Origin of the sequence: Streptomyces sp. NPDC048416 (assembly GCF_043200435.1) — a bacterium.
Taxonomy (GTDB): Bacteria; Actinomycetota; Actinomycetes; order Streptomycetales; family Streptomycetaceae; genus Streptomyces.
Map to the genome: position 1 here is coordinate 113,943 of NZ_JBICXU010000015.1, position 51,572 is coordinate 165,514.

The 51,572-nt window shown below is 70.5% G+C and carries 36 protein-coding genes; 23 read left to right on the forward strand and 13 right to left on the reverse strand.

Annotation, left to right across the window (positions count from 1 at the left end; all coding sequences use genetic code 11):
• The first annotated feature begins 149 nt into the window (after positions 1-149).
• The 5 genes from ACGFW5_RS20445 to ACGFW5_RS20465 are packed head-to-tail and all read left to right on the forward strand — an operon-like array spanning position 150 to position 4,450.
• Entirely contained in the window at positions 150-1,004 is an 855-nt protein-coding gene (locus ACGFW5_RS20445; RefSeq protein ID WP_393835672.1) for an STAS domain-containing protein, read from the forward strand.
• Positions 1,001-1,438, forward strand: coding sequence for an STAS domain-containing protein (locus tag ACGFW5_RS20450; RefSeq protein ID WP_393835673.1), 438 nt, complete (start codon positions 1,001-1,003; stop codon positions 1,436-1,438). The genes ACGFW5_RS20445 and ACGFW5_RS20450 overlap by 4 nt, the downstream gene beginning before the upstream one ends.
• Entirely contained in the window at positions 1,435-1,848 is a 414-nt protein-coding gene (locus ACGFW5_RS20455; protein WP_393835674.1) for an anti-sigma regulatory factor, read from the forward strand. Before ACGFW5_RS20450 ends, ACGFW5_RS20455 begins: the two co-directional genes overlap by 4 nt.
• Positions 1,836-3,101 carry an ATP-binding protein gene (locus tag ACGFW5_RS20460; RefSeq protein ID WP_393835675.1) on the forward strand — a complete coding sequence of 422 codons (1,266 nt, stop codon included), beginning with the start codon at positions 1,836-1,838 and terminating at the stop codon, positions 3,099-3,101. The genes ACGFW5_RS20455 and ACGFW5_RS20460 overlap by 13 nt, the downstream gene beginning before the upstream one ends.
• Positions 3,098-4,450: a PP2C family protein-serine/threonine phosphatase gene (locus ACGFW5_RS20465; RefSeq protein WP_393835676.1), complete on the forward strand. Its 1,353-nt coding sequence runs from the start codon at positions 3,098-3,100 to the stop codon at positions 4,448-4,450. Before ACGFW5_RS20460 ends, ACGFW5_RS20465 begins: the two co-directional genes overlap by 4 nt.
• A gap of 102 nt (positions 4,451-4,552) precedes the next feature.
• On the opposite strand, the gene ACGFW5_RS20470 is transcribed toward ACGFW5_RS20465, so the two are convergent.
• The 3 genes from ACGFW5_RS20470 to ACGFW5_RS20480 all read right to left on the reverse strand — a co-directional run bounded on the left by ACGFW5_RS20470 (position 4,553) and on the right by ACGFW5_RS20480 (position 6,608).
• Complete coding sequence (locus ACGFW5_RS20470) at positions 4,553-5,266, reverse strand: class I SAM-dependent methyltransferase (protein ID WP_393835677.1); 714 nt, start codon at positions 5,264-5,266, stop codon at positions 4,553-4,555.
• A gap of 193 nt (positions 5,267-5,459) precedes the next feature.
• Positions 5,460-5,636, reverse strand: a complete 177-nt coding sequence (locus ACGFW5_RS20475; RefSeq protein ID WP_393835678.1) for a hypothetical protein — start codon at positions 5,634-5,636, stop codon at positions 5,460-5,462.
• A gap of 441 nt (positions 5,637-6,077) precedes the next feature.
• Positions 6,078-6,608, reverse strand: coding sequence for a GNAT family N-acetyltransferase (locus ACGFW5_RS20480; RefSeq protein ID WP_393835679.1), 531 nt, complete (start codon positions 6,606-6,608; stop codon positions 6,078-6,080).
• 320 nt (positions 6,609-6,928) lie between these two features.
• Here ACGFW5_RS20480 and ACGFW5_RS20485 point away from each other — a divergent pair, with 320 nt between their 5' ends.
• Positions 6,929-7,378 (forward strand): SRPBCC family protein, encoded by a 450-nt coding sequence (locus tag ACGFW5_RS20485; RefSeq protein ID WP_393835680.1) that lies wholly within the window; start codon positions 6,929-6,931, stop codon positions 7,376-7,378.
• 423 nt (positions 7,379-7,801) lie between these two features.
• On the opposite strand, the gene ACGFW5_RS20490 is transcribed toward ACGFW5_RS20485, so the two are convergent.
• From ACGFW5_RS20490 to ACGFW5_RS20525, 8 genes are all read right to left on the reverse strand, one after another.
• Complete coding sequence (locus ACGFW5_RS20490) at positions 7,802-8,173, reverse strand: MerR family transcriptional regulator (protein WP_393835681.1); 372 nt, start codon at positions 8,171-8,173, stop codon at positions 7,802-7,804.
• Positions 8,174-8,199: 26 nt separating this feature from the next.
• Positions 8,200-8,967 carry an SDR family NAD(P)-dependent oxidoreductase gene (locus tag ACGFW5_RS20495; protein WP_393835682.1) on the reverse strand — a complete coding sequence of 256 codons (768 nt, stop codon included), beginning with the start codon at positions 8,965-8,967 and terminating at the stop codon, positions 8,200-8,202.
• Positions 8,968-9,223: 256 nt separating this feature from the next.
• Positions 9,224-9,463: a hypothetical protein gene (locus tag ACGFW5_RS20500; RefSeq protein ID WP_393835683.1), complete on the reverse strand. Its 240-nt coding sequence runs from the start codon at positions 9,461-9,463 to the stop codon at positions 9,224-9,226.
• A 347-nt stretch (positions 9,464-9,810) separates the two neighbouring features.
• Positions 9,811-9,993, reverse strand: a complete 183-nt coding sequence (locus ACGFW5_RS20505) for a Tn3 family transposase (RefSeq protein ID WP_393835684.1) — start codon at positions 9,991-9,993, stop codon at positions 9,811-9,813.
• 221 nt (positions 9,994-10,214) lie between these two features.
• A complete protein-coding gene (locus ACGFW5_RS20510; RefSeq protein ID WP_393835685.1) occupies positions 10,215-11,144 on the reverse strand; it encodes an aldo/keto reductase family oxidoreductase in 930 nt (309 codons plus the stop codon).
• Positions 11,145-11,358: 214 nt separating this feature from the next.
• The gene (locus ACGFW5_RS20515; RefSeq protein ID WP_393835686.1) at positions 11,359-13,056 is read right to left on the reverse strand and encodes a pyruvate, phosphate dikinase; all 1,698 of its coding nucleotides are present in this window, start codon (positions 13,054-13,056) and stop codon (positions 11,359-11,361) included.
• Positions 13,057-13,152: 96 nt separating this feature from the next.
• Positions 13,153-13,785: a transcriptional regulator gene (locus ACGFW5_RS20520; protein WP_393835687.1), complete on the reverse strand. Its 633-nt coding sequence runs from the start codon at positions 13,783-13,785 to the stop codon at positions 13,153-13,155.
• Positions 13,782-14,942, reverse strand: coding sequence for a TetR/AcrR family transcriptional regulator (locus ACGFW5_RS20525; RefSeq protein WP_393835688.1), 1,161 nt, complete (start codon positions 14,940-14,942; stop codon positions 13,782-13,784). Before ACGFW5_RS20525 ends, ACGFW5_RS20520 begins: the two co-directional genes overlap by 4 nt.
• A 305-nt stretch (positions 14,943-15,247) precedes the next feature.
• Here ACGFW5_RS20525 and ACGFW5_RS20530 point away from each other — a divergent pair, with 305 nt between their 5' ends.
• Together ACGFW5_RS20530 and ACGFW5_RS20535 are read left to right on the forward strand one after the other, a co-directional pair.
• Positions 15,248-15,535 (forward strand): hypothetical protein, encoded by a 288-nt coding sequence (locus tag ACGFW5_RS20530; RefSeq protein ID WP_393835689.1) that lies wholly within the window; start codon positions 15,248-15,250, stop codon positions 15,533-15,535.
• 658 nt (positions 15,536-16,193) lie between these two features.
• Entirely contained in the window at positions 16,194-17,204 is a 1,011-nt protein-coding gene (locus ACGFW5_RS20535) for a streptomycin biosynthesis protein (RefSeq protein ID WP_393835690.1), read from the forward strand.
• Between the two features lie 219 nt (positions 17,205-17,423).
• Here ACGFW5_RS20535 and ACGFW5_RS20540 read toward each other — a convergent pair whose 3' ends face one another.
• Positions 17,424-18,227, reverse strand: a complete 804-nt coding sequence (locus ACGFW5_RS20540) for an alpha/beta fold hydrolase (protein WP_393835691.1) — start codon at positions 18,225-18,227, stop codon at positions 17,424-17,426.
• Positions 18,228-18,499: 272 nt separating this feature from the next.
• On the opposite strand from ACGFW5_RS20540, the gene ACGFW5_RS20545 reads away from it, so the two are divergent.
• From ACGFW5_RS20545 to ACGFW5_RS20605, 13 genes are all read left to right on the forward strand, one after another.
• A complete protein-coding gene (locus ACGFW5_RS20545; protein WP_393835712.1) occupies positions 18,500-19,567 on the forward strand; it encodes a cytochrome P450 in 1,068 nt (355 codons plus the stop codon).
• A gap of 149 nt (positions 19,568-19,716) precedes the next feature.
• Positions 19,717-35,079, forward strand: coding sequence for an SDR family NAD(P)-dependent oxidoreductase (locus ACGFW5_RS20550; protein ID WP_393835692.1), 15,363 nt, complete (start codon positions 19,717-19,719; stop codon positions 35,077-35,079).
• Positions 35,069-35,827, forward strand: coding sequence for a thioesterase II family protein (locus ACGFW5_RS20555; protein WP_393835693.1), 759 nt, complete (start codon positions 35,069-35,071; stop codon positions 35,825-35,827). Before ACGFW5_RS20550 ends, ACGFW5_RS20555 begins: the two co-directional genes overlap by 11 nt.
• Before the next feature lie 52 nt (positions 35,828-35,879).
• Positions 35,880-36,116 carry an MbtH family protein gene (locus tag ACGFW5_RS20560; RefSeq protein ID WP_393835694.1) on the forward strand — a complete coding sequence of 79 codons (237 nt, stop codon included), beginning with the start codon at positions 35,880-35,882 and terminating at the stop codon, positions 36,114-36,116.
• A complete protein-coding gene (locus tag ACGFW5_RS20565; protein ID WP_393835695.1) occupies positions 36,113-37,261 on the forward strand; it encodes a histidinol-phosphate transaminase in 1,149 nt (382 codons plus the stop codon). The genes ACGFW5_RS20560 and ACGFW5_RS20565 overlap by 4 nt, the downstream gene beginning before the upstream one ends.
• A gap of 133 nt (positions 37,262-37,394) precedes the next feature.
• Positions 37,395-37,892 carry a DNA-binding protein gene (locus tag ACGFW5_RS20570; protein ID WP_393835696.1) on the forward strand — a complete coding sequence of 166 codons (498 nt, stop codon included), beginning with the start codon at positions 37,395-37,397 and terminating at the stop codon, positions 37,890-37,892.
• A 2-nt stretch (positions 37,893-37,894) separates the two neighbouring features.
• The gene (locus tag ACGFW5_RS20575) at positions 37,895-38,905 is read left to right on the forward strand and encodes an ATP-binding cassette domain-containing protein (protein WP_393835697.1); all 1,011 of its coding nucleotides are present in this window, start codon (positions 37,895-37,897) and stop codon (positions 38,903-38,905) included.
• A complete protein-coding gene (locus ACGFW5_RS20580; RefSeq protein ID WP_393835698.1) occupies positions 38,902-39,735 on the forward strand; it encodes an ABC transporter permease in 834 nt (277 codons plus the stop codon). Before ACGFW5_RS20575 ends, ACGFW5_RS20580 begins: the two co-directional genes overlap by 4 nt.
• 132 nt (positions 39,736-39,867) lie before the next feature.
• A complete protein-coding gene (locus ACGFW5_RS20585) occupies positions 39,868-41,076 on the forward strand; it encodes a cytochrome P450 (RefSeq protein WP_393835699.1) in 1,209 nt (402 codons plus the stop codon).
• Between the two features lie 474 nt (positions 41,077-41,550).
• Complete coding sequence (locus ACGFW5_RS20590; RefSeq protein ID WP_393835700.1) at positions 41,551-42,801, forward strand: nitric oxide synthase oxygenase; 1,251 nt, start codon at positions 41,551-41,553, stop codon at positions 42,799-42,801.
• A complete protein-coding gene (locus ACGFW5_RS20595; protein ID WP_393835701.1) occupies positions 42,779-43,963 on the forward strand; it encodes a cytochrome P450 in 1,185 nt (394 codons plus the stop codon). Before ACGFW5_RS20590 ends, ACGFW5_RS20595 begins: the two co-directional genes overlap by 23 nt.
• A 21-nt stretch (positions 43,964-43,984) precedes the next feature.
• The gene (locus ACGFW5_RS20600; protein WP_393835702.1) at positions 43,985-45,190 is read left to right on the forward strand and encodes a tryptophan dimethylallyltransferase family protein; all 1,206 of its coding nucleotides are present in this window, start codon (positions 43,985-43,987) and stop codon (positions 45,188-45,190) included.
• Between the two features lie 186 nt (positions 45,191-45,376).
• Entirely contained in the window at positions 45,377-45,763 is a 387-nt protein-coding gene (locus ACGFW5_RS20605; RefSeq protein WP_393835703.1) for a hypothetical protein, read from the forward strand.
• 155 nt (positions 45,764-45,918) lie between these two features.
• Here the strand turns inward: ACGFW5_RS20605 and ACGFW5_RS20610 are convergent, their stop codons facing one another.
• Positions 45,919-46,809: a TIGR03621 family F420-dependent LLM class oxidoreductase gene (locus ACGFW5_RS20610; RefSeq protein WP_393835704.1), complete on the reverse strand. Its 891-nt coding sequence runs from the start codon at positions 46,807-46,809 to the stop codon at positions 45,919-45,921.
• Between the two features lie 214 nt (positions 46,810-47,023).
• Between ACGFW5_RS20610 and ACGFW5_RS20615 the strand changes: the two genes are divergently transcribed.
• Together ACGFW5_RS20615 and ACGFW5_RS20620 are read left to right on the forward strand one after the other, a co-directional pair.
• Positions 47,024-48,223, forward strand: a complete 1,200-nt coding sequence (locus ACGFW5_RS20615; RefSeq protein WP_393835705.1) for a cytochrome P450 — start codon at positions 47,024-47,026, stop codon at positions 48,221-48,223.
• Between the two features lie 128 nt (positions 48,224-48,351).
• The coding region (locus tag ACGFW5_RS20620) for an amino acid adenylation domain-containing protein (RefSeq protein ID WP_393835706.1) at positions 48,352-51,572 on the forward strand (3,221 nt) is incomplete at its 3' end.

The following is a 51,572-nucleotide window of genomic DNA, read 5'->3' on the forward strand; positions in this document are numbered from 1 at the left end:
ACCGCGAGCCACCCGGGGGCCCGCGCCCCGTGGCGACGCTCAGCCCTGTTCCCGAGTTCCGGAGTCCTGACCGGTCGACGCGTAGCCCCGGCTGCGATGCCTTAAGGTTCCGAAGGGACCTCTCGGTCCTCCTATGAGGGGTGGGCGCTGTGGCTGACGGGAACGTTTCGGATCGTCTGATCGGCCTGTTGACGGTCCGAGGCGAGGACTTGGGCGCCGAGTGGGCGGACAAGGTCACGGTGTCGCTCGGTGGCAGGGTGAGCCGGGCCGAGGTCCAACGTGAACTGCAGGAGCTGTACACGGCGTTGGTGGCCGCGCTCGGTGAAGGCAGCCTTGACGGGCGCGGTGAGGCGTTCGGCGAGGTCCGCGCGCTGTTGACCGAGCTCTCGCGGACGCGGGCCCGGCAGGGCTTCAGCCCAACCGAGACCGCGGTGAGCGTCTTCGCTCTCAAGGAGGTCCTTGAGCCGACTCTCACGGGTGTCGACAACGACGTTCAGGCGTATGTGAAGTTCGCCTCGCTGATCGACTCCCTCGGCCTGTTCACGATCGAGGTCTACACGCGTACCCGCGAGGAGTTGATCGCGGCGCAGGCCGAGCAGCTGATGGAGCTGTCCACTCCGGTGGTGAAGCTGTGGGACGGCGTGATCGGTGTGCCGCTGGTCGGCACCCTGGACTCCGCGCGGACCATGGTCGTGATGGAGAAGATGCTCCAGGCGCTGATCGACACCGGCTCCGAGCAGGCCATCATCGACATCACCGGCGTTCCCGCGGTGGACACGGAGGTGGCGCAGCATCTGCTGAAGACGGTGGTGGCCGCCCGGCTCATGGGCGCCGAGTGCACCATCTCGGGGATCCGGCCGCAGATCGCCCAGACGATCGTGTCCCTGGGCATCGACTTCGGTGACATCGTCACCAAGGCGAGTTTGGCCGACGCCCTGCGTCATGCGCTGCGGCGCTCCGGCGTCACGGTGTCGCGCACGGCGCCGCAGGCGGCCGGCCGGTGAGCGAGCAGGTTCCGGTTCTGCGGATCGGTCAGGTCCTGCTGGTGTCCATCCAGACGGATCTGGACGACCAGGCAGTGATGCTGCTACAGGACGATCTCGCCGCCGCGGTGGTGGAGTCCGGCGCGCACGGCGTCGTCATCGACATCACTGCCGTGGAGATCGTCGACTCCTTCGTCGGGCGAATGCTCTCCACCATCGCGTCCATCTCCCGTCTGCTCGACGCGCAGACCGTGGTGGTCGGCATGCGGCCCGCGGTCGCCATCACGCTCGTCGAACTCGGCCTTTCGCTGGGCGGGGTGAGGACCGCGCTGAGCCTTGACAAGGGTCTGAAAATGCTGGAACGGGCCCGGGCCGCCGCCCTGGGCACGGACGCTTCGGCGTCGACCGGCGGCGAAGGCGAGGGCGTGACGCCCGCCGCTGCGGCCGGGCTGTGAACGGCCCTGGTCGCGACCCCCAAGTCCTCGACATCACGGCCAACGCGGGGGTCGTACAGGCTCGTCAGCTGGTGCGCACCCTGGCACAGGAGTGCCGTCTCTCCCTGGTCGAGCAGACGAAGCTGATCACCGCGGCCAGCGAACTGGCGCGCAACACCCTCATCTACGGGGGCGGCGGCACCATGATCGCCGCCCTGGTCCAGGACCACGGCCGGCGGGGTGTGCGGCTGACGTTCACCGACCGGGGCCCGGGCATCGCGGACGTGGAGCTGGCCATGACGGACGGCTGGACCTCGGGCAGCGGCATGGGCCTGGGTCTTTCCGGATCCAAGCGTCTCGTCGACGATTTCGTCCTGGACACCGTGCCAGGACAGGGCACGACGGTCGTCATCACCAAGTGGGGCCGGTGATCACCGCGAGCGGGGCACTGCTGCTGGACTGTGAGGACGTCGCCTGGTTCCGCGACCGGTCCGAGGCAGCCCGGGGCGCCGCGGCCGCGCTGGGGCGGCGTATCGGACTGAGCGCGCACCGCACCGCCGAACTGGTGCTCGCGGTCACCGAACTCACCAGCAACATCACCAAGTACACCGCCGACGGCTCCATGTTGCTGCGTGTCGTGCGCAACCGGGACGTCGCGGGCGTCGAGGTCGTCGTCGTCGACGGAGGGCCCGGGATGGCAGACGTCCCGCAGGCCCTCCAGGACGGAACCTCGTCCACCGGCACCCTGGGCATCGGCCTCGGCGCGGTGCAGCGGCTCGCGGACACCTTCGACATCCATTCGGTGCCCGGACTCGGGACCCTTCAGCTGGCCCGTTTCTGGCCGCGGCCCCTGCATCCCTCCGTGACCGGCGAACCCGCAGTCGGCGGCATCACACGGCCCATAGGCGGCGAGGAGGTGTGCGGCGACGCCTGGGCAGCGCGCACCGGGCCCGGCGGCGATACGGCGTACAGCGAACCTGGGGACGAGCGGAACGGCCCGGCGGAAGAATCCAGGACCGCACCGGACTGGGCAGCCCTGACCGCGGCCGGACCATCCTTCGAGCAGCGGCGCACCGCACGGCCCGTGCCGGCGCGTGCCGTGCCGCCGCACGCGCCGGCCCGTACCGCGCCATCGGAACCCAAGCGACGTTCCGCGCTCGTCCGTGGCGCGGCCGCCGGCCCCCGCGAAGGCATACTCGTGATGTCCTGTGACGGGCTCGGCCACGGTCCGATGGCCGCTCTCGCCTCGCAGGCGGCCGTGAAGGCCTTCCGTACCGGGATGGGACGCACACCGGAGCAGGTGGTCGAGGAGGTGCACCGCGCCCTGCGCGGAACCCGCGGCGCGGCCCTGGCCGTCGCCCGGCTGGAACCCGACGGGCGGGTCCTGTTCTGCGGCATCGGGAACATCACCGCGGCCGTCGTCGGCGACGGCACCCGGGCGAACCTGCTGTCCCACCCCGGGATCGTCGGCCACCAGATGCGCCAACTCCGCACGTACGAACATCACTTGCCCGCCCTGGGCGCCCTGGTGATGCACTCGGACGGGCTCAGCGACCGGTGGACCTCCGCCGATCTCGATCCCGTACTCCATCATCCTCCGACCCTCATCGCCGCCGCGCTGCTGCGTCTTGCCGGAACCCGCAGGGACGACGCCAGCGCGGTGGTTGCCAGGAGATCGCGGTGAACTCCCACGTGCCGGCTCCTCGCGCCGAGGACCGCACGCGCGTGATGGGTACACAGGTCAGCACCGAGCAGGACGTCTTCGCGCTGCGCCGCCACGCCAAGGACATCGCCCGAGCCGTCGGCCTCGACGCCCGTGAACAGGTCCGCCTCGCCACCGCCCTGAGCGAGTTGGGACGCGACCTGCTGCGTCCCACCGCGCTGACCGTCACCTTCCGCGTGGCGCGTGAACCGGCCACCCTCCAAGCGTCGCTGTACTGGCCGGACGACCGCGCACCCAGCGGCGAATCGCTGGACGCCGTCACCCGCCTTCTGCCGCACACCCGCTACGAGCCGGCACCGCAAGGGCCGACGGTCCCCGCGCGCGGCGGCCGCATAGACATCACCTGCCCCATCCCCCTGTCCACGGCACGCTACTTGGACGCGGGGGACGTCAGGGCCCTCGTCGAGGCGGACGCTCCCACGAGCGCGCTCGACGACCTGCGCGCCCAGACCCAGGACCTGCTCGCCGCGCTCGAAGAGACCCGTGCCCAACGCGACGAACTGGAACGCCTCAACGACGAACTCACCGAGACCAACGCCGGTGTCATGGCCCTGTACGCGGAACTCACCGTCGAGCACAAGGACGTCGTGGAACGCTTCGGCCAGGAACACGAACTCGCGATGACCCTCCAGCGCACCTTCCTGCCGGCCACCCTGCCCCAGACCCCCGGCATCGAACTCGCCGTACGCTACCTCTCCGCCGCCACCACGGCCGAGATCGGCGGCGACTTCTACGAGGCCGTCCACACCCCGCACGGACTGCTCCTGGCCGTCGGCGACGTCGTGGGCCATTCCCTGCAAGCAGCCGTCGTCATGGGGCAGCTGCGCCACGCCCTGCGTGCCTACGCCGTTCTGGGCCAACCACCGCACACGCTGCTCCAGAACCTCGAACACCTGATGGCGCTGCACCAGCCCGGCTGGACCACGAGCCTGTGCATCGCGCTGATCGAACCCGGCAACGCCCGCCTGCACATCGCCAACGCCGGACACCTTCCGCCGCTGCTCCTGCCACCGGGCGGCCCGGCCCGCTACCTGCGCGAACACGGCCCCATTCTCGGCCTCGGCCTGCCCCACCCGCCCGCCGTGGTGCACCCGATCGAGCCGGGCAGCCAACTCCTGCTGGTCACCGACGGGCTCATCGAGACCCGCGACGCCGACATCTACACCCGCCTGGACACGCTCAGCAGCATCGCGGCGGCCGGCCCCGACGAGCCCGAGGCCCTGTGCACGAAACTCGCCGGGGAATTCGCGGTCGAGCCGGACGACGACATCATCATCTTCGTCGCACGCATCCGACCACCTTCCGAGTAGACCCGGGCCAGGACCACCGCCGCTGTCGAGCCGCCGCGCGGTGGCCGTGCCGCTCCTCGACGTCGTGAGTGTGGACGTGAGAGCGAGCGTCCTGCCGAGGGACTATCGGTCGGCGGTGGCGTCCGGTACCCGGTCTCGTCGGCAGTGCAGGAAGAGGTGGGGTTCCGGTGCTGCGCCGGGGTGGGCCGGGGTGAACATCAGGCTCTGCTCGGCCCGCACGGTGAGGCCCGCCTCGGTGACCATGGCGACGAAGGCGTCACGATCGAAGCTCGTCGCGCGTACTGGCTGCTCCATGAAGAGGACTTCGACCCCTTCGACGTCCACGGGAACGGTCGCCAGAGCCATATGACCACCGGGCTTCAGCGCGCGGACGAGCCGGGTCACGAGCTGGGTCTGCTCCGCGCGGGACATCTGCAACAGAGAGAAGTAGACGCACACGGCGTCGAATGCCCCGTCCTCGAACGCAACCGCGCGGATGTCCGCGCACCGGAACTCGGCTTCGGGTACCTGCCGGGAGGCGATGTCGACCATGACGGGGGAGACGTCGATGCCGAGCACATCGTGCCCGGCGGCGGACAGCGTCTTGGCGGTGGGACGACCTGTCCCGCTGCCCACGTCCAGCACCCGGCTTCCGGGGGCCAGCTCGTCGAGCAGCCGCCGCAACGACGCGTGGTGTGCCTCGGAAGCGGCAAACGCCTCTTCGTAGGCGAGCCCCAATACGTCGAACACCGCCTGAGCGGGCTGGTGCGGGCTGCGATGTTCGTCGGTCACGCGGGCTCCTCGGGTGCGTCGCTCATGCCTTTCGGTCCCGTACATGCTGCCTCGTCTCAGCTCTCCGGGGCAGGGGGCAGGGGCCGGGGGTGGGAAGCCGTGGCCCATCGGGGACAGGGGCGGGGGCAGGGGGAGCGTGCGAAGGACTGCGCTGACGTGGTCGGCCGGACCGATGCCGGCCCCGGACCGTGTGGTCCGGGGCGCAGCCCGGTGCCGACCCGGCGTTCTCCGACCGTGTTCAGCGGGCGTGGCGGCGACTGGTTTGCTGCTCGGGAACCGTGCCTAGACGCCTGACGCGCGAGCGGTTGCGCCGAAGGATGGACGGGTTGCGGCGCGCGGGTGCTGCCGGCGCCAGTGCGAGCAGCAGCAAAGGAGCGAGGACCGCGACGAGAATGAGCACGGAAACGAGGATCATGTTCCTTCCTTCCGTCGACAGCTGACGACCTATCACTACCGCTTGTAACCAAAAATGCGGTTTCCAACACAGTTCGTGTCCACTACCGCCTGAACGTCGCCGTCAGTGGCGGCGACGGCATGTCGTCCCGCACCGGGTGCGGCTCGCATGGCGAGGCGCCGATGTGGTGTCACCGCAACCGCTGGAGACGGGCCCGCAGGACGCTGCCCGGTCGAACGCGGCCGGGGGACGGCGACGCGATCAACTCAGCCAGATGGACGTTGAGTTGGCGTCCCCTCCGATGCATCCACCACTCCTTGGGGGCCGCCTTCGTGGGCCGAGCCCTGGTGGGCCTGACGGCAGGAGGAGGTGAGGTCCGCGCCCGTGAAGGCGGGAGGGGCGCGACCCGGCGAGACGTAACCCGTCGTCCCCGACTGAGGACTGGCCGTGCCGGCCCGAGCATCAGGGCCTGAGCAGTCCGCCCACCCACCAGTCGTGCGGGTTGCCATCGTTGGCTATGCCGCGATTGCGTAGGGTCCCTTCGACGGTGAAGCCAAGTTTCTCGGCGACCGCACGCGAGCCGGTGTTGCCGACCATGGCCCACCATTCGATGCGGTGGACGTCGAGGGTGGCCCAGCCCCAGTCGCACAGGGCGCGAGCGGCCTCTACCGAGTACCCGCGCCCGCGCTGTTCCGTGACCGCCCAGTAACCCAGCTCCCAGACGCCGCGGCTGACGAAGGTCAGGCAGTACGAGCCGACCAGAGCGCCGGTGTCCTTGCGGAACGCGCCGAGGGAGTAGTCCTTGTCCTCGGCCCACTGGGCGGGCAGTTTCTCGCCGAGCAGCTGCTGGGCGTCCGCACGTCGGTACGGCACCGGCACCGGCGTATAGAACTGAATGTCCTTGTCCTGGCAGGCTTCGTACACCGCATCCACGTCGGCAGATGTGAAGGCCCGCAGCACCAGACGGTCGGTCTCAAGCGTCACTGGATCCATCGCGGCAGTATGACCACCACCGACATGCGGCAACCACCGAGTTTCCGGGCCGAGCACCACCGTTCAGCGCCGGCGTGATGCGGTTCGCTCGCCGACACCAGCGCGGCCCGCTTGCCGTCGGCGTCGCCACGACACCGGATACCGCAGCGTGAAGCCGGTTCCGGTCGAACGGCGTCTCCTGGCACCTGCTGCGTGTGCAGGTGATCGCGCCGCATTCGCTACTGGGTGTATTGGGCGGGGCCAGGGTGGGCAGGCGGGGGAAACGACGCTTCTGGTCGGACGCTTCCGTCCGGCCTGCCGACTGAGGGAAAGGACTTGTTGTGTCGAAGGTTGAAGAGTCCATCGAGGTCGAGGTCCCCGTACGCACCGCGTATGACCAGTGGACCCAGTTCGAGTCGTTTCCGCAGTTCATGGATGGTGTGGAGCGCATCGAGCAGCGAACGGACAGGACGATGCACTGGGTGACGAAGGTGGGTGGCGTCACCAAGGAGTTCGAGGCCGAGATCACCGAGCAGATCCCCGACGAGCGGGTTGCCTGGACCACCCTGGACGGTGAGGTCAAGCAGGCAGGTGTGGTCACCTTCCACCGCCTCAGCGACATGAAGACCAAGGTCATGCTGCAACTCGATTACGAGCCCGAGGGCATCAAGGAGAATGTCGGGGACAAGCTCGGGGTGGTCAAGCGGCAGATCACCGGAGACCTGAAGCGGTTCAAGGAGTTCATCGAGGACCGTGGCCGCGAGACCGGCGCCTGGCGGGGCGCAGTCTGAGCCCTCGCCGTTCCGAACGGCGGGTGAGCACGACTGCTCCGAATCGGTCGAGGCCCGGCGTCGCCGTCAGGAGTGTGAAGGACAAGCTCCGGCACGTCCCTTCAGCGTGGAGCAGGTTCGAGCCGCTGATACCGGGCGATCGGGGACGCGGACGGCGGTGGTCGGGCCACCGCTGTCCGCCCCGAAGCCATCGGGCGGAAGGACCGAAGCCATCAGGTGGATGGACCGAAGACCGGCGCGCGATCGGCCCCGGGCCACACGCAACCTCGCGCGCACCCTCATCGAGGGGTGCAGAACGGGCGGCCTCACGTAATCGTGAGTCGCGTACTCCTCGGCCGATGAGGGCTTGTGGCCACCGTGAGTGGCCGTGGGGAGTCTGGCGGCGACTCCAGGTTCCCCCGGCTCCTGCGACGAGGCGGGCGTTCAGGCCACTGGGCGGGCCCGGTCACCGGTTGCCTGTCGCAACGCGGCTTTCAGCCGGTCGCGAGCCTCGGTCTGGGCAGCGATCCGTTCATTGAGGACCGCCAGCCGTTCCAACGCGACCCGCAGGCCCTTGTCCGAGGGCGGCGCGGCGGCCACATCGCCGTCCAGGCACGGCAGGAACACCTGCACGTCGTCCAGGGTGAGCCCGGCGGCCAGCAGGTAACGGATATTACGGACCCGCACCACTGCCCGCTCGTCGTAGACGCGGTAGCCGTTGGAGGCCCGCTGCGAGGAGATCAGTCCGGCCTGCTCATAATGCCGCAGCGCACGGGCAGTTGTCCCAGTCGCCCCGGCCAGCTCACCGATCCGCATCCATCTCACCTCCCGGGCCACTCCTATCACGCCACGACCGCTCCGCCGTCGACGGGGAGTACCACTCCGGTGACGAACGACGCGGCCGGTGCGGCGAGCTGGGTGACTGCCCAGGCCACCTCCTCGGGACGGCCGATCCGGGCCAGTGGGGTATGCGCCAGCTGCCACTCGCGCACCGCTGCCATGCGCTCCGGTGTCAGGCCCTGGTGCTCGCCGATGGGGGTGTCGATCGCGCCGGGGGCGACCGCCACCACCCGGATCCCGCGGGGTGCCAGTTCGACCGCCCAGCTGCGGGTCAGCAGTTCTAGAGCGGTCTTGGTAGCCGCATAGACCGAGCTGCCGGGCCAGCCCCGCTGCCCCACCGACGTACTGACATTGACGATCACCCCGCCCGACTTCTCCAGGAGCGGCAGCGCGGCCTGAGCCAGCAGGATGGGCGCGACGAGGTTGGTGGCGAGCTGAGCCGTGATCATCTCCGGCGTCAGCGTGCCGAGGACGCCGCTGCGCACGATGCCCGCGTTGTTGACCAGCACGTCCAGCCGGCCGTGTGTCTCCAGCACGGCTTGGATGATCCGATCCGGCTCGCCCTCGGCGGTGATGTCGGCGGCCAGCGGCGTGATCCGGTCGTGCCCGGCGGCGGTCTCCTGGAGGGGTTCGGCCCGCCGCCCGATCGCGACCACGTGGGCGCCCTCAGCGGCGAAGGCGTGGGCGGTGGCCCGGCCGATCCCGGTGCCGGCTCCGGTGACGACGACGACCCTGCTGCTGTGCGGTGCGGTGCTGTTCATGCCGGTCATCGTGCAACCCTGCCGCCAGCGGCAAGGTCAAGCAGCGACTGACGGGCGGTAGTCATCGCCAGTAGTCACCGGGGGCATAGAGGAGGACGAGGACGGCGACCACGCGGTTCTGGAGCGGGTCGAGCTCGTTGCGGGCCTGCTGGGTCTGGCTGCTGGTGAGCGGGCCACGGCCGGCCAGGGCGCGGAGACGACGTTCAATGTGCCAGGCGGCGAAGAAGCTCCAAAGCGCGTAGGTTCCGAGGTTACGGGGCTGCGGTTACGGGGCTGCCTCGCGGAAGAGGGCCAGGAGAGCGTGCGCCTGCGGGGCGCCCGCGTCGAAGAACTGCGTGGCCAGCGCGGGTGGCACGGCGGTGCCATGCATGCGGACTTCATGGCAGCTGAAGCAGAACGCCGCCTCGAACAGCGCCAGGTCGAGAGTGTCCGCGTAAGCCCGGACGCTCCAACCCGGCGAGAAGCCGCAGCGGTGCTGCTCGCCGACGGGCAAGCTCTCGATCAAGGCCAGGGCTCCGGCTGCCTCGCTGCCTATCCAGTGGGCGCCAACCCAGCCGGGATACGGGGCGCCCCGGTTTGTCGGGATTTCGGAGATCCTTACGACTTCCAGCAACACAGCGGTGGCTACGGCGTCGGCGGGGAGCTGCATGTGCGTAGTCTGCCCGCGCCCAAGTACCGGGGCGGTGCACTTGCCGGAAACCGTGCGCAATGGACGGTCTCCTCACGGGCCGGCTGAAGCACTCAGTCACAGGTCTGTGGTCGGCGGGTTTGTCCGATGTCGGTGTCGAGGAGGTCGAGGAGGTGGAGTTGGACGCCGTGGGTGACCCACCCGCACCAGCGGCGCGGGCGATGTCAGCCGGTCTGCACACCGACGTGGTCCACGTGGTGGTAGGCGATGCCGCCAGGCTTGCCATATCGGACGCCTATCTCGGAGAGCAGGTTGTCGAGATGGGTGTCCATGTGTGTGCTGTCCGCCGCCACGGCGGTCCCGTCGCCCCCTGCCTGCGAGATGTCCAGGCGGGCGTGCGCGTTCACCAGGGTCGGCGATCGCCTCGTGCCCGCCCGCTCCAGCTCATGGCGACTCGGGGAGAAGAGCAGACGCGCAGCTCATACGTGGTGATCAGCCGTGGTGATGAGCTGCTTGAACCGCGGATACCCGGTTCGTTTTGACGCGTATCTCGGGTGCATCTCCCATCTTCACCCGGCGTCGGCGTCGGCGCCGACGCCGGCGACAGAGGCGAAGGAACCTACGGGGCCTACGGCAGCACGTGGCCTGCGGCGCTGAAGAGGCGGTACCACTCCTCTCGGGTCAGCGGGATTTCGGAACCTGCCGCGGAATCGGCGACCCTGCTCGGGTTGGTGGTTCCCAGTACCACCTGCATGTTCGCCGGATGGCGGGTGATCCACGCGACGGCGATCCCCGTGGGAGTGACCCCGTATGTCGCCGCCAGTTCGTCGAGGACGGAGTTCAGCTCCGGGTAGTGCTCGACGTCGCCGATGAAGACCCCGTCGAAGAAGCCCTTCTGGAAGGGCGACCATGCCTGAAGCGTCATGCCGTGCAGCCGCGCGTAGTCGAGCAGGCCGTTGTCGCGGTCGAGCGACTGGTCGAGGCCGCCCATGTTCGCCGCGATCCCCGAGGCGATCAACGGGCAGTGCGTGATGCTCAGTTGGACCTGATTGGCCACCAGCGGCTGCTGTACCGCGGTCTTCAGGAGGGCGATCTGTCCGGGCGTGTGATTGGAAACCCCGAAGTTCACCACCTTCCCGGACGCATGCAGCTCATCGAAGGCCTCAGCAACCTCCGCGGGCTCGACGAGAGTGTCGGGGCGGTGCAGAAGGAGGACGTCGAGGTAGTCGGTGCGCAGCGCTGCCAGTGACTCCTCGACGGTGCGCACGATGTGCTCTTTGGAGAAGTCGAAGAAGCCGGGCCGGATACCGACCTTGCTCTGGATGACGATCGACTCGCGCTCGGCGGCGGTGAGCTTGACGGCCTGTCCGAAGCGCTCCTCACACGCATGGCGTGAAGGTCCGTAGATGTCGGCGTGATCGAAGGTATTGATCCCGGCGTCCCGTGCGCTGCCGTACAGGGTGCGGATGTCCTCGTCCGCGAGTTCGGCGATGCGCATCAGTCCCAGGATGACGTTGGAGGCCCGCAGTTCGGTACGAGGGAAGGCGATGGTCTTCATGGGACCATCTTGTCCGACTCCTTACGCCGTCGTTCCCTGCCTCGCCCGGTAAGGCGCATCACGCTGCGACCAGTGATCGTGGCCAGACAGCCAGACAGCCAGACAGCCAGACAGCCAGACAGTTAGCCGGCTTGGGTCGACGGGGCGGTACTTTCACCTGTCTAGACCGAAGCTCAGCCGCACCGGCACCGGCACCGCACCAGTGCCCGCGGCGTCAGCCGGACGATCCCCCGTCGGCACCACGCAGAACGGCCTGCGCCGAGGAAAGGCGTTGTACCTCATCAGCGCTGGCACCCCCACCCCCACCCCCACCCTCACCAGCACCAGCACCAGCACCGTCGCCGTCGCTGCCCCTCGCGACGGCGTCCGCCCAGGCGAGCAGCCGGTGCAGGTGTGCGTCGGTCGCGGCCGCGACGATGTGGGGCTCACCCACGACCACCTCGCCGCCCGTTCCGTCGATCGCGATGAGCGTGCCTTCGGGCAGGGCGCGGCCGTTCGCCCGGACGCAGCCGTCGGCGACGTCGACGGTGAGGCCCGTGGCCCCCACGACGGCGGGCTTTCCCATGGCCCGCGCCACCACCGCGGCGTGGCTGGTCGGCCCGCCCCGCGCGGTGACGACTCCGGTCGCGGCGGCCAGGCCGTGCATGTCGAGCGGGGAGGTCTCCGGGCGCAGCAGGACGACCGGGCCGCCCGCGGCCAGGCGCGCCGCGCTGTCGGCGGTGGTCGCCACCCGGCCGACGGCGACTCCCGGAGAGGCGCCGAGCCCCCGGGTGAAGAGGTCCTGGGGGTCGATCGCCGTGATCCGCGGCGTCCGCACCTGCGCGAGGTGCTGCGGTGAGACACGCAGCAGCGCCTCGTCGCGCCCGATCGTTCCCGCCTCCGCCAGGTCGACCGCGACCCGTACCGCGGCTCGCCCGACGAATCGCCCGGGCCGCACCTGAAGGAGCCACAACTCGCCTGCCTCGAAGGTGAATTCTACGTAGCAGGCATCGCGGAAATGCTGCTCCAATTGGTCCAGAGCCGTCAACAGGCGTGCCCACACGGCGGGTTCCCGGCCGGCCAGGTCGTGCAGGGGACCGGTCAGCGAGGTGCCGGAGACGACGTCCTCACCCTGGCGGCCGAACAGGACGTCGCCGAACGGAACATGCTCACCGGTGTTGGGGTCGCGGCTGAAGGCCACACCCGTACCGCTGTGCTCATCCCGGTTGCCGAACACCATCGCCTGGACGGTCACGGCCGTGCCGAGGTCGCCGGGGATGTCGTGCAGGGCGCGGTAGGTCTTGGCGCGCGGGGTGTCCCACGACGAGAACACCGCCTCCACGGCGAGCTCCAACTGCCGGGTCGCGTCCTCGGGAACAGGCTCGCCGCTCTGTTCGTTGATGAGTCGCTCCACCTCGCGGATCGCCGTCTTCAGAGCGTTCGGGTCGCTGTCGCGCCCGGCCAACGACCGGTCCACGCTCGCCAGGCTCTCCTGGCCCACGCCCACGACCTGGGCGGCGAAGCTGGTCAGGAACCGCAGCCGCGAGTCCAGCGCGAAACGGGGGTCGTTCATCTCCTCGGCCAGCCCCGTCGTCGCCTCCGAGGTGAGCCCGAGGTTGAGGACGGTGCTCATCATGCCGGGCATCGACACCTTGCCGCCCGAGCGGACCGACACCGCCAGCGGTCGCTCCGAGCCGCCTAGCTCGCGCTGCGTCGCAGCCTCCAACTCGGCTACTGCTTCAGCGAGTTCGGCGGCCAGGCCCTGCGGAGGCCGCCCGGTACGAAGGTAGGCACGGCATGCCTCCGTACCGATGACGAACCCCGGTGGCACGGGCAGCCCCAGACGTCGGAGCACGATGAGCCCCTGCGCCTTGCCGCCGAGGACATCCACGGTCTCCTCGACCTCTGCGGAGAGCGGGTGAATCCAGGTCATCGCGTTGTCATCTCTGCGTCGCCTCTGCTGCTTCGGCTGCGGGGGAGAAGGTGGAGGGGGAGGGGAGGGGTAACCGCGGGCGGTCGGACGGTGGGTTCAGTGGCGCGGGATGCCGAGCGTGGCCAGCAGGTCCTCGTGGAGCTGGAACCACACGGTGTGGTAGGAGGCGGTGCTGTCCGTCACGTACTCCAGCGCGCCGGACCTCGCGCGGGCGAGCGCGTCGGCGAGCCGCACGGGGTAGCGCCGGAACCGGAGCAGCGCCGCGGACAGTTCCGCGCACACGGGCTCGGCACGCTGGTGGAACTCCGTGAACCGGTCGAGGACCCGGGCGTCGTAGGCGGAGTCCTTGTGGTCGTTCATCGTCATGGCGCCGTTGACGGTACGAGTCTGCCAGGCCGTGCACAGGTCGAGGAGTTCGGGGTTGAGGACGAGGAAGCGGTCGAAGGCCGCGGCCAGAGCGGGCCGCACTCCGGCGGTCGCGACCTCGTCGGCGATCCGCTCGGCGTCCGCGGAACGGCCCGCGTCCGTGACACCCCAGCCGCCGAAGTCACCCGCGGTGCGCGTGACGAGCCCGGCGACGGCGAGGTCGATCAGTTCCGACTCGACGTCGGACTCGGGCAGTCCTGTCGCACCGGCCACCGCGGACAGGCCCGAGAAGCCGATGCAGCGCAGGGCGTGGAGCACCAGCAGATCGGTGCTGGTGGTGTGGGACGAAACGGGCTGGGTCATGGCGCGGCCTCATCGGGTGTGGTGGGGGAAACGTCTGCGGAGGTGAGGTCGTGGGTGGCCGCGGCATGCGCGGCGCCCGGCCCCTGGGCTCGGGTGACGATCGTCCGGTGCCGTACGCGGACCGCGTACTCGGTGGTGTCGTCGGCGTCCGGAACGCCGACGGCCGACGCCAAAAGGCCGTGCTCGTCGAGGACGAGGCGCAGGCGCGGACGGCAGTCGGGGTCGAACGCGCGCCACAGACAGCGGGCGAAGTCGCCGATTCTCAGTTGGACGAGGCGCCCGAGCTCGGCGGGGTCGGCCGTGGCGACGGCCACGGTGACCAGATCACCGGGCCGCGCACTGCGGACGGCCTCTTCCGCGGCTTCCAGACGGTGGGTGCCGAGGACCGTGATCACACCGGCCTCGGCGAACCCGACCATGCGTCCGCTGAGCAGGTCACGCAGTTCACGCGGCGGGTCCCAACGGTCCCGGCAGGCTCGCGCGGGTGGGACGTAGGGCAGGTGCGGAGGGTTCCAGGCGTCGGCGAGTGCGAGGCCACCCAGGTGTGCGCAGGCCTGGGCGATGTCGAAGGGGTCGCCGAATCCGAGGGCCGGATCCGCCGAGGCACCCGGGCCGTCGAGCAGCCGCAGGACCAGCTGAGCTCGCCGCACCTGACGCGCGGGAGGCGCGCCGGTGCAGGCGCGTGCGTCCAGCGACTCCAGCGCGAGCGCCAGCAACAGCGCCTCCAGACGGGTCACTTGACCGAACGCGGCACGGATCGGTTCGTCGTCCAGGACTTCGGTCAGTGAGCCGGGACGCACTCGGCCGGCGGTGGGATCGTGGTCGGCCAGCGGCAGCCGTTCGAGCCAGATGCGGGCGAACGCCCCCAGGGCCTCGGGGGTGGAAGCCCGGGCCGGCGCAGCCGAGGGAGGGAACCCGTCGGCGGCGGCGTCCTGCGGGCCGGCCGCGCGCTCGACCATGTCGATGAGTACGGCCAGATAAAGGGCGCGCTTGCTCGGGAAGTTCGAGTACACCGCGCCACGCGTCAGGTCGGCCCGCTCGGCGATCCGGTCCACCTTCGCCGTGGCGTATCCACGCTCGGTGAACTCGGCCTTCGCCGCCGCCAACACGGCGGCGCGGGTGCGCTCCTGCTGTTGCGCCCGGGTCAACCGGACCATCCGCGACTCCCTTTCGTTCCTACGGCACCGTCGTGTGCGCCGTTCGGCTCAGCTGTCAAGCATCGCGCTCAGGACAGAAGGTACACCGAACATCCCGATGCTGAGACCATCCGAGTGGGATCGAGTGAGATCGAGTGGGATCGAGTCGGCCTACGGGCGACGTCGGCCAAGCGACCCCGGACCCTGCGGCAAAACCGGTGGTTTGTTTTTCGGCCACAGGTTTTCATGGCTCGCGGAGAGTGTGTTGGTCGCATGGCCTTCGATGAATCCTTGCCTGCTTTTCTGCGGGTTGGGATGCTCGATCGATGGGTGACCGAGCGCATTACGCATTGCTCAGCCGGGACGAGATCGACGACATTGCGCGCTGTGCCGTCATCGGCGGGTACGGGCCACACCACCGTTACTTTTTCGGGCTTTCGTTCATGGCGGTCGCGCCCGGAATTACGCTGATGGTGTGCGCGGTGGCATTTCGGCTGGCGCGCCGACGGCTGCTCCGCCGCCTGCGCCGGTCCCACGGCGGCGCCCGGTTCAACTGGCCGGATCTGCTCGCCGAGGTTCGGCGCCGGGATCGGAACGCAGCCCTCCGTACGTGATGACCGTGCGTATCGCCACGCCTGACCACCACGGTGAAGCGTCCTGTTCTTACCCCCGCCGCCGCCGTGCCAGCCGGGCGGTATCGGGTTTCCGAGCGTTCGAGGGGCTTCAAACCAGCGGTCCCCGAGACACCCGCCGAATGCTCTGTACAGACTCTTCGTCTTGACAGACATCGGCCGAAAGCGATCAAATTTGCGCAGTGTCACGATGTTCCGTAACAGAGGGCGAGCAAGGAATCCGATGGACGGGACTATTCTGCAACGGGGGGTGATGGCCGTATGCGAAGACTGTGCGGACTGCGTTTTTATTTTCACCCTCACGACCCTGGCCCTCCTCTTCTCCTTTCATGAGGAATTCCCCCGACGATACGGCGCCGAAATGGCCTGAGAGAAGGTGAAGCGGCGCGCACCCATGGCGCTCGGGCCCGCCGCCGAACCACGGCCGTTCTATCGACTTATCGCCTCCGCCTGCTCGGCATGACGTACCGCTGAGTCACATCGGAAGCACCCGTCACAGAGCAGAAGCGGTCCTGCCGCGCTGCCCATTTCCACCGACGCACGATCGCCCTCCGGCCCAAACCACGCACCCCGAGGTGATTGATCAATGATCGGTAGGTTAAAAGCCCATGCCGTTCGGACGGCGGCGGAGGTGTCCGGTGTGGACGTCGAGGGACGGGGCGGCGGGAGGGGCACGGCTTCGGCCGCCGGGGAAGCGCCGGCGCCGGCCACCGAGTGCGTGCCCGTCGGAGCCCTTCAGACGTCGCGCGGTCCGCGCACCGGCGGGGAGGACGCGGAGCACGTCCAACTCCTGGCGGCGCTGCACGCACCGCTCCCGCCCATCGTGGTGCATCGCTCCACGATGCGCGTCATCGACGGCGCACACCGACTGCGCGCCGCGCTCCTGCGCGGCGACGGCCACATCATGGTCCGCTACTTCGACGGCGCGGAGGCCGACGCCTTCGTCCTCGCGGTCCGGCTCAACAGCGAGCACGGGCTGCCCCTTTCGCTGTCCGACCGCAAAGCCGCGGCAGCCCGGATCGTCGCCTCGCACCCCCAGTGGTCCGACCGCAGGATCGCCGAGGTGGTGGGTCTTGCCGCGAACACGGTGGGGACCGTACGGCAGCGTTCGACTGCGCAAAATGAGCAGCCGAACGCCAGCATCGGCCGGGACGGACGGGTGCGCCCCCGCAACGGAGCCGAAGGGCGGCTGCGCGCGGGGGAGTTGATGCGAGCCAACCCGGAGGCCTCGCTGCGCGAGATAGCCAGACTCGCGGGGATCTCGGCGGCCACCGCGAGCGATGTCCGGGCCCGGCTCAACCGGGGCGAGCCACTGGTCACGCCGCAACAACGACAGGCCGTGGTACGGGAAAGCCCTTCGGGGACGATGGTCCGGCGCTCCTTCCGGCCCGAAGGACCGGCCAGCGAGGTCCTGCTGGTGAGCCTCAGCAAGGACCCCTCCCTGCGGCTCACCATGGCCGGCAAAATTCTGCTGCGCGCGCTGCGGGTCTGCTCCGTCGACGCGGACGGGTGGGCCCGCATCGTGGAGGCGGTGCCGCCCCACCGCCAGGAGGTGGTGGCCCGCCTCGCCCGGGAGTGCGCCAACGCGTGGCAGTGCCTCGCGGACCGGCTCTCGGAACGGACGTCCGAGACCTCGACGGAGGTGGGGTGACCCTGCCGCCGCCCGGGCCCCGGTTCATGTGCCGGACGCGGAGCGGGCCGCCGCGCCGGGATGCGGCGCCGGGATACGGCCCGCGCCGGACGCGGAGCGGGTCGCGGGCGCCGGGACGCGGCCGCGCGGTGCGAGCAGGTGTCCCGGCGTGCGGAGGGGACGTGCACACGAAGGTCGCGCATACGGCTTGTGGGGACGGCGCGTAGGCAGTCGCCGCGCTCAGGGTGCGTCGAGGAACGCGCGGACGTCACGGGCGAACTCCGGTGCTCCCAGGAGGTTGTGACCGCGGCGCGGGTACCGCACCAGCCGTGCGCCCGGTATCCCCGCCGCGGTCGCGTCGAACATCTCCTGCGGCCACAAGTGGTCGCGGCCACCGCACACCACCAGGGTGGGCGCACTCACCTCCGCCAGCCGGTCCCGGACATCGAAACCGTCCTCGGCCAGCAGTGTCGCCCGCATGTCCGAGGTGTCGCGCGGCGGCGGATTCAGCCGTCCCGCCAGCCATAGCGGCACCATCAGCAGGCGTTGCAGCACCGGGTTGCGGGTGAGGGCGGGGGCCGCCCGATGCATGCCGGAGCGGCCCCGCTCGGCCGCCGCGATCACCTCCCGGTGAAAGCGCCTGCCGACCGGCCCCAGCGCGTACGCGGCGCAGGCCAGAACCAACCGGTCGACCACATCGGGGTGGTCGACGGCCAGTTGCAGGGCGATCGCACCCCCGGTCCCGTGTCCGACGACGGGTACGGGACCGGGGAACCGCGTACGCAACGCCTCGGCGTGCTCGGCGGCCAGCTCACCCATCGTCGTGCCGACCGGCATACCGGGGCGGCGGTTCGTCCAGAACACCTCGTACCCGGCGGCGACGTACGGCGCCATCAGCCGGGCCGCCCTGCGCCGCTGCGCACCGGGCGGCGGCACCGAATGCGTCATCGTGAATCCGGACAGACAGACCAACGGCTTTCCGGAGCCGAAGGCGAGATGGGGCAGGCCCGTACTGAATGTGCCCTGCCTGGTTGCGATATCCATGGGTCACCTCTCGTACGTCGTCGTACTCGATCGGTCTTTCCGAGCGTTCGTGGTCACATCTCGTGTGCGCGGCTACGCTGACGTCCGGACCGGGGCCACCAAATATCGCACGGAGTACACGAGTTGGTGGCCTGGTCGGTTTCCGAAGAAGAGGCGAGGAGTCAGGATTGTCCGCCGTGCTTCGTCCCCATCAACTGGGCCCGCTACCGGAATTCATGACCGGTGCCGACACCGTTCCGGTAAAGCGCATACGGACGCCGCCCGGCGACGAGATGTGGTTGGTGAGCGACTACGCCCTGGGACGCCTCGTGCTGTCCGACCGGCGGTTCAGCAGGGCCGCCGCCGCGGCACCCGGAGCCCCACGGCTGAACTCGGCGGCGCCCTCTCCCACCTCCTTGATGAGCCTGGACGGCACCGACCACGCACGGCTGCGCAGGATCGTCGCGGCCGCCTTCACCACGGGCAAGATGACCGGCATGACCCCACTGGTGCGGCGGACGGCCACCGATCTACTGGCCAACATGAGCCGTCTCGACACCCCCGCCGACCTGGTGTCCTCCTTCGCCGAACCCCTGCCGCTCGCCGTCCTGTGCACCCTGCTCGGAGTGCCCGTCGAGGACCGGGGCATCTTCTCCTCCTGGGTGGAAGTGCTCTTCGACATCACCGCCAGCAGCGATCTGGAGAAGAGCCGGCAGCGCCTCCAGCTGGTCGACTACATGTCGACCCTGATCGACCGCAAGCGACTGCGGGACGACGACGACCTGCTCACCGACCTCATCCGGGCCCACGACGGCGACGCCCTGTCCAAAGCCGAACTCGTCAGCCTCGGTCTCGCGTTGCTCACCGCCGGATACGAGACGACCGTCGGGCAGATCGGCCTTTGCGCACTTGCCGTACTCCAGGAGAGAATTCCCCGGGAATTCGTCAAGGACGAGGCGCGGGCGGACGAACTGGTCGAAGAACTGCTCCGCGTCACCCCGTCCACGGCGATCAGTTTTCCGCGTGTGGCCCTCGAAGACGTCGAGCTCGGTGATATCCGCGTCCGGGCGGGTGAAGCGGTGGTCGTCTCCCTGCTGCACGGAAATCGCGACGACAAGGTATTCGACGAACCGGAACTCCTTCGGGACGACCGTTCATCGCCCCATCTCACCTTCGGGCACGGAATACACCGCTGTCTCGGAGCCCCCCTTGCGCGGCTCCAGGTGCGGACGGCGTTGCTTGAACTGTTCGGGTCCTTTCCCGCCCTGCGGCTGGCCGGGGACGAGCCCGCGGCGCCCGCAGTCGTGTGGAAGGACGGGCTGATCACCCGAGGCCTCGGCGCGTTGCGGGTGACGTGGTGAGGCGTCGCCGGCACCCGTAGGCGGGGCACGGAAGCAGAGAGACCGGCAGAAACCGGAAGCCGGTGGAACCAGCGGGATCAGCGGGATCAGCGGAACCAGCGGGATCTAGCGGGATCAGAAGGGGCGGGGACACGACAGTGGGGGCACACATGGCGGACGGCGTGGCGAACGGCATCGCGGACGGCTTCGCGGAGCCGGCGACGGCACAGGACGCCCCGATCGCGATCATCGGCATGGCATGCCGCTTCCCCGACGCCCCCGCGCCGGGCGACTACTGGCGCCTGCTGCACGAAGGCCGCTCGGCCATCAGGCGCTCGCCCGAGACCGGCAGGCACGAGGGGACGCTGCCCGACCGGGACCGATTCGACGCCGCTTTCTTCGGCATATCGCCGCGTGAGGCGAACGCCATGGACCCGCAGCAGCGGCTGGCGCTGGAACTGAGCTGGGAGGCCCTGGAGTCGACGGGGCTCCTGCCCGCCGAGCTGCGCGGCGGCGACACCGGCATCTTCCTCGGGGTTTCGGCCAACGACTACGCCGGTGTCATCCGACGCGAAGGCGCGGCGCCGCTCTCGCACCACGCCATGGCGGGGACCCACCGCAGCGTCATCGCCAACCGCGTTTCGTACGCCCTCGATCTGCACGGTCCGAGCCTGACCGTCGACGCGGGCCAGGCCTCGTCCCTGGTGGCCGTGCACCTGGCCTGCGCCAGTCTGCGGAGCAACGAGGCATCCCTGGCCCTGGCCGGCGGCGTGCAGTTGAACATCACCGAGGACGGCGCGGAACTCGCGGAGGCCTTCGGTGGACTGTCCCCGGACGGCAGCAGCCGCGCCTTCGATGCGCGCGCCAACGGTTTCGTACGGGGCGAGGGCGCCGGTCTCGTCGTGCTCAAGCCGCTGGCCAGGGCGCTGGCCGACGGCGACCGCGTCCACGCGGTCATCAGGGGCAGCGCAGTGAACCACGGCGGCAGCGGCGCGGGTCTGACCGTGCCCAGCGCGGCGGCGCAGGCCGACGCCTTGCGCGCGGCGCACCGCCAGGCAGGGGTCGCCCCCGAAGACGTGCAGTACGTCGAACTCCACGGCACCGGCACGAAGGTGGGCGACCCGATCGAGGCGGACGCCCTCGGGGCGGTGTTCGGCGCGCGACGAAGCGGCCGCGCTCCGCTCCGGGTGGGTTCCGTCAAGACCAACATCGGCCACCTGGAGGCGGCGGCGGGCATCGCCGGCCTGCTCAAGGTCACCCTGGCCCTGGCCCATGGCGTCCTTCCCGCGAGCCTCAATTTCGAGTCGGCCAACCCCGAGATCGACCTCGACGGGCTCGGCCTCACCGTGCAGACGCGGGCCGAGCAGTGGCCTGCTCACGAGGGCACGGAACGGGTGGCAGGGGTCTCCTCCTTCAGCATGGGAGGCACCAACTGCCATGTCGTCATGTCGGCGGCGCCCGACGTGCCCGGCGCGTCGGCCGCTCAGGACCGACCGGCCGATGACGCCACCGCCCAGCACCCGGCACCGGTGCCATGGACACTCTCGGGGCGCGGCGCACAGGCTCTTCGGGACCAGGCCCGGAAGCTGCGGGACCACGTGACGGCGAACCCGGCCTGCCGGGTCGAGGACATCGGTTACTCACTGGCCACCACCCGAACCGCCTTCTCCCACAGGGCAGTTGTCGTCGCTGCGGACCATGAGGACTTCGTGGCGGCTCTCGACGCCCTGGCTCTCGGCGCGGCGACGGACGCGGTCACCACGGGCAGTGCCACAGAGCCGATCGCCCCCCTGACCTTCCTGTTCCCGAGTACGGCCGAAGCGTGCCTTGACGCCGGACGCACCTTGCTGTCCTGCTCGGCCGAGTTCGCCGCGGCACTTGCCCCGTACGACGAGCTCTGCGCGCCCTACGGCCTGCCGTCCGCCACCGACGTCCTGCGCGCCACCGAGGCCGACGCGCCCGGACCGGAGGCCGTTGCCGCATGCGTGTTCGCCCTCACGCTCGCGCTGGCGGCGGTCTGGGGTGCGTACGGGGTCCGGCCGGACGCGGTGCGGGTCCCGGCGGGATCGGGCACGGTGGCCGCTGCCGTCGTCCGGGGTCTACTGACGGCGGAAGAGGGTACGCGCCTCGTCGCCACGGGTGAAGTCGCCCCCGAATGGGGTGAGTTCGCGGAGCCGGGATCCGCGGAGGCCCTGTGCCTGGACGTCACGGGACGGCTCGGTGTGCGTACGCCGGACACGGGATCCTGGACCACGCCGAACGGTTCGCCGTCCGGACCGGACTTCACGGGGGCCCTCGGGCAGTTGTACGTGCGGGGCGTGCAGATCGACTGGAGCCCTGCTTTCGCCGGGAGGCGCCCCAGGGTCGTCGAGCTGCCCTCGTACGCCTTCCAGCGTGCGTCGTACTGGTGGCCCGAGGCCGCCTTGACCGAGCCCGGCACGGAAGCGGCTGACGGTCCGGCTCCCGAGCCCTCGCGCCGCTCGGCGATATCCACCGAGGAGACCGTCTTCTCGGTGGTAGGCGACGTGCTGGGCGGCGCCGCATGCGACGGCGCGGTGGCGTTCAGGGACGCGGGCTTCGATTCGATGATGCTGGCCGAACTGCGGGACCGGTTGACCGAGGCGACCGGTCTGGACATTCCGTCGACCGCGGTGTTCGACCACCCCACCCCCCTGGCCCTCAGCGCTTTCCTGACCACCCTTCAGGAGGCCCCCACCGACACCGCTCCCGCACGAGCGGCCACGAGGACATCACCCGATTCCACCGCCGATGATCCTGTGGTGATTGTGGGGATGGCTTGTCGTTTTCCTGGTGGGGTGGTTTCGCCGGAGGGTTTGTGGGATGTGGTGGTGTCGGGTGGGGATGTGGTGTCTGGTTTTCCGGTGGATCGGGGGTGGGGTGTGGGGGTGTTGTCGGGTGAGGTGTGTGGGGTGCGGGAGGGGGGTTTTGTTGAGGGTGTGGGGTTGTTTGATGCGGGGTTTTTTGGTGTGTCGCCTCGGGAGGCGGCGGGGATGGATCCTGCGCAGCGGTTGTTGTTGGAGGTGTCGTGGGAGGTGTTGGAGCGGGCTGGGGTGGCTCCGGGTTCGTTGCGTGGGTGTGGTGGGGGGGGGGTTTTTGTGGGGGGCATGGGTTATGAGTATGGGCCGCGTTTGTGGGAGGGGGGTGGGGGGTCGTCCGGTTATTTGTTGACGGGGTCTGCTGGGGGGATGTTGTCGGGGCGTTTGGCGTATGTGTTGGGTGTTGAGGGTCCTGTGTTGACGGTGGATACGGCGTGTTCGTCGTCGTTGGTGGCGTTGCATGTGGCGGTGGGTTCTTTGCGGTCGGGTGAGTGTGATGTGGCGTTGGTGGGTGGGGTGACGGTGATGGGGACGCCGGGTGCGTTTGTGGAGTTTTCTCGTCAGGGTGGGTTGTCGGGGGATGGGCGGTGTCGGTCGTTTTCTTCGGATGCTTCGGGGACGGGGTGGTCTGAGGGTGTGGGGATGTTGTTGGTGGAGCGGTTGTCGGTGGCGCGGGGGTTGGGGCATCGGGTGTTGGCGGTGGTGGCGGGGAGTGGGGTGAATTCGGATGGTGCGTCGAATGGGTTGACGGCGCCTTCGGGGGTGGCGCAGCAGGGGGTGATTCGGCGGGCGTTGGTGGATGCGGGGGTGGAGCCGTGGGGGGTGGATGTGGTGGAGGGGCATGGGACGGGGACGGTGTTGGGGGATCCGGTGGAGGTGGGGGCGTTGGTGGGTGTGTTTGGTGGTGGGCGTGAGGTGGGGCGGCCGTTGTGGTTGGGGTCGTTGAAGTCGAATATTGGGCATGCGCAGGCGGCTTCGGGTGTGGGTGGTGTGATCAAGATGGTGGAGGCGTTGCGGCATGGGGTGTTGCCGCGGACGTTGCATGTGGTGGAGCCGGTGGGTGGGGTGGAGTGGGGTTCGTCGGTGCGGTTGTTGACGCGGGAGGTTGCGTGGGAGCGGGTGGAGGGCAGGACGCGTCGGGCGGGGGTGTCGTCGTTCGGGATCTCGGGGACCAACGCACACGTCATCCTCGAAGAACCCCCTATCCTCGAAGAACCCCCTGAGTTCAGCGACTATGAGGCGGGGTCCGGGGGAGTGGACGGGGCCGCCGAGAATCCGACGCCGATTCTTCGCGACCCGCAGGCCGCCACGGCTCACCTCCCGCACACCCGGTCGGACGACGGCGTCGCCTCCGGTACCGCTTCCGAGTCCGCTTCCCAGTGCGCTTCCGGGACCGCTTCCGGGACCGCTTCCGAGTCCGCTTCCGAGACCGCATCCGAGGGTGACGTCGAGTTCCACGCCGAAAGCGACGAGCGGAGCAGCGCTGCCGACGAGGTCGCCGGCCCCGTGGCGCTGCCGCTGGTGCTGTCCGCGAAGACACCGACTGCCCTGCGTGCGCAGGCTCGCCGCCTCTCTGACTTCCTCTCCGGCGGCGGTGAGTGTCGGTCTGCGCACGACGGCCCCGTCGACCCGTCCGCCGTCGCGTACACCGCCGCATGCATTCAGTCCGGCTTCGACCACCGCGCCACCGTGCTGCCCGGCGCGGACGGCGACTACCGCGGGACACTGGACGCCCTGGCGGCCGGGGTGCCGGACGCCCTGCTGTCGACCGGGAGCGGGACCGGGACCGGGGCCGGGGGTGGGACCGGGACCGTGAGCGGGCGCGCCCGTGCCGTATTCGTCTTCGGTGCGGGTGCGGGTGCGGGTGCGGGTGCGGGTGGTGTTGGTATTGGTTCCGGGGACGGTGTCGGTGTCGGTGCGGCCGGGTCCGGTCCGGACTTCGCAGCCGCAGCACGGGAGTTGCTGGCCGCGTCCCCCGCGTTCGCCGAGCACGTACACGAGTGCGCCGCCGCTCTCGCGGTCCATCTGGGCCGCAACGTGGGCGAGTTGAGTCCTGCCGACCCTGCGGAGGCCGTGGCGTTCGTGGTGGGTACCGGTCTCGCACGGCTGTGGGAGCAGTGCGGTGTGCGGCCCGACGCGGCGCTCGGACAAGGTGTGGGAGAGATCGTCGCGGCCCACGTCACCGGCGCGCTGACGCTCGACGAGGCGGCACGACTCTGCGCCGTGCACGTGCGCCAAGGCTCCGACGACGACGTACGAGCGGCCACGGCCCGAGTGACCCCGCGCCGCACGAAGACCGACCTCTGCTCGTCGCGAACCGGCATGCCGCTCGATGCCGAACGTGAACTCACCGCCGCATACTGGCTGCACGCGGCACGGCAACCCGTCGACCTCGGCGCGGCGCTGCGCCACCTGGCCGACGACGGTCGCCGCACCCTCATAGCGATGCCGGGCGCCCCTCGGCTCGTCGCGACGCCGCGCACCCCGGACTCCGGTCACCTCGACGTAGCCGACCCCGAAGAGGTGGCTGGTCATCGGCGCGTACCCGGGAGCCCGGGGGCCGGTCATCCGGACGAAGCCGGTCCCACGGGTGCGCCCGATGATCCCCGTGCCGTCGGCGCCGCACGGGATGTTGGCCATCCGCAGGCTTCCGGGCATCCGGGTGTTCTCGGCCACCCGGGCGCACCCGGCCATGCCGGCGGGGGCGAACACTCGAACCCGGCCGACCGCCCGCGGCTACTGGACGCGCTCCGCCCCGGCGACGGCGACGGCGCAGGCGGGCTCATATCGGCGCTTTCGGCCGCCTATGTGCGCGGCCTGCCGGTGGACTGGCAGGCCGTCATCCCCAGGCGACCCCTCATCGTGCTGCCCACCTACCCGTTCGAGCGGCGGCGGTACTGGCTGAACGCCGATGCGCCGCGCCCGCCGCACAGCGGGCAGCATGCGCTGCTCGACACCGATGTCACCCTCGCGGACCGCGACGCGCGGGCACTCACCGGCACCCTGTCCACCCTCACGCACCCCTGGCTGGCCGACCACAGGATCGACGGGCACACCGTGCTGCCGGGAACAGCCCTGGTCGAGCTGGCCGCCCACATCGCCGCGCTCGACGGAGCCGCGACGGTCACCGAACTCACGCAGGAGGCACCGGTCGGCCTCCCCGACGACGGCAGGGCGATCGAGATCCAGTTCGTCGTCGGCGCGGTCGGTGAGACAGGAGAACAACCCTTCTCCGTGTACGCGCGCCCCGGCAGCGGGACCCAGGAGTCGGCGCGCGCCTCCGACACGAACCGCGCCTCCGACACGAACCGCGCCTCCGACATGAACCGCGCCTCCGACGTGAACCGGGCCTCCGACGTGGGCCGATCCACCGACATCAGCCGAGCCGCCGACGGGTACCGAGCCGCCGACGAGTACCGGGCCACCGACGCGAACCGGGCCACCGACGCGAACCGGGCCACCGACGCGACCCGATCCGCCGACTGGACTCGACATGCCGCCGGGCTCCTCGCACCGCGCGCTCCCCGGACACCGGTGGACTTCGACCAGACGACATGGCCCCCGCCCGGCGCGGAACCCGTGGAACTGACGGAAATCTACGAGGAGTTGGCTGAAGCCGGATACGCGTACGGACCCACCTTCCGTGGCCTTGAGGCGGCCTGGCGGCTGGGCGAGGACATGTGTCTCGACGTACGGCTGCCCGAGGGGACCGACACGTCCGGGTTCGGTCTGCACCCGGCGCTCCTGGACGCGGCGCTGCACGCGACCGTTTGGCAGAGCGCGGCCGACGGCCGGGTTCGGCTGCCCTTCTCGTGGAGCGGCGTACGGGTGTACGGCGGCGGCGCGACGGAGCTGAGGGTACGGGTGTCACCCGTCGGCCCTGACAGGGTGGCGCTGCGGATCACGGACCAGTACGGCACACCGATGGCCGCCGTGGACTCGTTGGTGCTTCGGGCCGCTTCGGACGGCCCCGCGGACGAGGGACTTCTTCACGTGACGTGGGAGCCACGGGCGGACGGCACCGTTCCGCAGCCCGCCTCCGACGCCGAAATGTGCTGGGTGCTCGGGTCCGGCCCGCATTCGAGCCTCACCGCCGTCCTTGACATGGCGGAGGCGGGTGCGCGGCTCGACGCCGGCGCCACGGCGCCCGCCGCCGTGCTGGTGCCCTGCCTGCCGTCGGCCGGCGCGGGCGGGGAGGACCGTGTGCCCGAGAGGGTGCGCAGTGCCGCCCACGCGACGCTGACGCTGCTCCAGAGGTGGCTGGACGACAGCCGGTTCGCCGACACCCGGTTGGTGTTCGTGACCCGGGGTGCGGTGCGGACAGGCATGGGACCCGGCGAGGCACCGGTGGATCTGGTCCACGCACCGCTGTGGGGGCTGGTCCGCACTGCGCGATCGGAGCATCCCGACCGCTTCGCCCTTCTCGACCTGGACGGGAGCTTCGACGAGATCCGTCTGACGCGCGAGGTCCTGACCGCTGCGGCGATCGGCGATGCACCCGAACTCGCCCTGCGCGACGGCGTGTTGCTCGTACCCAGGCTGTCCTCCGTACCCAGGCTGTCCTCCGTACCCCGGCCGTCCACCGGGTCGGGGGCGGCGCCCGTGCCCCTGTCGGCCATCACGCCGGGAGCCGCCGGGGTCGCCACTACGCCGGCGCGTCCGCACGGCACCGTCCTGGTGACCGGCGGCACCGGTGCGCTCGGTGCGCGCATCGCCCGGCATCTGGTGGCCCGGCACGGCGTACGGCACCTGTTGTTGATCAGCCGGAGCGGCGCGCGTGCCGCGGGGGCGGACGGCCTGGTGGGGGAGCTGCGGGGCATGGGAGCCGAGGTGCGGATCGCCGCCTGTGACTGCGCCGACCGGGATGCGCTCGCCACGGTGCTCGAAGCCGTCCCCTTCGACCACCCGCTGACCGGCATCGTGCATGCCGCGGGCGTCGTCCAGGACGCGACTGTCCGTGCGCTGACTTTGCGGCAGCTCGACACCGTGCTGGGGCCGAAGGCCGAGGCCGCCTGGAACCTGCATGAGCTGACCCGCTCCGCGCCGCTCGACTTCTTCGACCTCTTCTCCTCCGCCACCGGCACCCTCGGCGCCGCCGGGCAGGGGAACTACGCCCTCGCCAACACCTTCCTCGACGCACTCGCCCAGCACCGCACCGACCTCGGCCTCCCGGGACGTTCGCTGGCGTGGGGCCTGTGGGACCTGCCCGACGGGATGGCAGGACGGCTGACGGCGCACGACGTCGAACGCCTCGGACGTCGCACCGGGCTGCGCCCCCTCGACGCGGCCCGCGGGCTGCGCATGTACGATGCCGCCCGCGCCCTGGATCTGCCGATCGTGGTGGCGGCGGCGCTGGACCGGGAGCCCGTCCCGGCCACGCCCCGCCCCACCGCGCCTGCCGGCCATGTCGCCGGGGCCGATCGGACGGGAACTCCCTGGTCACGACGCATCGCCGAACTGCCGGAAGCCGAACGGACGACGGAGAGCCGTCGTCTCGTCATGTCGATCGCGGGCGAGGTGCTGGGTGGGAACGGCATCGACGCCGGCCTCGCGTTCCGGGACGCCGGGTTCGATTCGCTGCTGGCGGTGGAACTGCGCAACCGGCTCTGCGAGGTGACGGGACTGAGGCTGCCGCCGACCGTGGTGTTCGACTGTCCGACGCCATTCGCCCTGGGCACGTTCGTGGGTTCCCTGTTCGCGGATCCGCCGTCCGAGGAGACCCCGTCGGCCGAGACGGTTGTGGCTGCCTCGCCGACGCGCATCACCACCGGTACATCGGATCACTCCGATGATCCTGTGGTGATTGTGGGGATGGCTTGTCGTTTTCCTGGTGGGGTGGTTTCGCCGGAGGGTTTGTGGGATGTGGTGGTGTCGGGTGGGGATGTGGTGTCTGGTTTTCCGGTGGATCGGGGGTGGGGTGTGGGGGTGTTGTCGGGTGAGGTGTGTGGGGTGCGGGAGGGGGGTTTTGTTGAGGGTGTGGGGTTGTTTGATGCGGGGTTTTTTGGTGTGTCGCCTCGGGAGGCGGCGGGGATGGATCCTGCGCAGCGGTTGTTGTTGGAGGTGTCGTGGGAGGTGTTGGAGCGGGCTGGGGTGGCTCCGGGTTCGTTGCGTGGGTGTGGTGGGGTGGGGGTTTTTGTGGGGGGGATGGGTTATGAGTATGGGCCGCGTTTGTGGGAGGGGGGTGGGGGGTCGTCCGGTTATTTGTTGACGGGGTCTGCTGGGGGGATGTTGTCGGGGCGTTTGGCGTATGTGTTGGGTGTTGAGGGTCCTGTGTTGACGGTGGATACGGCGTGTTCGTCGTCGTTGGTGGCGTTGCATGTGGCGGTGGGTTCTTTGCGGTCGGGTGAGTGTGATGTGGCGTTGGTGGGTGGGGTGACGGTGATGGGGACGCCGGGTGCGTTTGTGGAGTTTTCTCGTCAGGGTGGGTTGTCGGGGGATGGGCGGTGTCGGTCGTTTTCTTCGGATGCTTCGGGGACGGGGTGGTCTGAGGGTGTGGGGATGTTGTTGGTGGAGCGGTTGTCGGTGGCGCGGGGGTTGGGGCATCGGGTGTTGGCGGTGGTGGCGGGGAGTGGGGTGAATTCGGATGGTGCGTCGAATGGGTTGACGGCGCCTTCGGGGGTGGCGCAGCAGGGGGTGATTCGGCGGGCGTTGGTGGATGCGGGGGTGGAGCCGTGGGGGGTGGATGTGGTGGAGGGGCATGGGACGGGGACGGTGTTGGGGGATCCGGTGGAGGTGGGGGCGTTGGTGGGTGTGTTTGGTGGTGGGCGTGAGGTGGGGCGGCCGTTGTGGTTGGGGTCGTTGAAGTCGAATATTGGGCATGCGCAGGCGGCTTCGGGTGTGGGTGGTGTGATCAAGATGGTGGAGGCGTTGCGGCATGGGGTGTTGCCGCGGACGTTGCATGTGGTGGAGCCGGTGGGTGGGGTGGAGTGGGGTTCGTCGGTGCGGTTGTTGACGCGGGAGGTTGCGTGGGAGCGGGTGGAGGGCAGGCCGCGTCGGGCAGGGGTGTCGTCGTTCGGGATCTCGGGGACCAACGCACACGTCATCCTCGAAGAACCCCCTGCCGATACGTCGGGCCCCGCGGACACATACGTAGGGAATGGTGCCGGTGGCACGGACGTACAGGATGCTCCTACCGCTGGTGGCGGACGGCATGCTTCGGCGGACACGGGCGGCGTACGCAGCGGTCCTGCGGGCAGGGCCGTACGCAACGGACCGGCAGGCACGGGCGTACGCAACGGACCGGCAGGCACGGGCGTACGCAACGGACCGGCAGGCACGGGCGTACGCAACGGACCCGGTGGTACGGACATGCGCGACGACCCCGCGAGCACAGCTGTACGTGACCACGGTGACCGCGCCTCGGTCGACCACCAATGCGGGGCACTGCCCCTGGTGTTGTCCGCGAAGACACCGACGGCCCTGCGCACCCAGGCCCGCCGTCTCCATGCCCTGCTGAGCGGGCCGGCCGCGTCGCAGCACCCGTCGGACGGCGCGTCGACCGCCCCCGATGTCGCGGCGGTCACCTACACCTCCGCCCGCATCCAGTCCGGCTTCGACCACCGCGCGGCGATCCGCTTCGAGGACGGCGCCGCGCTCCTCGACGGCCTCGCCGCACTGGCCGAGGACCGCACGGCGGCCCCTCTGTCACGAGGTGGGGCGAGCCACGCCGACGGACGCCGGGTCCTCATGTTCGCCGGGCAGGGCACCCAGCGGCCCGGCATGGGCAAGCAACTGCATGAGCGGTTCCCGGCGTACGCGGAGGCCTTTGACGAGGCGTGTGCCGCCTTCGACCCGCACCTGGAACGGCCGTTGGCATCCGTCGTCTTCGCGCAGCACCTGACCGGCGAGGCGACGGCACTGCACCGGACCGCCTTTGCTCAGCCCGCACTCTTCGCCACCGAGTACGCCCTGTCCGAGCTGCTGCGGTCCTGGGGCGTGCGGCCGGACATCGTCCTGGGACACTCCATCGGCGAACTGGTCGCCGCCCATGTCGCGGGCGTTCTCTCGCTGACGGACGCGGCCCAACTCGTCGCCGCGCGCGGCCGGTTGATGCAGTCGCTGCCGTCGGGAGGCGCGATGGTCGCGGTACGGGCGGGCGTCGAGGACGTCGAACCGTTGCTCATCGGCCTGGAGGACGAGGTGGGAATCGCCGCCGTCAACGGCCGTCGGGCGGTCGTGGTCTCCGGGGCGAGCGAAGCGGTGTCGACCGTGATCGACCAGTTGCAGGCCGCCGGGCACCGGGCCACGGCGCTCACGGTCAGTCACGCCTTCCACTCACCTCTCATGACGCCGATCCTCGCCGAGTTCCGGGAGATCGCGGCGGGGCTGACGTACCGGCGACCGGTCCTTCCGCTCGTCTCGAACGTGACCGGTCGGATGGCGACGGCGGCGGAGCTCATGTCGCCCCACTACTGGGCGGACCACATACGGCAGCCGGTACGGTTCGCCGACGGCATCGCCGCCGCCCGTGCGGAAGGCGGGCGGCACTTCCTGGACATCGGCCCCGACGGCACGCTGTCGGCCATGGCGTCGGCGGTCCTCACCGGCCTGGCCGAGAGCCCCGACCGGGACGGGGCGCACGGCCGTGCCGTCGTGGTGCCGCTGCTGCGCGGGGCCCGCGACGAGGCGCGGACGGTGGCGGACGGCCTCGCGGCCGGCTTCGCCTCGGGCCTCGACGTGGACTGGCCGGCCGTGGCCGGCGCCTGGGGCGGTCAACTGACCACCGTGCCGACCTACCCCTTCGAACGCCGGCGGTACTGGCTCAACCCGACGGCGTCCGCGCCGCAGTCGGCTGGAACAGGCGCTGCGCACGGCACGGACCACCCCGTGCTCAACCGGCCGCTCGACCTGCCGGACAGCCGCGATCTGGTGTGGTCGGGGCGGCTGGATCCGGCCGAACTCCCCTGGCTCGCCGATCATGTGGTGGCCGGCCAGGCCCTGGTGCCGGGCGCGCTGCTCGCCGAACTGGCCTGCCGGGTGGCGCGCGACGCAGGGTGCGCCCGGGTGGAGGAACTGGTCCTCACCAGCCCCCTCGTCGTGCCCGACCGGGCGCCGCTGGAACTCCGTGTGGTGGCACGCGCCGCGGACGGCTCCGGGCGCCGCTCCTTCACCGTCCACGCGCGCACGTCCACCGACCCCGGCTTCGCTCCCGCCGACCACGATCCTGCATGGCAGCCCACGGCTACCGGCGTCCTGGCGGGCGCTCCGGACGGCGCCGGCACCCTTGACGGCTCCGCCGCCCCGATCCCGTCGGTGACCTGGCCGCCGCCCCACGCCGAGCCCCTGCCGCTGCACCCGGAGGGCGACTACGCGCGCCTCGCCGCCCGCGGCCTCGCGTACGGGCCGGCATTCCGGGGACTGCGCGCCCTGTGGCGCACGGCCGACGGCATCTGCGCCGAACTCGTACCACCGGCGTCCATCGCCTCGGGGACCACGCTCTTCGGCCTGCACCCGGCCCTGCTCGACGCCACCCTGCACCCGATCGAACTCTTCGGTCTCGCGAGTGAGCCCCCCGTATCGGGCGCGGGCGCCCCCGGTGTTCGCATCCCCTTCACCTGGCGCGACATCACCTATCACGCACGCCCGAGCACCCCTCATGTGCGGGTCCGTCTGACGGCCGTGGGTCGCGACGAGGTCGCGCTTGAGCTGTCCGACACGGACGGCAACCCGGTTCTGTCGGTCGCAGGCCTGGTCCTGCGCTCGCCGTCGATGACGGACGACAGCCGGCTGCGGCGCCTGAGCTGGACGGCGGCCGACCAACCCACCAGGGACCAGCCCACCAGGGACCGGACCACCGGGAACCAGCCCACCAGGAACCGCCTCACCAGGGACCGCCTCACCAGGGACGAGGACGGGGCACAGCCCGACGACTCCGGGCGGCGGCAGCCCGGCCGGCTCGCGCTGGTCGTCCCCGGCAGTCCCGGCACCCGTAAGCCTCATGACGCCTTGCCCACGCTTGACGCCGAGCGCTGTGCCGACGTCGCCGAACTGGCCCGGCGGGCACCCGGGGGAGTACCGGACACGGTGGTGATCCCGTGCCCGGTGGGCGCGATGGACGAGGTCGGCGAGGTGACCACCGGCGTGCTGCGCGTCGTACAGGAGGTTCTGGCCGCACCGGCGCTCGCCCGTTGCGGGATCGCCCTGGTGACGAGCGGAGCGGTCGGCACCGCCGACGACGACCCGGCGACGGATGCCGTGGCCGCCGCAGTATGGGGCCTGGGCCGATGCGCGCAGCAGGAGGAGCCGGGACGGATCCAGCTGGTGGACATCGACGCGAGCGGCGAGTCGGCGGGGTCGCTCACCCGGGCCCTCAGGTCCGGCCTGCCCCAGGTCGCCCTCAGAAAGGGCAAGTGGCTCACCCCGGAGCTGGTCCCCACCACGGGCAGGCTGCTCGACGTGCCGCCCGGCGACGGAAACTGGCGGCTGGACTTCGTGGGACGCGGGACCCCGGACGCCCTGGTCCTCGTGGAGTGGCCGGACGCCGACGCGCCTCTGGGCGAGGGGCAGGTGCGCGTGGCGCTGCATGCGGCCGGAGTCAACTTCCGTGATGTGCTGCTCACGCTGGGCGTCGTCGAGCCGGGGGCCGGCGTGCCCGAGGGCGAGGGGCGGCAGACCGTGGAGGGCGCGGGCGTGGTCGTCGAGGTCGGCCCCGGAGCGCGCCGACTGCGCCCGGGGGACCGGGTGATGGGCCTCTTCGACGCGATCGGGCCGATGTCGGTCACCGACGAGCGGCTGCTCGCGCCCGTCCCGGCCCACTGGTCGTTCGCCGAGGCGGCCGCCGTACCCGTGGCGTTCCTCACCGCGTACTACGGCCTAACCGAATTGGGCGGGCTCCGCGCCGGAGAACGCGTACTCATCCACACGGCGACCGGCGCGGTCGGCTTCGCGGCCCGCCAACTCGCCCTGCTCACAGGCGCGGAGGCCTTCGTCACCGCGAGCCGGGCGAAATGGCCGGTACTGCGGGACGCGGGTATCGACTCCGACCACATCGCCTCCTCCCGCGACGATGCCTTCGAGGCGTCCTTCCGCGCCGCGTCCGAAGGTGCGGGGATGGACGTGGTGCTCAATTCGCTCGCCGGACCGCTCACCGACGCGTCCTTGAGGCTTCTGGCGCCGGGCGGCAGGTTCCTGGAGATGGGCAAGACGGACCCGCGTGACCCCGAAAAGGTGGCGGCCGCGCACGACGGCGCCGTGTACACCGTCTTCGACATCCGCCAGGCCGGGCCCGACGGCATTCAGCGGATGCTGGCCCGCCTCCTGCCGCTCTTCGAGGACGGCACCCTGACGCCTCCGCCGCTCACCCTGCGCCATGTGCGCGACGCCCCGGCCGCCTACCGGTACGTCGCCGAAGCACGGCACGTGGGCAAAGTGGTCCTCACCGTCCGGAACTTCGACACCGACCGCGCGGTGCTGATCAGCGGTGGCCTCGGCACGCTGGGCGCGTTCCTCGCCCGGCATCTCGTGACGCGGCACGGGGTACGGGACCTCGTCCTGATCGGCCGACGAGGCGATGCGACCCCCGGCAGCGCCGAACTGGCCGAAGAGCTGCGCGGATCGGGGGCTCGGGTCACCGTCGCCGCATGTGACGCGGGCGACCGGAACGCTCTGGCAGCGCTCCTGGACGAGTTGTCCAAGCGCGGCATCCGCATCGGTTCGGTGGTGCATGCGGCAGGCACGACGCGGGACGCGGCCATCGGCACGCTGACCCCGGACGCGATGACCGAAGTGCTCGGGGCCAAGGCGATCGCCGCCCTGAACCTGCACGAACTGACCGCGGACCTCGACCTGTCGTCCTTTGTCCTGTTCTCCTCGGTGGCCGGGGTGACCGGCTCGGCCGGGCAGGGCAACTACGCCGCGGCCAACGCCTTCCTGGACGCCCTGGCCGAGCACCGCCACGCCCGGTCGCTGCCCGCGCTGTCCATTGCCTGGGGGCTGTGGGAGCCGACGAGCGGCATCACCGGGCGGCTGCGCGCCGAGGACCACGACCGGCTCGCCCGCCAGGGCATCCGCGCACTGTCCGTGGACCGGGGACTGGCCCTCTTCGACGAGGCCGTCGCCACCGCGGCACCGGTCGCGGTCGCGGCCCGCCTCACCACGGCGCCGGCCGCCACCCGGCCGACCGCCACCGCGCCGACGAACGGAAGCGCCGTGACGGCGACCAAGGGGAATGCCGCGTCACCGAACGGGAGCACCGCGTCGACGAATGGCGCCGGGCACGTCGGGCAGCCCGAGGCCGTTCGCCCCGGGTCGCTGCTCGAACTGGTGCGGGCGGAAGCCGCCTCGGTGCTGGGACATGACTCGCCCGGGGCCGTCGCGCCGGAGGCGCTTTTCCCCCAGCTCGGCTTCGACTCGCTCGGCGCGATAGAATTGCGCAACCGCATCGTCGCCGCGACCGGCGTCCCGCTTCTGTCCACGCTCATCTACGATTTCCCGTCCCCGAAGGCATTGGCGGCCCACCTGCGGGGTGAATGCCCGGACTGGCCCGACAAGGACCGCGCTCCGCACGGAGGAGAGACGGAAGGAAAGGATGACGAGGCCGGCGGAAACGGCGAAGCCGACGGGCACAACGAACCCGGCGGAAACCACGAAGTCGGCGAAGGAAGCGCACCCGGAGCAGAAAGCGCAGCCGACGAAACAAAGCAATCCGGCGACGGAGAGGGAATGGGCGAGATGCGGGGGTCGGGACATGGGCGCTGAAGTGGGCGGGTGGACGATGTCCTTCAACCCGGGCCGGGACGCACGGTTCCGCCTGGTCTGCTTCCCGCACGCGGGCGGTTCCGCCGGTTCCTTCTTCCCGCTGGCGCGAGCCGCGCCGCCCGGCGTCGAGGTGGTCGGCGTCCAGTACCCGGGACGACAGTGGCGCCGTACCGAACCGGCCGTCACCGACGTACACGGACTGGCACGCGGCGCGGCCGACGCGCTGCTGGCCGAGCCGGAGCTGCCGACGGCTGTCCTCGGCCACAGCATGGGCGCGCTGGTCGCCTTCGAGACCGTACGACTGATGCAGCGGGAGCGGCCGGGAGCGATCGGCCACCTCTTCGCCTCCGGCAGTCGCGCGCCGTCCCGCCCGCGCGAGGAGGAGCGCGGTGCGCGGTGGACCGACGAGCGGATCATCGCCGAACTGCGCGTCCTGGGCGGCACGGGCGACCGGTTGATGTCCGACGACGAGGCCCTGCGGCAGGCCCTGCCGGCGCTGCGCGACGACTACCGCGCGATGGCCGCCTACCGGCCCTCTCCCGGTGCGCGGGTCAGCGTGCCGCTCACCGTGCTTGTGGGCCGCGAGGACCCCAAAGCGGGTCCGGAGCACGCCGCGCAGTGGCGGCCGCACACCGACGCAGCCTTCGATGTCGGGGTCTTTCCCGGCGGTCACTTCTTTCTCAATGAGAACGCCGCGGAACTGCTGACTCTCGTGCAGGGCAGCCTTGTTGTGCCCCAGCACCCGTGAGAGTCTTTTTGACGTCACCGAGAAAAAAGCTGGAAAGAGAATCGGAGAGGCGATGTCGAATCCGTTCGAAGACGAAAACGCCGCATACGTCGTACTGATCAACGATGAACTTCAGTATTCCCTGTGGCCGGTGATCGTCGACATTCCCGACGGCTGGCACACCGTGTTCGGAGAGGCCTCGCGCGCCGAATGCCTGGACTACATCGACCAGCACTGGACGGATATGCGTCCCAAGAGTCTGGTGGACGCGATGAATGCGGCCGCCGGTGCCAAGGATCGTTCCGCATGACCACCTCCCGCGGCCCGGACCGTCCGCCGCCCGCGGCCCGGCCGCGGGTCCGGACGGATCTGGACGCCCTGCCGCTCTTTCGCGGGCGGGCCGCCGAAGCCGGAACGATAGGCCTGGACTGCAACGAATCGCCGTTCGCGCCGCCCACCGCCGTGCAGACCGCACTGGCCGGCGCGGTCCAGGGGCTGAACCGTTACCCCGACAACTCGTCCGCCGACCTCACCGCCCGGCTCGCCGAGCGCCACGGGGTGCCGCCCGCCACCGTCTGCCTGGGGCCGGGATCGGTGGGCCTGTGTGTGCAGTTGATCCAGATCGTGTGTGCGGCGGGCGACGAAGTGATCGTCCCCTGGCGCTCGTTCGAGGTCTACCCGTCCATCGCGGGGACGGCGGGCGCGGTGGTGCGCCGGGTGCCGCTGACCGCGGGGCATGCCCTCGACCTGGCGGCGATGGCCGCGGCGATCTCCGACCGCACACGGCTGGTCTTCGTGTGCTCGCCCAACAACCCGACCGGGACGAGCGTGTCCCGGTCGGCCGTGGAGTGCTTCCTCGCCCAGGTGCCGCCCGATGTCCTGGTGGTCCTCGACGAGGCGTACGCGGAGTTCACCGAGCGGGAGGACGATCCGCTCGACGGATTCGGCCTGGTGCGCGACCGGTTGCGGCAGGGACGTACCAACGTCGTGGCGCTGCGCACCTTCTCCAAGGCGTACGGGCTCGCCGGGCTGCGGATCGGCTACTGCCTCGCGGCCCCGGCGGTGGCCGAACTGCTGGGCAGGGTCGCGGTCCCGTACGCGGTCGGCACCCTCGCCCAGTGCGCCGCGGTGGCCGCGCTGGACTGCGAGCAGGAGGTGCGGGAGCGCTGCCGCTACCTCGCCGATGAGCGGGAGCGGGTCCGGGACGCGTTGCGCGGCGCGGGCTGGGACGTGCCGGTCAGTGGCGCCAACTTCCTGTGGTTGCCCGCCGGTTCGGCAGCGGAGGCCTTCGCCGCGCACTGCCGCGAGCAGCGGATCCTGGTCAAGGCCTTCCCTGGCGACGGGGTGCGTGTGACGGTCGGCACGGCCACCGAGAACGACGCCTTCCTGGCTGCGGCGGCACGGTTCGCTCCGGTCGGCGCGCGTGGCGCCGTCCGGTCGACGCCGCTCCGTTGAGGGGCGCGGTGCTGAGCCGAGAGGCGAAGCGGTCCGGCCCCCGCGCTGAACCTGTCCTCCGTTCCGGTGACTTCATCCGCAGGTTTTCAACTTCTGGTTGACAACCGCTGGTTGAAGTCGCCAGGCTTCTTCCATGACCGATCATGCGGAGGGGCCCGACGCCCTGCACCGTGCCGAAGATCCCGACCATGCCCGTGCCCGCCGTGAGCACGTGGCGCTGCGACATGTGGCCGAGCGCCTGGCCGAGGCCGAGCGGACGCAGCGCACCGACCCGCCGGCTCGTCCCACCGCTCAGGAGGCCGTGCACCTCATCGCCTCCTGGGCCGCGGGCGGTGGACGTTCGGCCGATGCGCCCGAGATGGACAGGGCCGACATCATGGCGGCCCTGACGTTGCTCCCGCGCGCCCGCGCCGACTTGGACGTACTGGAGGCGAGCCTGCTGTTCGTCGCCCGGGACATCGGCCTGACCTGGCAGGACATTGCCTATGGTCTTGGACTCCGGTCCCCCCAGGCGGCACAGAAGCGAGCCGGACGCGGCACCCAGAGCGTGGGCCCGACCCCGCCGTCGGAGCGCGGGTCCGAGCCCACCGCTCTGGCCCCCGACCCCAGCCGCAAGCAACCCCGAGGGTGAATGTGAGCACTGAACTCGCGGTCGAGACCGTCGGCATGGTGAAGTCCTTCGGGGCCACCAAGGCCGTCGACGGCCTCGACCTGTCCGTCCCGGCCGGTGCCGTCTACGGAGTCCTCGGACCCAACGGCGCGGGCAAGACCACGACCTTGCGCATCCTCGCGACCCTGCTCGCCCCCGACGCGGGCAGCGCCAGGGTCTTCGGGCACGACGTCGTCCGCGAAGCGAACCGTGTACGGGAACGGGTCAGCCTCACCGGCCAGTTCGCGAGCGTCGACAACGACCTCACGGGCCTGGAGAACCTGCTGCTGCTCGCCCGGCTGCACGGCTACCGCTCCACCGCCGCCCGGCAGCGCGCACGCGATCTCCTGGAGGCGTTCGATCTGGCCGAGGCCGCCGACCGCCCGGCCCGCGGCTACTCCGGTGGAATGCGCCGCAGGCTGGACGTGGCCGCCGGGCTCATCGTCAGGCCGCAGTTGATGTTCCTCGACGAGCCGACCACGGGGCTCGACCCCCGCAGCCGCAACGAGGTCTGGGGCATCATCCGGGCGACCGTGGAGCGCGGCACGACCGTCCTGCTCACCACCCAGTATCTGGAGGAGGCCGACCAGCTCGCGCAGCGCGTCGCGGTCATCGACCACGGCAAGCTGGTCGCCGAGGGCACCCCCGGTGAGCTGAAGTCCTCGGTGGGCCGCGGCTCCCTGCGTGTCGAACTGACGCACCCCCACGACCTTCCGGAGGCCGGCCGCATCCTCGTCGGCGCGCTGGGTGTACCCGCGGAGACCACCGGCCCCGCCCAGCTCACCGCGCGGGGCGCCGATCCCCGGAGTGTGGCGCGCGCCCTGGGCGAACTCACCCGCACCATCGAGGTCGACGACTTCGCCATGGACCGCCCGAGCCTGGACGAGGTGTTCCTCGCGCTGACCGGGCGGCCCCCCACCTCCGAGGTGCCCGCCGCCCGCAAACCGGGTCGCACGTCCGGCCGCAAGGCCGCCACGAACGAGGAGAACCAATGACGACCGCCGCGCGCCCGATCGAGGCGCAGGAGAGGCTTCAGCGGGTCCTCGGCGAGGACACCCGCCCCCCGCAGCGCCCCGGGGCGCTGTCCACGTCGCTCACGATGGGCTGGCGGGCGCTGGTGAAGATCAAGCGCTCGCCGGGCCAGCTGTTCAACGCGACCATCACGCCGGTGATGTTCACGCTGATCTTCACCTATCTCTTCGGCGGCGCGATCTCCGGCAGCAGCCGCGAATACCTGCAGTTCCTGCTGCCCGGCATCCTCGTACAGGGCGTGCTGTTCATCTCCACGCAGACCGGCGTGGCCCTCACCACCGACCTCCAACAGGGCATCTTCGACCGCTTCAAGTCGATGCCGATCTGGCGGCCGTCCCCACTGACCGGCGCCCTGATCGGCGACGTGGTGCGCTATCTGATCTCGTCGGCCGTCGTGGTCGCCGTCGGGCTCGCCCTGGGCTTCCGGCCCGACGGCGGACTTCTCGCCGTCATCGGCGGAGTGCTCCTCGCCGTCCTCTTCGGCTTCTGCGTCTCCTGGATCTGGACGTTCCTCGGCCTGGTGCTGCGCACCCCACAGGCCGTCTCCGCGCTCGGCATGCTGCTGCTGTCGCTCCTGACCTTCGCCAGCAACATCTTCGCCGAGCCGAAGACCATGCCCGGCTGGCTGAAGGCGTTCGTCGACATCAACCCCATCGGGTACGTCGTCACCGCAAGCCGCTCCCTCATGAACGGCGACGGCACCGCCGACCTCGCACCCGCCCTCATCTCCTGCGCGGTGCTGCTGATCGTGTTCGTGCCGCTCAGCCTGCTGCGTTACAACAAGAGCGAATAAAGCAGCCGACTGGAATTCAATGCGTCAAACGGCGCTCCCCTCGCCTTTTTGAACGTTTGCCGTCGGTGGAGACCATGGTTAACATCGTCCCCACCGCACCGGAAATCGTTAACATCTTATTGGGGGAGCGCCGTGCTCAACAGTGAGAATTCCCGGGTCGACGTCCCCGAGATCGCGATGACCGACCCCGATGTGCTCAACGATCCGATGTCCGCCTACGGGAGGGCGAGGGAACAGACCCCCATAGTGCGTCTCATGGCGCCGGGATTCGGATCGATATGGGCGGTCACCCGCCACAGCGACGCCAAGGCCATGCTGAGCGACCCGCGCCTGGCCATGACCGCCGACAGCTGGAACCAGCGGATCCCGGACGACGTACGCCCCTACATGCTGACCATGTCGCACATGGACGGCGCCGACCACGGCCGGCTGCGCAAGCTCGCCGTACGAGCCTTCACCGCCCGCCGCGCCACCGAACGCCGCGACATGATCCGGCGCAGCGCCGACCGGCTGCTCGACACCCTGCCCGGCCTCGCCGAAAACGGCACCATCGACCTCCTCAAACACTTCGCCCAGCCGCTGCCCACCTTCGTCGTCGGCGACGTCATGGGCATCCCCGAGACGGACCGGCCCCAGTGGCGTGCCTACGTCGCCCGGATCAGCTCCGGAGGCCAGGCCTACGACGAGGCCCTGCGCGATGCCATCGAAGGCGCCAAGCGCGTCGTCGGACTGCGACGCGAGGAGCCCGGCGACGACCTGGTGTCCGACCTGCTGCGAGCCCAGGCCGAGGACGCGGACCGGATCAGCGACACCGAGCTGATCACCATGGTGTGGCACACGGTGTTCGCAGGTCAGGACAATCTCGCGAACTTCATCGCCAACTCCGTGGTGGCCCTCCTCTCCCATCCGGAACAACTTGCCGCGCTGCGCGCCGACCCGTCCCTGATGCCCCGCGCCGTGGAGGAACTGATGCGGTGGCGGCCCCCGCTGCTCCTGACCGCCATCCGCTACGTCCTGGAGGACTTCGAGCTGTGCGGCGCGCAGGTGCGCGCCGGGGACTCCGTGGTGGCAGTGATCGCCTCCGCCAACCGCGACCCACGCGTCTTCGACAACCCAGACACCCTCGACATCACCCGGCCCGCCGGCGCGGTCCAGTTCGGCTTCGGTCACGGAGCGCACTACTGCATCGGCGCGTCCCTGGCCGCCGTCGAGGCGGAGGTGGCCCTCGATGCCCTGCTGAGCCGCTTCCCCGACCTCGCGCTCGCCGTCCCGCCCGATGAGGTGCCGCGGCTGCCCAACCCCGGCAGCTGGCACCTCACCGCGCTCCCGGTCACCCTCTGAGCCCTCGGACCCGAGCGAGCCCCGAGGCCGAGCTTCCGCGGGTGAGTGAGCCCCGAGTCCGCCTCCCGCGGGTGAGGGAGCCTCACGGCCGGGCTTTCCGCAGCCCTCAGTATCCCGAGCTCCGCGTCGACGCCCTGGCGGAATTCTGCCTGCGCCATCACGCGATGAAATAATGGATCGACGATTACATAGTCGCAGTCGCAGTCGCAGTCGGAGTGTTCGAGCGATTTGTTGACGGTGGTCGAGCCGAACCATAGATTGACGACTGCCCGAATTTCCCGCCTCCCGATAAGCAATTGCTGCGCAGCTCTCGCGGGATATTCGCGAGCGCGGGGAGGTGCCGTGGAAACGCGGACCATGCAGGGAGGTGAACCGATATGCGTTACCTGCACTGAAAGCAGAGATGAGAACGTACGGCCGTAGCCCGGCGTGGTCAGACCTGCCGGGCTACGGCACCGTTGACGGGGGTTGCGCATGGCAGGGCCCGCAGACACCGGCACAGCAGACCTCGACGCACCCGGCTTGCTCGCACGCGCCGACGCATTCATCCGGCTGTACAGCTCGGAGAACGCCGTCGACCGTCCGCCGGCCGACCGCATGGCCGAGATCCGCCGCGAGATCCGCCAGAGCGGCACCTATGTGCACACCGCCGACGAACTGGCCTTCGGCGCCAGGGTCGCCTGGCGCAACAGCAGGCGCTGCATCGGGCGCCTGTACTGGCCCGGCCTCGTCGTACGCGACCTGCGCCACCTTCGGACCGCCGAGGACATCCACAGCGCGTGCGTCGACCATCTGCGGCTGGCCTTCAACGACGGCCGGATCCGCCCCACCATCAGCGTCTTCGCGGCCGACGCACCGGACGGCACGGGACCGCGCATCCGCAACCCCCAGCTCATCCGCTACGCCGGCCACCGCAGCCCCGGCGGCCACGTCACCGGCGACCGTGCCTCCGCCGACCTCACCGACCGCGTCCGCGCCCTCGGCTGGACCGGCGGCCCCGGCACCCGGTTCGACGTCCTGCCGCTGCTCGTGGAGGAGCCGGGCCACCCGCCCCGGCTCTTCGACCTCCCGTCCGACGCCGTACGGGAGGTCAGGCTGCGCCACCCCGACCACGACTGGTTCGCCGACCTCGGCCTGCGCTGGCACGCGCTGCCCGTCATCTCCGACATGGTTTTGGAGATAGGCGGCGTACGGTACGGCGCCGCCCCGTTCAACGGCTGGTACATGGGCACGGAGATCGGCGCCCGCAACCTCGTCGACACCCAGCGCTACGACCTGCTGCCCGAGATCGCCGACCGGCTGGGCCTGGACCGCACGAGCGACAGGACCCTGTGGAAGGACCGGGCGCTCGTCGAGCTGAACGTGGCGGTGCTCTGGTCGTTCGAACGGGACGGCATCACCATCACCGACCACCACACCGAATCGGAAAGATTCCTGCGCCACCTGCGACGCGAGGAGAAGGCCCGCCGCACCGTGCCCGCCGACTGGTCCTGGATCGTGCCCCCGCTCTCGGGCGGAGTGACCCCCGTCTTCCACCGCTACTACGACGACCACGAGTCGTCGCCCGCGTTCCTGCACGCACCGGCCCCCGGCCGCTGCCCGGTCACCGGACACGCTCCGACGACCGCCGGCGACACGGCCCACGGGCCGGGCCCACAGCCGCCCGTCAGCGTCGGTGTCGGCGCCAACACCGGAGACAGCCGTGACCGCATCGCCCGCCCCTGAGGCCACCGACCCCCTCTTCAGCCCCCTCGACCCGGCAGTGCTCGCCGACCCCTACCCGGTCTACCGGCGGCTGCGCGAGGCCCAGCCCGTCCACTGGCACGCGGGCATCGACTCCTGGCTGATGACCCGGCACGCCGACTGCACGGCGATCCTGCGCGACTCCGCCCGGTTCAGCACCGACTTCCGCACGATCGGCATCCCGACGCCGCCGACCCTGCTCAGCCTCCAGACCCTCGACCCACCCGACCAGACTCCGCTGCGCCACCTCGCCCTCGACGCGGTCCGCGCCCAGGACCTCGACGCGCTGCGCAAGGAACTCGCGGCGTTCGCCGACCAGTTGCTCGACGAGCTGGCAGGCCGGCCGTCCTTCGACTTCATCCACGACTACGCCGACGTGTTCACCCTGCGGGCCATCACCCGCTTCATCGGCGTCGAACCGCCCGCGACCGACGCGGCGTTCGCCCGCTTCAACGACGACCTCGACCACAGCATGGACGCGCAGCTCGACCCCGACGCGGAGGAACCCGGACTGCGCGCCCGCGCCCACTTCAACGACCTGGTCCGCACCTGGCTCGCCGACCCCGGCCCGCACGGTGTCCTGCCCGAGGTGGTGCGCCGGCTGCCCGCATCCGGCGTCGCGGCCGACGACGTCCTGGTCAACTCCGTACGCGCTTTCTTCCACGCGGGGTTCGAGGTGCCCAGCCGCTTCCTCGGCAACGCCCTGGCGGCGCTGCTGGCCACGCCCGGCGCGTGGCAGTCCCTGGTACGCGGCGACGTCGACCTCGACACCGCCGTCGAGGAACTGATCCGGTACGTCGGCCCGGTACAGGCACTGGCTCGTGCCTGCACCGAGGACACCGAGCTGGGCGGGGTCACCGTCAAGAGCGGGCAGGTGGTCACCGCGCTGATCGGCGCGGCCAACCGCGACCCCGCACAGTTCCCCGACCCCGAGACTCTGAGGCTGGACCGCACCCCCAACAACCACCTGGGTTTCGGCCGGGGCGCGCATTCCTGTCTCGGCCTCAACCTCGCCCGGATCGAGGCGCATGTGACGCTCGCGGCCCTGCTGCGACACCCCGGTGCGCACGCGGCGGGAGAACCGGTGGTGCGGCCGAACGGCACCCTGCGTGGCCTGTCCCGGCTACCGCTCGCACTCGGCTGACCCGAAGGAGTACCGGCGGCGATGGAGATGGTGAGTGGGAGCAGCGAGGCGGGCACCGGGCCGGCCCCGTCGGCCAGAGCCGCGGGCGCGGCACGCCTGGCCGGGCTGGCGTCCGGCCTCGGCCTCGGTGACCGAAGGGGCGTGTGCGTGGACGCATTCGGGGCGATGACGGCCTCCTGGGGCACGGCCACGGCCGCGCAACTCGCCGAGTCCGATGTGTCGTCCGACGGGTCACCCATGGAGTTCGCGCTCGGCCTCGACGACGACCCCGCGCTGCAGTTCGCGGTGGAAGCCCTGCAACCCGGGGACTGCCCCGTGGACCGCATCGTCTCCGCCCGCGCCACGATGGCCGGCCTCGTACGCCGGTACGGAACGGACGAGCGACGGTGGGCCCAGGTCGCCGACCTGTACCTGCCCGAGAAGCCGGCCACCGAGCACGTCGCGATGTTCGGCGCCGAGGTACGACGGTCGGGGGCGCCCCAGTTCAAGGTCTGGTTCTACCCGGCCGTCGCCGGCCCCGAGCGCGCCGCGGAGTTGTGCGAACGCGGCCTTGCCGCCGTCGGGCTCGGCGCGGCCTGGCCCGCGGTGAGCGCACACATGGCGCGGGGCGACCGACTCGACCGGCCGGTGATGTTCTCCCTCGACCTCGCGGCGGACCCCGAAGCGCGGGTCAAGCTGTACTTCCGCCACTACGCCACCGACGCCGACGGTTTGGCCCAACTCATGGCACCGTACCCGGGTTTCGCGGCCGCCCCCGTGCGGCGGTTCTGCCGGACGATGCTGGACGAGGCGGCCGCTGACCTCTCCGCCCAACCCCCCGTCACCTGCCTGTCGTTCACCGGAGCGCGCCCCACCACGCCCGGCGGGGCGACCGTCTACCTGCCCATGTGGACCTACGCCCCCGACGACGAGGCGGTACGCCACCGCATGAGGGCGGCGCTGTCCGCCTGCGGCCGGTCCTCGGAGCTCTACGAACGGGCGCTGCGCGAGGTGGCGTCCCGTCCGCCCATGGCGGGCCGCGGCATCCACAACTACGTGGCCTGGCGGCCGGGCCCCGGCCGCCCCCGGCTCAAGGCGTACTTCTCACCCGAGTTGCGGCACAAGGACCCGATGCCGCGGTACGCACTCGAAGGACAGGAAGGACAGGAAGGACAGGAAGGACAGGAAGGACAGGAAGGACAGGCAGAGCGGGAAGGGCGGGAAGGGCTGGAAGGGCTGGAAAGATAGGAATGACCGTTGGAAAACCTGCCGTCCGTCGATGCCCGCGTGCCATAATCGGGCCTTGTGTATGAGCCTGTGATCGACGCGTGGAAACGATATGCGGGACTTGTGGACAGGCCCGGCTCCCCCTGGCGTGTTCCGTCGGGGGTGCTGGCGGAAATCCATACCCGTTTCGGACAGCTTGACATGCTGATGGAATCCATTGTGGCGGTGCTGGATTCGTCGTGGGCCACTACAGAGGGACAGCAGTCCGCCGCCGAAGAACGCCGGGAATTCCTTAAGGCATGGGACTGGGCGGCGGTGTACACCGACGCCTTCTACTTCTTCGGGTGGCGTACGGTCGACCTGCTCAATGGCGCCGTCGGCGGCCCTCTGCCATGCCTGGATGCGATCCGGCCGGCCGGTCTCCTCGCCGTCCGCGACGTCCTGCATGAGCACCCCGAGGGCCAGGGCGCCTACTACCGGCACGGCCTTGAGCTCCGCGACGAGGCCCTGGAGAAGATCAGCCGCGCCGCTGACGCGCTGGCCGCGGGCGGCGACGGCACGGAGCCGAATGGCCCGGAGACCGGCGAGCAGTGAACCCACGCGCCGGAGACGGGGACAGCCCGGCCCGGGGGGGAACGGGCAACAGCCCTCGCTTCGGGAAAACTGAGCAGGTCCCGGTTGAGGGGAACGGAGACAGTACGGCGCCGGGCGGGCGGTGACTCCGCCCGCCCGGCACCTGGACCGAACCGTCACTTCAGCATCGCGACGATCGGTGCGAACGCCTCCAGCCACGGCTCCAGGACCACGATGTAGCTGAGGCCGAACCGCTGCCGGTACTCCGTCAGCCGATCGGCTATCTCGCGCTGTGACCCGATCAGCCAGGCCGGCGTCGCGAGCAGCTGCTCGGGGGTGAAGTGGGCCAGCGGATGCCGCGCCCACTCCTCGGCCGTGCCCCGCGGATCGTCCGTGACGATCACCTGCTGCACCAGCAGGTTCAGCTCCACCTCCGCGACCCGGGCACCCAACTGCTCGCGGACCAGGGCCACCCGCTCGCCCAGCTCTTCAGGGCTCGCCAGCTGCGGGAACTCTCCGCGCCCCATGAAGATGCCGGTGAACCCGACGATGTCGGCGTGCTCGGCGGCCAGCCGCAGTACCCGGTCTCCGTTGCCGGCCACCAGCAGCGGTGGGCCGCCGGGCCGCACCGGCCGCGGTGTGTGCTCGGGGTTCACCATCAGCCCGCGCAACTCCTTGACCGTGCGCTCCAGTTGGCTGACCCGCTCACCGGCGGACGGGAACGGCACCCCGTCGGAACCGGTGCCCGCCCTGATGGATCCGGCCGCCAGCCCCACCTCCAGGCGGCCGTCGGTGAGCAGATCGGTGGTGGCCGCCTCCCGGGCCAGGAGCACCGGGTTGTGGAACGCGGCGTTGAGGACGAACGTGGTCACCCTGATCCGCTCGGTGGCCTCGGCCGCCGCCACCAGGGCGGGGAACGGGGCGGGCGCGCCCAAATGGTCCGGCACGCCCAGCACGTCGAATCCCAGGTCCTCGACCTTGCGGGACTTTTCCGCCCATGCGCGCCGCGACGCGGGAGTGACGAGATTGACGCCGAAACGGAACGGCCGATTCTCGGGAAGAGTCATGCGGCGACGTTAGCAGCGCACTCGACATTCGAAAACGAACGCACCTTTACATCCACTGCCGCTATTCCGGTGACACCTGTTCACATTCCACAATCTTGACAACGCCGAGGCTCGTAATCGAGTCTTGGGGCGAATGTCACGTGCCGTGTTTCCTTCATTGTGTGGGGAGAAGGAGTTTTCCGTGCGCCCAGAGCAAGCACACGACAAAACCAGCGTGGGGAATACGACACCTGCCCCGCCCTATTCCGAGGACGACGGAAAAGCACTCCAGGACTGGTTCCGCGTCATGCGGGACGAGCGCCCCGTCCACCAGGATCCCGTGACCGGCGCCTGGCTGGTGCTCCGATACGCCGACGTGGTCACCGCCAGCCTGGACCACGCCGCGTACTCCTCCGAACTGTGGCGGGCCTACCCGGCCGAGTGGGGCAAGGGAGACGCCTGGGGGCAGGGCCGGCTCACCGAGATGGACCCGCCGAGGCACCGCGTGCTGCGCGCACTGATCGGCAAGGCGTTCAACCAGCGGACGGTCGCCGGCCTCGCCCCGGAGATCGAAGCCACCGTGGAACGCCTCCTGGACGCCGTCGAAGACAGCCCCGAGATCGACGTGGCCCGCGATCTGGCCGACCCCCTGCCCGTCATGGTGATCGCCGAACTGATCGGACTCCCCTTCGGTGACCGGGAGTTGCTGCGAGACTGGGCGGACCGGCTGCTCTCCTTCGAGGCGGGCGACCTGGCCGGCGAGGACCTTGTCAAGGCCATCGACGCGGCGGGCGCCGAACTGCTCGCCTACCTGCGCGAGCACTACCGGCTACGGCGCGCCACCCCCAAGGGCGACCTCTTCAGCCGGCTCGCGCAGACCGAGGTGGACGGCGAACGGCTCACCGAGGAGGAGGTGGTCAACATCGGCAAACTGCTCCTCATCGGCGGGCACGTCACCACCGCCTGCTCGCTCGCCAGCCTCGTCTTCGAGCTGCTGCGCCACCCCGACGCGCTGACCGACGTACGCCAGGACGCGGGTCTGATACCGGCCGCCGTCGAGGAGTCGGTCCGCTACCGCCCCGCCGTGCCGAACAGCCTGCGACTGACCACGTGCGACACCGAACTCGGCGAAGTCACCATCTCCGCCGGGCAGTTCGTGTCCCTGTCCGCCCTGTCGGCCAACCACGACGAGCGGCAGTTCGAGAACCCCGAGCGCTTCGACATCCACCGCCGGCACAACCAGCACGTCGGCTTCGGCCAAGGCGTCCACTACTGCCTGGGCGCACCTCTGGCCCGCACCGAGATCCGGATCGCGCTGACGGCGCTGCTGCGCCGGTTCCCCGTCCTGGAGCGGACCGACGGCCCACTCCAGTACTACCGGAACCCCAGCATCGCCGGGCTCAGGTCCTTCCCCGTCGCCGTCGAACGAGCCTGACGGCCCCACCACCCCCTCGCCCGCCGTAACCCCAACTCCCTTTACTCCACCACGTCCACCACGTCCACCACGTCCACCGCAACTTTGCCGCGTCGCGCACCACTCGGACCCCAGGGGCAGAAGACATCATGCGATACGTTGACGAGCCGAACACGAGCGGACGGTCCACGGACGGAAGCGGACACCAGGGGGCGGCACCCGACCCCACCACGCTGCCGGACATCTTCGAGACCCGCGCGGCACTGACCCCACAGGCCCTGGCCGTCAGTGCGGGCACCACCACCGCGGGCACCACCATCGCGGGCACCACCACCTGGACCTATGCCGAACTCGACGCGCACGCCAACCGCGTCGCCTGGTGGCTCATCCGCCAGGACCTGGGACCCGACGACCGCGTCGCCGTCGCCCTGCCGCGCGGCGCCGACCACATCGCCGCCCTCCTCGGCATCGCGAAAGCCGGTGCGGCCTACCTCCCACTGGACCCCGAGCAGCCCACCGAGCGCCTCGCCCGCCTGCTGCGGGACAGCGGACCCAAAGCCGTCCTGCTTCACGCCGACCTCGCCGAACGCCTGCCGTCCCACGACGCCCGACCGCTCCGCATGGACACTCCCGCCACCCGTGCCGCGCTCGCCGCCTGCCCGGCCTCCACGCCCCACGACGGCGACCGCACCCGGCCGCTGCTCCCCAAGGACCTCGCCTACGTCATCCACACCTCGGGCTCCACCGGCACCCCAAAACCGGTCGGCGTCCCCCACACGGGCTTCGCCGCCCTCGTCGCCACGGCCGCCCGGCACCAGACCACCGACACCGACTCCCGCGTGCTCCAACTCGCGCCCCCCACCTTCGACGTGGCCATCTGGGAACTGCTCACCACCTTCGCCGGAGGCGGCACTCTCGTCGTTCCCGAGCACAGCCGTCTGCTCGGCGAAGAACTCGTCGCCGTCCTCGCCGCCGAACGCATCACCCACGTCACCCTGCCGGTCCCGGTGCTCGCCACCCTCCCCGCAGGCAGCGAGTCCACGCTGCCCGATCTGCGCCGGGTGCACATCGGCGGCGAGAGCTGCCCGCCCGACCTCGTACGTAGGTGGTCAGCCGACCGCGAGCTGGTCAACGGCTACGGAACGACCGAGTGCTCGGTCGCCACCACCTTGACCGAACCCCTCACCGCCCTCACCGCCCTCGACGGTGGCCCCACGCAGATCCCCATCGGCACACCGGTGGCGGAGGTCCAGGTCTTCGTCCTGGACGACGCACTGATCCCGGTGCCCGCCGGCACGGCAGGGGAGCTGTACGTGACCGGCCCCGGCCTCGCACGCGGATACGTGGAGCTGCCGGGCCTCACGGCGGAACGGTTCGTGGCGTGCCCGTTCGACGTGCCGGGCAGCCGGATGTACCGCACCGGTGACGTCGTGCGGTGGAACGACGGAGGTCAACTGGAGTTCGTGCGCCGCGTGGACGACCAGGTGAAGATCCGTGGGTCCCGGGTGGAGCCGGGCGAGGCGGAGGAGGCGCTGCGGCGCCACCCCGCAGTGACACAGGCCGTCGTGCTGCCCCGCACGCACACCACCGGCGACACGCGGCTCGTCGCCTACGCAGTTGCCGCGCCCGACACCGAGGTCACCCCCGCGTCCCTGCGCGCCGACCTTCACGAGGTGCTGCCGGACCACGTCGTGCCGTCCGCCGTCGTCCTACTGGACGCACTGCCGCTGTCACCGAACGGAAAGATCGACCGTCTCGCACTCCCCGCCCCCGAGTACGACAGCACGGACGTGTCCCGCGCACCCCGCACCGAGACGGAAGCCGTGCTCTGTGGCCTGTTCGGGGACATTCTGGGGGTGGCGTCGGTCGGGGTGGATGACAGTTTCTTCGAGCTGGGTGGACATTCGCTGTTGGCGACGCGTCTGGTGAGCAGGGTCCGTCGTGTCATGGGTGTCGAGCTGCCGTTGCGGGTGCTGTTCGAGGCGCCGACGGTCGCGGGGCTGGTTCGCCGGCTGGGTTCGGGGCGGGTGCGTGCCGCGTTGGAGGCGCGGCCGCGTCCGGAGGTCCTGCCGCTGTCGTATGCGCAGCAGCGGCTGTGGTTCCTGCACAAACTCGAAGGCCCCTCCGCGACCTACAACATGCCGCTCGCGCTCCACCTCACCGGCGACGTCGACCACGACGCGCTGGAGGCCGCCATCAACGACCTGGTCGCGCGGCACGAGCCGCTGCGCACGGTCTTCTCCGAGACCGCCGACCGGCCCGTCCAGCACGTCCTGCCCGCGGACCGCGCACATGTGACACTGCGCACCGTCACCGTCGAGCAGGACCGCCTCGAAGCGGAGATCCGCGCCGCGGCCCGGCACCCCTTCGACCTCGCGGCCGACATCCCGGCCAAGGTGTGGCTCTTCCGGACCGAGGCCGACCCGAACGCCGCCGTCCTGCTTCTCGTGCTGCATCACATCGCGGGGGACGGGTGGTCGGCGGGCCCGTTGGCCCGTGACCTGGTGGCGGCGTATGCGGCCCGGTCGGGCGGCGAGGCCCCGGTGTGGCCGGCGCTGCTGGTGCAGTACGGGGACTACACCGTGTGGCAGCACGAGGCACTGGGGGACGTGGACGAGCCCGACAGCGAGATGGCCCGGCAATTGGCGTACTGGACCCGCCAGTTGGAGGACATTCCGGAGGAGGTGACGCTGCCGGGGGACCGGCCGCGCCCCGCGTCGGCGACGTACGACGGCGGCATGGTGCCCCTGGAACTCGGCGCCGACCTTCATGCCGGGCTGCGCGCCGTGGCCCGCTCGGCGGACGTGACACCGTTCATGGTGTTGCAGGCTGGGCTGGCGGCGTTGTTGTCGCGGCTGGGTGCGGGATCGGACGTGGTGGTGGGTTCGCCGGTCGCGGGGCGGATGGATGAGGGCCTGGACGACCTGGTCGGCCTGTTCGTGAATACGTTGGTAGTGCGGACGGATGTGTCGGGTGATCCGTCGTTCGGTGAGTTGTTGGGGCGGGTGCGTGAGGGGTGTCTGGAGGCGTTCGCGCATCAGGATGTGCCGTTCGAGTTGGTGGTGGAGCGGTTGAATCCGGTGCGTTCGGGTGGGCGGCATCCGTTGTTCCAGGTGGCGTTGGTGTTGCAGAACAATGCGGAGGGCCGGTTTGAGTTGCCGGGGCTGGGGGTGCGGACGGAGTCGGTGGGGACGGGGACGGCGAAGTTCGATGTGACGGTGAGTCTGTCGGAGACCTTTGATGATGGGGGTCGTCCGGCGGGGATGCGTGGGTTTATCGAGTATGCGACGGATTTGTATGACGCCCGGACGGTTGAGTTGTTCGGTGAGCGGTTGGTGCGGGTGCTGGGTGGGGTGGTTGCGGAGCCCGG

Bases quoted from the DNA above. Each gene is read 5' to 3' on its own strand.
- ACGFW5_RS20470 (WP_393835677.1), bottom strand. From the start codon at position 5,266: ATGTACGGGACCGAAAGGCATGAGCGACGCACCCGAGGAGCCCGCGTG.
- ACGFW5_RS20475 (WP_393835678.1), bottom strand. From the start codon at position 5,636: ATGATCCTCGTTTCCGTGCTCATTCTCGTCGCGGTCCTCGCTCCTTTG.
- ACGFW5_RS20480 (WP_393835679.1), bottom strand. From the start codon at position 6,608: ATGGATCCAGTGACGCTTGAGACCGACCGTCTGGTGCTGCGGGCCTTC.
- ACGFW5_RS20490 (WP_393835681.1), bottom strand. From the start codon at position 8,173: ATGCGGATCGGTGAGCTGGCCGGGGCGACTGGGACAACTGCCCGTGCG.
- ACGFW5_RS20495 (WP_393835682.1), bottom strand. From the start codon at position 8,967: ATGACCGGCATGAACAGCACCGCACCGCACAGCAGCAGGGTCGTCGTC.
- ACGFW5_RS20510 (WP_393835685.1), bottom strand. From the start codon at position 11,144: ATGAAGACCATCGCCTTCCCTCGTACCGAACTGCGGGCCTCCAACGTC.
- ACGFW5_RS20515 (WP_393835686.1), bottom strand. From the start codon at position 13,056: ATGACCTGGATTCACCCGCTCTCCGCAGAGGTCGAGGAGACCGTGGAT.
- ACGFW5_RS20520 (WP_393835687.1), bottom strand. From the start codon at position 13,785: ATGACCCAGCCCGTTTCGTCCCACACCACCAGCACCGATCTGCTGGTG.
- ACGFW5_RS20525 (WP_393835688.1), bottom strand. From the start codon at position 14,942: ATGGTCCGGTTGACCCGGGCGCAACAGCAGGAGCGCACCCGCGCCGCC.
- ACGFW5_RS20530 (WP_393835689.1), top strand. From the start codon at position 15,248: ATGGGTGACCGAGCGCATTACGCATTGCTCAGCCGGGACGAGATCGAC.
- ACGFW5_RS20540 (WP_393835691.1), bottom strand. From the start codon at position 18,227: ATGGATATCGCAACCAGGCAGGGCACATTCAGTACGGGCCTGCCCCAT.
- ACGFW5_RS20545 (WP_393835712.1), top strand. From the start codon at position 18,500: ATGTGGTTGGTGAGCGACTACGCCCTGGGACGCCTCGTGCTGTCCGAC.
- ACGFW5_RS20550 (WP_393835692.1), top strand. From the start codon at position 19,717: ATGGCGGACGGCGTGGCGAACGGCATCGCGGACGGCTTCGCGGAGCCG.
- ACGFW5_RS20555 (WP_393835693.1), top strand. From the start codon at position 35,069: ATGGGCGCTGAAGTGGGCGGGTGGACGATGTCCTTCAACCCGGGCCGG.
- ACGFW5_RS20560 (WP_393835694.1), top strand. From the start codon at position 35,880: ATGTCGAATCCGTTCGAAGACGAAAACGCCGCATACGTCGTACTGATC.
- ACGFW5_RS20565 (WP_393835695.1), top strand. From the start codon at position 36,113: ATGACCACCTCCCGCGGCCCGGACCGTCCGCCGCCCGCGGCCCGGCCG.
- ACGFW5_RS20570 (WP_393835696.1), top strand. From the start codon at position 37,395: ATGACCGATCATGCGGAGGGGCCCGACGCCCTGCACCGTGCCGAAGAT.
- ACGFW5_RS20580 (WP_393835698.1), top strand. From the start codon at position 38,902: ATGACGACCGCCGCGCGCCCGATCGAGGCGCAGGAGAGGCTTCAGCGG.
- ACGFW5_RS20590 (WP_393835700.1), top strand. From the start codon at position 41,551: ATGGCAGGGCCCGCAGACACCGGCACAGCAGACCTCGACGCACCCGGC.
- ACGFW5_RS20600 (WP_393835702.1), top strand. From the start codon at position 43,985: ATGGAGATGGTGAGTGGGAGCAGCGAGGCGGGCACCGGGCCGGCCCCG.
- ACGFW5_RS20605 (WP_393835703.1), top strand. From the start codon at position 45,377: ATGGAATCCATTGTGGCGGTGCTGGATTCGTCGTGGGCCACTACAGAG.
- ACGFW5_RS20610 (WP_393835704.1), bottom strand. From the start codon at position 46,809: ATGACTCTTCCCGAGAATCGGCCGTTCCGTTTCGGCGTCAATCTCGTC.